Annotated in this window: 55 protein-coding genes (1 of these 55 running past the window's edge); 33 read left to right on the forward strand and 22 right to left on the reverse strand. The window is 69.9% G+C overall.

Annotation, left to right across the window (positions count from 1 at the left end):
- The first annotated feature begins 287 nt into the window (after positions 1-287).
- A protein-coding gene (prfB, locus tag DEIPH_RS02165; RefSeq protein WP_152544740.1) for a peptide chain release factor 2 occupies positions 288-1,383 on the forward strand; the annotation gives its coding sequence in 2 pieces (ribosomal slippage) (positions 288-332 and positions 334-1,383; 1,095 coding nt in all).
- A 193-nt stretch (positions 1,384-1,576) separates the two neighbouring features.
- Positions 1,577-2,572 (forward strand): serine/threonine-protein kinase, encoded by a 996-nt coding sequence (locus tag DEIPH_RS02170; RefSeq protein ID WP_034353148.1) that lies wholly within the window; start codon positions 1,577-1,579, stop codon positions 2,570-2,572.
- On the opposite strand, the gene DEIPH_RS02175 is transcribed toward DEIPH_RS02170, so the two are convergent.
- Both DEIPH_RS02175 and DEIPH_RS02180 read right to left on the reverse strand, forming a co-directional pair.
- A complete protein-coding gene (locus tag DEIPH_RS02175; protein WP_034353150.1) occupies positions 2,556-3,482 on the reverse strand; it encodes a GNAT family N-acetyltransferase in 927 nt (308 codons plus the stop codon). The two genes, DEIPH_RS02170 and DEIPH_RS02175, sit on opposite strands and share 17 nt — an antisense overlap.
- Before the next feature lie 14 nt (positions 3,483-3,496).
- Positions 3,497-4,018 (reverse strand): DinB family protein, encoded by a 522-nt coding sequence (locus DEIPH_RS02180; RefSeq protein ID WP_034353153.1) that lies wholly within the window; start codon positions 4,016-4,018, stop codon positions 3,497-3,499.
- A 139-nt stretch (positions 4,019-4,157) separates the two neighbouring features.
- On the opposite strand from DEIPH_RS02180, the gene rpsF reads away from it, so the two are divergent.
- The 6 genes from rpsF (at position 4,158) to DEIPH_RS02210 (ending at position 8,792) form a co-directional block, all read left to right on the forward strand.
- Positions 4,158-4,466 (forward strand): 30S ribosomal protein S6, encoded by a 309-nt coding sequence (gene rpsF / locus DEIPH_RS02185; RefSeq protein ID WP_034353499.1) that lies wholly within the window; start codon positions 4,158-4,160, stop codon positions 4,464-4,466.
- 143 nt (positions 4,467-4,609) lie between these two features.
- On the forward strand, positions 4,610-5,506 hold the full coding sequence (ssb, locus tag DEIPH_RS02190; RefSeq protein ID WP_034353156.1) for a single-stranded DNA-binding protein: 897 nt from the start codon (positions 4,610-4,612) through the stop codon (positions 5,504-5,506).
- 36 nt (positions 5,507-5,542) lie between these two features.
- Positions 5,543-5,815: a 30S ribosomal protein S18 gene (gene rpsR, locus DEIPH_RS02195; RefSeq protein ID WP_034353159.1), complete on the forward strand. Its 273-nt coding sequence runs from the start codon at positions 5,543-5,545 to the stop codon at positions 5,813-5,815.
- Positions 5,816-5,828: 13 nt separating this feature from the next.
- Positions 5,829-6,269 (forward strand): 50S ribosomal protein L9, encoded by a 441-nt coding sequence (gene rplI, locus DEIPH_RS02200; RefSeq protein WP_034353163.1) that lies wholly within the window; start codon positions 5,829-5,831, stop codon positions 6,267-6,269.
- Positions 6,270-6,409: 140 nt separating this feature from the next.
- Positions 6,410-7,144 carry a dienelactone hydrolase family protein gene (locus DEIPH_RS02205; protein ID WP_051517084.1) on the forward strand — a complete coding sequence of 245 codons (735 nt, stop codon included), beginning with the start codon at positions 6,410-6,412 and terminating at the stop codon, positions 7,142-7,144.
- A 91-nt stretch (positions 7,145-7,235) separates the two neighbouring features.
- Positions 7,236-8,792, forward strand: coding sequence for an AMP-binding protein (locus DEIPH_RS02210; protein WP_034353165.1), 1,557 nt, complete (start codon positions 7,236-7,238; stop codon positions 8,790-8,792).
- A gap of 6 nt (positions 8,793-8,798) precedes the next feature.
- Here DEIPH_RS02210 and DEIPH_RS02215 read toward each other — a convergent pair whose 3' ends face one another.
- Positions 8,799-10,085: an amidohydrolase family protein gene (locus DEIPH_RS02215; RefSeq protein WP_034353167.1), complete on the reverse strand. Its 1,287-nt coding sequence runs from the start codon at positions 10,083-10,085 to the stop codon at positions 8,799-8,801.
- A gap of 44 nt (positions 10,086-10,129) precedes the next feature.
- On the opposite strand from DEIPH_RS02215, the gene DEIPH_RS18555 reads away from it, so the two are divergent.
- Together DEIPH_RS18555 and rny are read left to right on the forward strand one after the other, a co-directional pair.
- On the forward strand, positions 10,130-10,828 hold the full coding sequence (locus tag DEIPH_RS18555; RefSeq protein WP_152544741.1) for a hypothetical protein: 699 nt from the start codon (positions 10,130-10,132) through the stop codon (positions 10,826-10,828).
- 182 nt (positions 10,829-11,010) lie between these two features.
- Entirely contained in the window at positions 11,011-12,699 is a 1,689-nt protein-coding gene (rny, locus tag DEIPH_RS02225) for a ribonuclease Y (protein WP_034353170.1), read from the forward strand.
- Between the two features lie 80 nt (positions 12,700-12,779).
- On the opposite strand, the gene DEIPH_RS02230 is transcribed toward rny, so the two are convergent.
- Positions 12,780-13,946: a VLRF1 family aeRF1-type release factor gene (locus DEIPH_RS02230; RefSeq protein ID WP_034353173.1), complete on the reverse strand. Its 1,167-nt coding sequence runs from the start codon at positions 13,944-13,946 to the stop codon at positions 12,780-12,782.
- Positions 13,947-14,208: 262 nt separating this feature from the next.
- Here DEIPH_RS02230 and DEIPH_RS02235 point away from each other — a divergent pair, with 262 nt between their 5' ends.
- Positions 14,209-15,087 carry a sulfurtransferase gene (locus DEIPH_RS02235; protein WP_034353176.1) on the forward strand — a complete coding sequence of 293 codons (879 nt, stop codon included), beginning with the start codon at positions 14,209-14,211 and terminating at the stop codon, positions 15,085-15,087.
- A 14-nt stretch (positions 15,088-15,101) separates the two neighbouring features.
- Here the strand turns inward: DEIPH_RS02235 and DEIPH_RS02240 are convergent, their stop codons facing one another.
- On the reverse strand, positions 15,102-15,599 hold the full coding sequence (locus tag DEIPH_RS02240; protein WP_034353179.1) for a DUF3105 domain-containing protein: 498 nt from the start codon (positions 15,597-15,599) through the stop codon (positions 15,102-15,104).
- Positions 15,600-15,669: 70 nt separating this feature from the next.
- On the opposite strand from DEIPH_RS02240, the gene DEIPH_RS02245 reads away from it, so the two are divergent.
- The gene (locus DEIPH_RS02245) at positions 15,670-16,242 is read left to right on the forward strand and encodes a 3'-5' exonuclease (RefSeq protein ID WP_034353181.1); all 573 of its coding nucleotides are present in this window, start codon (positions 15,670-15,672) and stop codon (positions 16,240-16,242) included.
- Positions 16,243-16,258: 16 nt separating this feature from the next.
- Here the strand turns inward: DEIPH_RS02245 and DEIPH_RS02250 are convergent, their stop codons facing one another.
- The gene (locus DEIPH_RS02250) at positions 16,259-17,716 is read right to left on the reverse strand and encodes an MBL fold metallo-hydrolase RNA specificity domain-containing protein (RefSeq protein WP_034353184.1); all 1,458 of its coding nucleotides are present in this window, start codon (positions 17,714-17,716) and stop codon (positions 16,259-16,261) included.
- 90 nt (positions 17,717-17,806) lie between these two features.
- Here DEIPH_RS02250 and DEIPH_RS02255 point away from each other — a divergent pair, with 90 nt between their 5' ends.
- Together DEIPH_RS02255 and DEIPH_RS02260 are read left to right on the forward strand one after the other, a co-directional pair.
- Entirely contained in the window at positions 17,807-18,376 is a 570-nt protein-coding gene (locus DEIPH_RS02255; RefSeq protein WP_081790732.1) for a universal stress protein, read from the forward strand.
- A 10-nt stretch (positions 18,377-18,386) separates the two neighbouring features.
- Positions 18,387-19,298 (forward strand): L-lactate dehydrogenase, encoded by a 912-nt coding sequence (locus DEIPH_RS02260; protein WP_034353187.1) that lies wholly within the window; start codon positions 18,387-18,389, stop codon positions 19,296-19,298.
- Between the two features lie 27 nt (positions 19,299-19,325).
- Here the strand turns inward: DEIPH_RS02260 and DEIPH_RS02265 are convergent, their stop codons facing one another.
- The 3 genes from DEIPH_RS02265 to DEIPH_RS02275 are packed head-to-tail and all read right to left on the reverse strand — an operon-like array spanning position 19,326 to position 21,893.
- Positions 19,326-20,312 carry an LptA/OstA family protein gene (locus tag DEIPH_RS02265; RefSeq protein WP_034353191.1) on the reverse strand — a complete coding sequence of 329 codons (987 nt, stop codon included), beginning with the start codon at positions 20,310-20,312 and terminating at the stop codon, positions 19,326-19,328.
- Positions 20,313-20,334: 22 nt separating this feature from the next.
- Positions 20,335-21,261 carry an LptA/OstA family protein gene (locus tag DEIPH_RS02270; protein WP_051517086.1) on the reverse strand — a complete coding sequence of 309 codons (927 nt, stop codon included), beginning with the start codon at positions 21,259-21,261 and terminating at the stop codon, positions 20,335-20,337.
- Positions 21,258-21,893 (reverse strand): hypothetical protein, encoded by a 636-nt coding sequence (locus DEIPH_RS02275; protein WP_034353195.1) that lies wholly within the window; start codon positions 21,891-21,893, stop codon positions 21,258-21,260. Before DEIPH_RS02275 ends, DEIPH_RS02270 begins: the two co-directional genes overlap by 4 nt.
- 115 nt (positions 21,894-22,008) lie before the next feature.
- Here DEIPH_RS02275 and DEIPH_RS02280 point away from each other — a divergent pair, with 115 nt between their 5' ends.
- Both DEIPH_RS02280 and DEIPH_RS02285 read left to right on the forward strand, forming a co-directional pair.
- On the forward strand, positions 22,009-22,773 hold the full coding sequence (locus tag DEIPH_RS02280) for a TatD family hydrolase (RefSeq protein ID WP_034353198.1): 765 nt from the start codon (positions 22,009-22,011) through the stop codon (positions 22,771-22,773).
- A 76-nt stretch (positions 22,774-22,849) separates the two neighbouring features.
- Entirely contained in the window at positions 22,850-24,010 is a 1,161-nt protein-coding gene (locus DEIPH_RS02285; protein ID WP_034353201.1) for an acyl-CoA dehydrogenase family protein, read from the forward strand.
- A 49-nt stretch (positions 24,011-24,059) separates the two neighbouring features.
- Here DEIPH_RS02285 and DEIPH_RS02290 read toward each other — a convergent pair whose 3' ends face one another.
- Entirely contained in the window at positions 24,060-24,974 is a 915-nt protein-coding gene (locus DEIPH_RS02290) for a magnesium transporter CorA family protein (RefSeq protein ID WP_034353510.1), read from the reverse strand.
- 125 nt (positions 24,975-25,099) lie between these two features.
- Here DEIPH_RS02290 and DEIPH_RS02295 point away from each other — a divergent pair, with 125 nt between their 5' ends.
- The 3 genes from DEIPH_RS02295 (at position 25,100) to DEIPH_RS02305 (ending at position 28,160) form a co-directional block, all read left to right on the forward strand.
- On the forward strand, positions 25,100-25,453 hold the full coding sequence (locus tag DEIPH_RS02295) for a fluoride efflux transporter FluC (protein ID WP_034353513.1): 354 nt from the start codon (positions 25,100-25,102) through the stop codon (positions 25,451-25,453).
- Positions 25,450-26,661 (forward strand): exodeoxyribonuclease VII large subunit, encoded by a 1,212-nt coding sequence (xseA, locus tag DEIPH_RS02300; RefSeq protein ID WP_034353204.1) that lies wholly within the window; start codon positions 25,450-25,452, stop codon positions 26,659-26,661. Before DEIPH_RS02295 ends, xseA begins: the two co-directional genes overlap by 4 nt.
- Positions 26,662-26,900: 239 nt before the next feature.
- Complete coding sequence (locus DEIPH_RS02305; RefSeq protein WP_034353206.1) at positions 26,901-28,160, forward strand: hypothetical protein; 1,260 nt, start codon at positions 26,901-26,903, stop codon at positions 28,158-28,160.
- Positions 28,161-28,300: 140 nt separating this feature from the next.
- Here DEIPH_RS02305 and DEIPH_RS02310 read toward each other — a convergent pair whose 3' ends face one another.
- A complete protein-coding gene (locus DEIPH_RS02310) occupies positions 28,301-28,576 on the reverse strand; it encodes a hypothetical protein (RefSeq protein ID WP_034353209.1) in 276 nt (91 codons plus the stop codon).
- A 133-nt stretch (positions 28,577-28,709) separates the two neighbouring features.
- The gene (locus DEIPH_RS02315) at positions 28,710-29,822 is read right to left on the reverse strand and encodes a BON domain-containing protein (protein ID WP_034353516.1); all 1,113 of its coding nucleotides are present in this window, start codon (positions 29,820-29,822) and stop codon (positions 28,710-28,712) included.
- Positions 29,823-30,159: 337 nt separating this feature from the next.
- On the opposite strand from DEIPH_RS02315, the gene DEIPH_RS02320 reads away from it, so the two are divergent.
- The 3 genes from DEIPH_RS02320 (at position 30,160) to DEIPH_RS02330 (ending at position 35,263) form a co-directional block, all read left to right on the forward strand.
- The gene (locus DEIPH_RS02320) at positions 30,160-33,003 is read left to right on the forward strand and encodes a 2-oxoglutarate dehydrogenase E1 component (RefSeq protein ID WP_034353518.1); all 2,844 of its coding nucleotides are present in this window, start codon (positions 30,160-30,162) and stop codon (positions 33,001-33,003) included.
- Between the two features lie 176 nt (positions 33,004-33,179).
- A complete protein-coding gene (gene odhB, locus DEIPH_RS02325; RefSeq protein WP_034353211.1) occupies positions 33,180-34,493 on the forward strand; it encodes a 2-oxoglutarate dehydrogenase complex dihydrolipoyllysine-residue succinyltransferase in 1,314 nt (437 codons plus the stop codon).
- Between the two features lie 128 nt (positions 34,494-34,621).
- Positions 34,622-35,263 carry a DUF2268 domain-containing putative Zn-dependent protease gene (locus DEIPH_RS02330; protein ID WP_034353213.1) on the forward strand — a complete coding sequence of 214 codons (642 nt, stop codon included), beginning with the start codon at positions 34,622-34,624 and terminating at the stop codon, positions 35,261-35,263.
- Between the two features lie 38 nt (positions 35,264-35,301).
- Here the strand turns inward: DEIPH_RS02330 and pyrE are convergent, their stop codons facing one another.
- A complete protein-coding gene (gene pyrE / locus DEIPH_RS02335; RefSeq protein ID WP_034353215.1) occupies positions 35,302-35,862 on the reverse strand; it encodes an orotate phosphoribosyltransferase in 561 nt (186 codons plus the stop codon).
- 110 nt (positions 35,863-35,972) lie between these two features.
- Here pyrE and DEIPH_RS02340 point away from each other — a divergent pair, with 110 nt between their 5' ends.
- The gene (locus DEIPH_RS02340) at positions 35,973-36,713 is read left to right on the forward strand and encodes a ribonuclease HI (RefSeq protein ID WP_034353218.1); all 741 of its coding nucleotides are present in this window, start codon (positions 35,973-35,975) and stop codon (positions 36,711-36,713) included.
- Positions 36,714-37,018: 305 nt separating this feature from the next.
- On the opposite strand, the gene DEIPH_RS02345 is transcribed toward DEIPH_RS02340, so the two are convergent.
- Positions 37,019-37,699, reverse strand: a complete 681-nt coding sequence (locus tag DEIPH_RS02345) for a metal-dependent hydrolase (protein ID WP_034353220.1) — start codon at positions 37,697-37,699, stop codon at positions 37,019-37,021.
- 159 nt (positions 37,700-37,858) lie between these two features.
- On the opposite strand from DEIPH_RS02345, the gene cdaA reads away from it, so the two are divergent.
- The 9 genes from cdaA (at position 37,859) to DEIPH_RS19545 (ending at position 45,257) form a co-directional block, all read left to right on the forward strand.
- On the forward strand, positions 37,859-38,725 hold the full coding sequence (gene cdaA, locus DEIPH_RS02350; protein ID WP_051517089.1) for a diadenylate cyclase CdaA: 867 nt from the start codon (positions 37,859-37,861) through the stop codon (positions 38,723-38,725).
- Positions 38,722-39,753, forward strand: a complete 1,032-nt coding sequence (locus tag DEIPH_RS02355) for a CdaR family protein (protein WP_034353223.1) — start codon at positions 38,722-38,724, stop codon at positions 39,751-39,753. The genes cdaA and DEIPH_RS02355 overlap by 4 nt, the downstream gene beginning before the upstream one ends.
- A gap of 110 nt (positions 39,754-39,863) precedes the next feature.
- Positions 39,864-40,514: a bis(5'-nucleosyl)-tetraphosphatase (symmetrical) YqeK gene (gene yqeK, locus DEIPH_RS02360; RefSeq protein ID WP_081790733.1), complete on the forward strand. Its 651-nt coding sequence runs from the start codon at positions 39,864-39,866 to the stop codon at positions 40,512-40,514.
- Positions 40,511-41,839, forward strand: a complete 1,329-nt coding sequence (locus DEIPH_RS02365; protein ID WP_034353226.1) for an LCP family protein — start codon at positions 40,511-40,513, stop codon at positions 41,837-41,839. The genes yqeK and DEIPH_RS02365 overlap by 4 nt, the downstream gene beginning before the upstream one ends.
- Positions 41,836-42,222, forward strand: a complete 387-nt coding sequence (rsfS, locus tag DEIPH_RS02370) for a ribosome silencing factor (RefSeq protein ID WP_034353228.1) — start codon at positions 41,836-41,838, stop codon at positions 42,220-42,222. Before DEIPH_RS02365 ends, rsfS begins: the two co-directional genes overlap by 4 nt.
- Before the next feature lie 277 nt (positions 42,223-42,499).
- On the forward strand, positions 42,500-43,189 hold the full coding sequence (locus DEIPH_RS02375; protein ID WP_034353230.1) for a winged helix-turn-helix domain-containing protein: 690 nt from the start codon (positions 42,500-42,502) through the stop codon (positions 43,187-43,189).
- Positions 43,189-44,187: a sensor histidine kinase gene (locus DEIPH_RS02380; protein WP_034353234.1), complete on the forward strand. Its 999-nt coding sequence runs from the start codon at positions 43,189-43,191 to the stop codon at positions 44,185-44,187. Before DEIPH_RS02375 ends, DEIPH_RS02380 begins: the two co-directional genes overlap by 1 nt.
- 89 nt (positions 44,188-44,276) lie before the next feature.
- Positions 44,277-44,921 carry a phosphate signaling complex protein PhoU gene (gene phoU, locus DEIPH_RS02385; RefSeq protein WP_034353238.1) on the forward strand — a complete coding sequence of 215 codons (645 nt, stop codon included), beginning with the start codon at positions 44,277-44,279 and terminating at the stop codon, positions 44,919-44,921.
- Positions 44,922-44,930: 9 nt separating this feature from the next.
- Positions 44,931-45,257 (forward strand): hypothetical protein, encoded by a 327-nt coding sequence (locus DEIPH_RS19545; RefSeq protein ID WP_152544742.1) that lies wholly within the window; start codon positions 44,931-44,933, stop codon positions 45,255-45,257.
- A 58-nt stretch (positions 45,258-45,315) separates the two neighbouring features.
- On the opposite strand, the gene DEIPH_RS02395 is transcribed toward DEIPH_RS19545, so the two are convergent.
- From DEIPH_RS02395 to DEIPH_RS02410, 4 genes are all read right to left on the reverse strand, one after another.
- Positions 45,316-46,152 (reverse strand): siderophore-interacting protein, encoded by an 837-nt coding sequence (locus tag DEIPH_RS02395; protein ID WP_034353243.1) that lies wholly within the window; start codon positions 46,150-46,152, stop codon positions 45,316-45,318.
- Positions 46,153-46,237: 85 nt separating this feature from the next.
- The gene (locus DEIPH_RS02400) at positions 46,238-47,071 is read right to left on the reverse strand and encodes a heme ABC transporter ATP-binding protein (RefSeq protein ID WP_235183149.1); all 834 of its coding nucleotides are present in this window, start codon (positions 47,069-47,071) and stop codon (positions 46,238-46,240) included.
- Positions 47,068-48,132 (reverse strand): FecCD family ABC transporter permease, encoded by a 1,065-nt coding sequence (locus DEIPH_RS02405; RefSeq protein ID WP_162833987.1) that lies wholly within the window; start codon positions 48,130-48,132, stop codon positions 47,068-47,070. Before DEIPH_RS02405 ends, DEIPH_RS02400 begins: the two co-directional genes overlap by 4 nt.
- 2 nt (positions 48,133-48,134) lie before the next feature.
- Positions 48,135-49,025 (reverse strand): heme/hemin ABC transporter substrate-binding protein, encoded by an 891-nt coding sequence (locus DEIPH_RS02410; protein WP_034353247.1) that lies wholly within the window; start codon positions 49,023-49,025, stop codon positions 48,135-48,137.
- Positions 49,026-49,187: 162 nt separating this feature from the next.
- On the opposite strand from DEIPH_RS02410, the gene DEIPH_RS02415 reads away from it, so the two are divergent.
- Entirely contained in the window at positions 49,188-49,613 is a 426-nt protein-coding gene (locus DEIPH_RS02415; protein WP_034353249.1) for a hypothetical protein, read from the forward strand.
- Between the two features lie 48 nt (positions 49,614-49,661).
- Here the strand turns inward: DEIPH_RS02415 and DEIPH_RS02420 are convergent, their stop codons facing one another.
- The 4 genes from DEIPH_RS02420 to DEIPH_RS02435 form a co-directional block, all read right to left on the reverse strand.
- A complete protein-coding gene (locus DEIPH_RS02420) occupies positions 49,662-50,006 on the reverse strand; it encodes a hypothetical protein (RefSeq protein WP_034353252.1) in 345 nt (114 codons plus the stop codon).
- A 33-nt stretch (positions 50,007-50,039) separates the two neighbouring features.
- Positions 50,040-51,881: an ATP-binding cassette domain-containing protein gene (locus DEIPH_RS02425; RefSeq protein ID WP_034353255.1), complete on the reverse strand. Its 1,842-nt coding sequence runs from the start codon at positions 51,879-51,881 to the stop codon at positions 50,040-50,042.
- A 112-nt stretch (positions 51,882-51,993) separates the two neighbouring features.
- Positions 51,994-53,790: an ABC transporter ATP-binding protein gene (locus DEIPH_RS02430; protein ID WP_051517090.1), complete on the reverse strand. Its 1,797-nt coding sequence runs from the start codon at positions 53,788-53,790 to the stop codon at positions 51,994-51,996.
- A 221-nt stretch (positions 53,791-54,011) separates the two neighbouring features.
- On the reverse strand, positions 54,012-54,080 hold the 3' portion of the coding sequence (locus tag DEIPH_RS02435) for a hypothetical protein (RefSeq protein WP_034353261.1). Its footprint extends 321 nt past the window's final position; the window shows 69 of its 390 coding nt (coding positions 322-390); its start codon lies off the right edge, out of view; its stop codon occupies positions 54,012-54,014.

The raw sequence follows: 54,080 nt of genomic DNA on the forward strand, positions 1-54,080 counted from the left end.
CATCTCTTCACCTGTCATGCTGCCCGCCTCGCTTGAGGCTCAGAAAAGATACAGGCATTCCCTCCACCTGTCAACTCCCCCCCGGAAGGTCTTTCTTGAAATATGAAAAAGTGCGCTGGCGACGGCCTCCGGGAAGCCCTTTCCGCCGCCGCATCCCCGTTTGGGGGCTGCCTGCTTCCCAGGGCAACTGGCCGCGCCGCTGGGTGAGCGGGGTGGCTCACCTATACTCCTGAGCGGCAGACACCCGCGCCCCGCTCAACGGGAGACCCGCGGAAGGGAGACACGCCGTGCAGGAATTGCTCGAAAAACTGGCGTCGCTCCGGGAGTACCTTTGACATTCCCGGGAAGACGAGAAGACTGAACGAACTGGACCGGGAACTCAGCGACCCGGAGCTGTGGAACAACACGGGCCGCGCGCGGCAGGTCACGCAGGAGGCCGGGACGCTGCGCCGCATCGTGGACGGTTACCGGACGCTGCAATCGGACGCGGACGGCCTCGGGGAGATGCTGGAGATCGCCAGCCCCGAGGAACGCGAGATGCTCGCCGAGGAGCAGGCGTCCATCCAGACGCGGGTGGACGACCTGTACCGCGAGACGCTCTTCACCATGAAGCACGCCGACGCGCCCGCCATCGTGCGCGTCAAAAGCGGCGCGGGCGGCACCGAGTCGCAGGACTGGGCCGGGATGCTCACGCGGATGTTCATGCGCTGGGCCGAGCGGCGCGGGTACAGGGTGGACCTGCTCGACCAGCAGGACGGCGAACAGGCGGGGGTGCTCAGCGCCGAGTTCATCATCCGGGGTGAGAAGGCTTACGGGATGCTGGCCCCCGAACACGGCGTTCACCGGCTGGTGCGCGTGTCGCCCTTCGACTCCAACAACCGCCGCCACACCTCGTTCGCCTCGGTGGACGTGGTGCCGGAAGTGCCGGAGGAGGAAATCAACATCCATATTCCGGATTCCGACCTGCGCCGCGACGTGTTCCGCTCGCAGGGCGCGGGTGGGCAGGGCGTGAACACCACCGACTCGGCGGTGCGCCTGACCCACCTTCCCACCGGGATCGCGGTGGCCTCACAGGTGACGCGCTCGCAGATCAAGAACCACGAGATCGCGCTCCAGATCCTCAAGCAGCGCCTCTACGACATCGAGATGCGCAAGCGTGAGGAGGAAGAAGCCAAGGCGCGCGGCGAGCAGAAGAAGATCGAGTGGGGATCGCAGATCCGCTCCTACGTGCTGGACAAACAGTACGTCAAGGACCACCGCACGGGCCTGATGAAACACAACCCGGACGACGTGCTGGACGGCGACCTCGACGACCTGATGTGGGCGGGGCTGGAATGGATGGCCGGGAAACGCGCCGCCGAGGACGCGGGGGACGACGAGTAAGCCGGGCGGAGCACTGCACCCGGCGAGGGGAGAGACGAGAACTGCGTCTCTTCCCTTTTTGTCTGCCCCGCTGCATGACGGGTCAGCCCCGGGAGACAGGTTTGGGTGACAGAACGCCGCTAGACTTTGAAGGACGCGGGTTCTCCCTTCCCGGAAGGGCAGTCGGGGAACCGCCTCCCCCCTCCTTCCTGTTATGACCCCAGAACGCTCCATTCCCGGCTACAAGCTCCTGCATCTGCTGGGGCGCGGTCACACGGCCCTGGTTCACCTGGCGCAGGACCCGCAGGGCAGGCAGGTGGCCCTGAAAATTCCGCTGGAAGAAACGCTGCGGGTGCAGGAAGCCGCCGAGCGCTTCGGCAACGAGGTGCGGATGACCCTCCAGTTCCGGCATCCCCAGGTGGTGCAGGGCTATACCGGCACGGCGTATGGCCCGAAAGCGTTCGTGGCGCTGCGCCACTACCCGGAAGGCACCCTCTGCGACGTGCTGACGCAGCGGGCGGGCAAGAAACTGCCCCTGGAAGAAGCCCTGCGCGTGCTGGCCGACGTGGCCTCGGGCCTCACGTACCTGCACCGGCTGGGGGCCGTGCATCAGGACGTGAAGACGCAGAACGTCTATCTGGATGGAGGCCGGGCCGCGTTGGGCGACCTGGGGAGCGCCTACTTCACGGCGCAGGGGGGCCAGTCGAGCGGCAGTCCCTACTATATGGCCCCGGAGATCTATCACGGGGAAAGCAGCAGCAGTGCCAGCGACGTCTACAGCCTCGGGGTGCTGGCCTACGAATTGCTCAGCGGCCAGCGGCCCCACCAGGGCGACACCTACGAGGAACTGATGGTGGCGCACCTGAACCGCTTCGCGCCTCCGCTCTCGCACCTGAATCCGCAGGTCCCGCGTTCCGTGGCCCGGCTGGCAGAACTCGCGCTCGCCAAGCGGCCCCAGGACCGGCCCCCGGCAGAGATCCTGCGCCGCGCCCTCCTCGCGGCCCTGGGAGAGCCGGCCGAGGAAGAAGACGCGGAGGCGGAAGCCGCGCCCCCCATCGCCACCACGCCCACACCCCGGCAAATGGGCCGTCACGGCCCAGTGACGCCCCGTGTCCCGACCCAGCCCGTTGCTGCTGGAGAGGCCCCCGGGGCGGCCACGACGGAAGAACGGGGCAGCGCCCGCTGGAATCCCTTCAAGCGCCGGAAGTAAGCGCGAACAGCTGGTGCAGCTCGAAGCGGCCGGGTCGCGCCTCGAAGCCCAGACGGCGGTTTACGGCCAGCATCGGGGCATTGCGGCTGTGGTTGTTGGTCCGCATGGCGGTCAGTCCGGCTTCCCGCGCCCGGCGAATGGCGTGCAGCTTGAGCGGGAGCGCCAGACCCTGCCCGCGCGCCTGCGGATGCACGGCGGTCAGTTCGTTGTAGGCCATCAGCTGGTAGGCCACCAGCGCCGTCGTGCCGAGCCACCCGCCGTCTGGCCCGACCGCCAGAACCAGCCAGTCGGGACGCGGGTCGTGGTCGAGGTGCAGAATCTCCCGCACCTGCTTCGGGGGCCAGCGCGGATGCCCCGCGAGGTCGGGCGTTTCGGTCAGGCGGTCCGCGAAGAAGTTCAGGTACTGCTCCAGGGTGGCCGCGTCCGCGCCGCCCAGGTCCGTGAAAGTCACGCCCTGTGCCGCCGCACGCGCCAGCGCCTCCCGGTGCGGTGTTTCATCGAAGGTGGTCAGATCCAGCTCGGAGGCGAAGCGGTGGGCGTGCGGGCGCAAGCCCCGGCGCTCGGCCCAGGCCAGACTGTCCGGCTCTGTGTCGGCCACGTCGGCGGCCAGCCCCGCCGCGCCCGCCTCACGCGCGGCCTGCTCCACTTCCGCCCACAGTGCCCGGCCCAACCCCCTCCCCCGCGCTTCCGGGTGAACGAGGACGCTGGCATGCAGGAAGCCCGGCGGGTCGAAGGGAAAGAAGGAGAGGTGGGCCAGACCCTGCACCTCTCCCCCACGCTCGGCCACCCAGCGGCGGTTGAGCTGCTGCGGGTCGCGGCGGGCCTCCCCAGCCCGGAAAGCCTCGACCGTGACCGTGCGATCCAGAACGAGATTCGACAGGGCCACCCAGGCGGGGGCGTCGGCGTCCATGAAGGGGCAGGGCCTCAAGCCTGCGCCCCCAGCGCCTTCACCAGCTGCCGGATGCTGCCCAGGTGGTAGGCGACGTGCGCGACAGCCCCAGCCAGCCCGCCGGTCGCGTCCCCCGTCGCCGGAGCGACCGCCTGCGTGCGGGCAAACTTCACCAGCTCCTCGTACGTCTGCCGCACCCGCGCCCGCAGCGCCGCCCAGTCTTCCTCGCCTATCTGCGCGGGCTGGAAGCTCCCCTTCCAGTCGAACGGCCCCCGGTCGCCGTCCCGCTCCCAGCGCACGATGACTTCCAGGTGAAAGGCCGTGTGCCGGGCGTGTCCGGCCACCGTCGAGCCGTGAACGTCGCGGCTGGCCTGCGCCGCGCTCAGGCGCTCCAGCGTGGCGAGCAACCCGTGATTGCCGCTGCCGTCCGCCTGCGTGCCGTCCAGAAAGGCGGTGCCCTGGCCGGGCGTGCCGCCCTCCACGGCCTCTTTCAGGATGTCGAGGATGCCTTCCACCCAGTTCTGGGCTGTCTCATTCTGGGCTGTCTCGTCGCTCATGCCCCAGCGTACCGGGAACCGTGGGGGGCGGACATGGTCCGGGTGGCTCTGGCGCGGCGGGCCGCCGTCTGCTACAGTTGCCAGTTGCGCCGCCCGGCGAGGCCCGAGCCTTGCCCGTGTGGCCGGAAGCGAGGTGAATATGAACCAGTACGACCTGAACCTGATCCTGAACCCCAACCTCAGCGCCGAGCAGGTGCAAATCGAGAAGGACTACATCGAGACGACGCTGAAGAACGCGGGGGCCGAACTCGCCAACCTGGACGACCTGGGCAACCGCCGCATGGCCTACGCCATCGACAAGGACCGCGAGGGCTACTACCTGATGTACACCATCAAGGCCGGGGGCAACCCCGAGAAGGACATCGCGTCCACCCTGCGCCTGCGCGACAACGTGCGCCGCATCCTGGTGGTCAAGGACCGCCCCGAGTGGAAGACCAAGAAGGCCTGAGCGCCTTCGTCCGTTACGCGCTTGACGTAATTGGATAGGTTTGTTACTCTTGGGTTAACCCGCAAGGGCCGTCCGCCAGCAACGCACAAACTCCAGTACGAGTACAGCTTTGTACTCCGCCAGCCACAAAGGAGAACCCAGTTATGGCCCGAGGCATGAACCACGTTTACCTGATCGGCGCACTCGCCCGCGATCCTGAACTCCGTTACACACCCAGCGGTGTGGCCGTTTTCGAGGCCACCGTCGCCGGTGAAGACCACGTGATCGGCAACGACGGACGCGAACGCAAGTTGCCCTGGTACCACCGCGTCTCGATTCTGGGCAAACCCGCCGAATGGCAGGCCGAAAAGGGCCTGAAGGGCGGCGACCCCGTGATGGTCGAGGGCGGCCTGGAATACAGCCAGTGGGAAGCGCCCGAAGGTGGCAAACGCAGCATGGTGCGCGTGAAGGCCCAGCGAATCGAGCAGCTCGGCTACGTGCCGGAACTCGTGCAGGATGCCGGAGGCGGCGTCCGTATGGGCAGCGGCATGAACGAAGTCCTGGTGATCGGCAACGTGACCCGCGACCCCGAACTGCGCTACACCCCCGCCGGAGACGCCGTGCTCGGGATCGGCCTGGCCGTGAACGAGACCTGGAATGACCGTCAGGGGCAGAAGCAGGAAAAGACGCACTGGATCGACGTGACGCTGTGGCGCGACCTCGCCGAGAGCATGAAGGACCTGAAAAAGGGCGATCCCGTCCTGGTGCAGGGCCGACTGGTCAATGAGGCGTGGACCGACCGCGACGGCAACAAGCGCAACAGCACCAAAGTAGAGGCGACGCGAGTCGAAGCCCTTTCCCGAGGCGCGGCCACCGGCAGTGCCGCAGCCACCCCCGCCGGACCTCGCACGCAGACCGCGAGCAGCCCGGCGCGTCCCCAGCCCAGCAGCGCCCGCGCGCAGCCGAGCCGGGCGGCGACCACGGGGACCCGTTCGGGGGGCTTGGATATTGATCAAGGTCTCGACGATTTCCCGCCGGAAGAAGAAGACCTGCCGTTCTGACCCGTTTGGGCAGAGGGCAGGGATTGAGGAACTCCTATGACGCAGTCCAGCACCGAGCGTAAACCGCGCGGCAAGGGGCCGAAGCGCCCCCGCAAGCCGAAGGTTGACCCGTTCTCCATCGGGGAACTGGAAATCACCGATTACAAAGACGTGAAGATGCTTCGCCGGTTCGTCTCGGACACCGGCAAGATCCTCCCCCGCCGCCGCACCGGCCTCTCGGCCAAGAATCAGCGCCGCATCTCGCAGACGATCAAGATCGCCCGCCAGCTCGCGCTGCTGCCTTACACCGAGAAGCTGGTCCGCAAGTAAGGAGGCTTGAAGCATGCAAGTAATCCTTCTTGAACCCGGTCGCCTGGGCAAGACGGGCGACGTGGTGAACGTCAAGCCCGGCTACGCCCGCAACTGGCTGATTCCCCAGGGCGTCGCCACCCCCGCGACCACCAGCAACATGAAGACCCTCGAGGCCCAGATCCGCGCCCGTCAGAAGACCCAGGCGCAGGAGAAGGCCAAGGCCGAGGATCTCGCCAGCCGCCTGAACGGCGTCGCCGTGGAACTCAGCGTGCGGGCGGGCGAAGGCAAGATCTACGGTGCGGTCACCCACGCCGACGTGGCCGCCGCGCTCGACCGCCTCGGGTTCGACGTGGACCGCCGCCGCATCGAGATGCCGAAGACCGTCAAGGAAATCGGCGAGTACGACATCGCCTACCGCGCGCACCCGGAAGTCACCATTCCGATGAAGCTCGTGGTACACGCGCAGAAGTAACGCCCAGCGCGGCAGTGGAGGCCCCAGCTTTTGCCGGGGCCTCCACTCTTTCTCTGCGCTTTGAGCGATGCCTCATCTTGCCGGCCGTCTGCCGGACAGGGCCGCCCGGACCGGGTACGGTGAAGGCCGGAGGTTTCCCCATGCTCAAGCCCACGCTGACGCTGGCCGCCCTCGCCCTCTCGTCCCTGGCGCTGGGGCAGGCCGTCAAGGGAATGGACGTGACCGTGACCAGCGGCGGCAAGGCGTACAGGAGCTACCTCGCCGCACCTGCCAGCGCCACCCCCAAACCCGCCGTGATCCTGCTGCATTCCTTCCGGGGACTGGAACAGGGCTACCGCGATCTGGTGGACGAGCTGGCGGCGGCAGGCTTCGTGACGCTGGCACTGGGCTGGCAGACCTTCGAGCAGGAACCCAGCGACGGCACCGTGAAGACGCTGGTGGAAGACGGCCTGAAGTACCTGGGCACACGGCGCGACGTGAACATGAACGCGGTGGGCCTGACCGGCTTCTGCGCGGGCGGGCGCTACACGATGCTGCTGCTGCCGCAGATGAAACAGTTCAGGGCGGGCGTGGCCTGGTACGGCTTCCCCGATCAGGGCGGCACGGCGGCCAAACCGCAGGCTCCCAGCGCCTTGATCGGGCAACTGACGGCCCCGCTGCTGATCATTCACGGCACCAGGGACCAGGCCAGCCCCATCGCGGGGATCTACGCCTATGCCCAGAAGCTGGACGCCGCGAACAAGGTCTTCAAGCTCAGCGTGTACCAGGGCGAACCGCACGGCTTCCTGCTGGCCGACAGCCGGATCGCGGACACCTTCGCCAGCCGCGACGCCCGGCGCGACATGGTGAACTATTTCCGCGAGTCTCTGCGCTGAGGGCGTTCCCTGGCGCGTGACGCGCCCGCCCTGCCCGCCGGGTCTAAAGTAGGGGCACCAAATCCATAGTGCTGTCCCGGAGGTGCCCCCGATGAAGACGCCCCTCACGCCCCTGGACCTGGTCCGGCGTGGCCTCAAGACCTATCCGCAACGCATGGCCGTGACGCAACCCGGCGGCCCCAGCTTCAGCTACCAGGAGTGGGGCGGGCGTATTTATCGCCTGGCCCGCGCGGTGGCGGTGGCTGTTCCGCCCGGCTCGCGGGTGGCGGTCCTGTCGCCCAACACGCACGAGGGCCTCTTGACCTACGCGGCGGTGCCCTGGTCCGGCAATGTGCTGGTGCCGCTGAACACGCGCCTGGTGCCGGAGGAATACGCCTTTCAGCTGCGGCACGCGCAGGTCAGTCTGGTCCTGGCCGATACGACCCTCGCGCCGCGCGTGGAGGAGGTCTGCCGCGAGCTGGGCATCGGGCTGTGGGTGATGGGCGAGGGCAGCGACTTCGAGGAGCGGTTGAGCAGGCAGGACGCCTCTCCCCTGCCCCTCCCCGCGCTGGACGAGGACGACGTGATCACCATCAACTACACCTCGGGCACGACCAGCAGCCCCAAGGGCGTGATGCTGACGCACCGCAATACGCTGCTGAACGCCGTGGAGACGCTGTACAACCTGCAGTTCGATCAGGACAGCGTGTACCTGCACACCCTCCCCGACTTTCACGCGAACGGGTGGGGCGGGGTCTGGAGTCCCTTTGGGGTGGGGGCGACCCATGTGACGCTGCCCGCCGTACGGGGCGAGACGATCCATGACGCGGTTCATGCCTACGGCGTCACTCACCTGTCGGCCGCGCCGACCGTGCTGAGCATGATCACCGACCCCGCCAGCGCCCGGCGCACGCCCCGGACAGTTCGCGTGGCGACGGCGGGCAGCCCGCCCCACGCGCGCACCATCGCGGACATGGACGCCCTGGGCTTCGAGGTCCTTCAGGTGTACGGCCTGACCGAGACCAGCCCGCTGATCACGGTCGCGGAACTCTCGGAGGCCGAGCGCGCGCTCCCCACCGCCGAGCGGGCCGCGCTGACCGCCAAGCAGGGCTTCGAGATGTTGCTGGCCGGAGAGGTAGAGGTGATGTCGCCGGGCTTCACGCCCGTTCCCCAGGACGGCCAGACGCTGGGCGAGATCATGGTGCGCGGCAATCTGGTGATGCACGGCTATCTCGACAACCCGGAAGCGACCGCCAAAGCCTTCGAGGGCGGCTGGTTCCATACCGGCGACGTGGCGGTGGTTCACCCGAGTGGCCGCATCGAGATCCGCGACCGCAACAAGGACGTGATCATCTCGGGCGGCGAGAACATCAGCAGCGTGGAGGTGGAAGGCGTGCTGTACGCGCACCCCGCCGTCCGCGAGGCGGTGGTCGTCGCCCACCCCGACGAGAAGTGGGGCGAGGTGCCCTGCGCCTTTATCGCCCTGCACGCGGGGCAGCAGGCCAGCCCCGAAGACCTCACCGCCCACGTCCGCCAGCACCTCGCCGGATACAAGGCCCCCAAGCATTACGTGTTCCGCGACGACCTGCCCAAGACGGCCAGCGGCAAGTTCCAGAAGTTCCTGCTGAGAAATGAACTGTGGGAGGGCCGAGAGCGCGCGGTGAACTGAGGGCGGTCAGACCCAGACCCGGCCTGCCCGGATCACCGTACGTAGGCGGCGGAGAGCGGCGATGTCGCGGGTAGGGTCCCCTTCGACGATCAAGGCGTCGGCATAGGCGCCGGGGCGCAGGACACCGACCACCGGTTGTCCACGCCCGGCCAGCAGGCGGCCTGCCGTGCCCGTCGCAGCCCGCAGGGCCTCCAGCGGGGAGAGGTGCGACTGCTGGACAAGGTGCGCGAGTTCGGCGTGCAGGCCACCGCCGGGCAGATTATCCACGCTGGCGGGGGTGTCGGTCCCCGCGCCGACCTGTCCGCCCAGATCCAGCACGCGGCGGGTGAGGGCCGCAGCGAGGCGGGCATCCCAGTCGGGGGCGGCACGGTGCCCGCTCGTGGCCGCGTGGACTGCGTTCCATTGCTCGCGCAGACCGTCCACCGCTGCGCCTCCACGTCGGCCCTGCGGAAGCCCGCTCAAGTCGGCCCGGCGGTCGTGGCGCACGCCCTCGTAAACGCTGAGGGTCGGCACCAGAACTGTTCCCGCCTCCACCACGGCCTGCGCGAAAGCCGCCAGCGTCCCTTCGTCAGGAAACTGGGTGGTGGGGTCGAAGCCGAGCCGCCGAAAGGCGAGCGCAAAGCCACTGACGTGTTCCAGAGTCTGCACACCGAACTTCAGCGCCTCCAGAGCATCGACCTGCGCGCCGCTCAGCCCGCGTGTCAGACGCATCCCCAGGTCGGTCATCACGGGCAGGTCATGTTCCCGTGCCCGCCGCACCGCCGCAGCATAGGCGTCCTGCGGCAACTGCTCATAGAGCTTCACGGTGTTCACGCCCTCCACCGCGAGCGCGTCCACCGCGGCCCTTGCCTCACCCGGCGTGCGGACGATCCAGGCTCCCGCCGCACGGTCCCCCACCTCGCCCAGCACCCCCTCCCCGAAGTGCCGGAAGATGCTGTTCGGCCCGTCCAGAATGGTGCCCGCCCCGAACACGCGTGGCCCCTCGCCCGAAGCCGCCAGCGCCCGCAACCCGGTCAGCATGGCCAGGCTGCTTCCCGCATCGCGCACGGTGGTGACGCCTGCCTCGGGAAACCAGCGGGCGTAGTGGGGCCGGGCGTGGACATGCAGGTCCACCAGACCGGGAAGAATCGTGCCGTCTGGCCCGGTATCCAGCACCCCGATCCCCTCTGACAGGGGCAGGCGTTCGGCCACCTCCAGCACCTGCCCGCCCTGCATCAGCACGGTGGCGTGGGGCCAGAGGCGTTCGCCGTCGAAGAGGCGTCCGGTGAGCGCCAGCAGGGGAGCATCGGTCATGCCGCAGCGTGCCGCACTCTCTTCTCACACCGTAAGCTGGTGCTGTGAGTAGTGTCCTGCACCTCTCTGACCCCGCCGCCGTGAAGCTGCTGACGCACGGGCGAACGCGCCGGGTGCTGGGGGCTTTCTTGAAGGGCGAGAACACCGTGGCGGGCGCAGCACGCGAACTGGCCCTCGACCTCCGCGTGGTCCACCGGGACGTGCTGGCCCTGAACGCGGCGGGGCTACTGCGGGTCGTGCGCGAGCAGAAGCGCGCGGGCCGCCCGGTCCGGGTCTATGCGGCGGTCGCCCCGGCCTTTTTCGTGCCGTTTTCCGCGACGGGCGCGGCCGGGCTGGAGGAGCTGGGCAGCGACCGTGCCGAACGCTATGCCGCGCTGTTTCGCACGGCCTTCTTCCGGGAGTTCGAGCGGCTGCACCACGAACAGAGCGGCGGGCGGGGGGGGGGGGTGCGGCTGTACCTCGCGCCGGAGGGCCACGTGCAGGCCGACACAAGCTACGAGGGTGCGGAACTGGTGGACGCGGGCGTGCGTTATCAGGGACCGCTGGGTCTCGTGCTGAACGCCGACGCGACTGTGACGCTGACCGAAGCCGAGGCGCGGGAAGTGCAGGTGGAGCTGATCCGGCTGCTGATGCGGCTGCGCCCCCGCACACTGGCCCACGAGGCGGCGGGGGGTGGGCGGCCCTTTCTGCTGAGGCTGGGCCTGGTGCCGGTCACGCCGGAGGAACGGGCGACGCTGAGCTGAAGACGCCGGGCTGAAGTTGCCGGGGCCTCCTCCGTGCGGCCTACGGTTTGCGGGACGCTTGGCGCTAGACTGCTGCACGAGTGTCCGCACTCGTACCACAACACTTTTTCTGACACTTCTTTCGGGCGCGGCCGCGAGCGTCGCTCAGGTGCGCCCAACACGGACCGAAAGGAAGGGCCACCATGAATATGCTGTACTTCGTGCTGGCGCTCCTGGTGGGGTTGGCAGGCGGATTCTTCGCGGGGCAGGCGCGCGGTCAGCAGCAGCGGGCCGCCACCGACGACCAGCTCCAGCGGGAAGCCCGCGCCGAGGCGGAACGCATCCGGGCACAGGCCGACGCCGAGGCCCGGCAGCTGCGCGAGCAGGCCGACCAGCGCCTGCAGGACGCGGCCCGCCGCCTTCAGGAAGCCGACGACCGGGAACGCCAGAGCCAGCTCCAGCTGGAAGCGGGACGCGAGCAACTGCAAACGCAGCGCGCCCAGGCCGAGGCCGAGCGCGCGCGCGCTTTGCAGGACGCCACGCGCGAACGCGAGACGCTGAGCGCCGACCGCCAGGAAACCCGCCGCGAGCGCGACGAACTCAAGCGCGAGATCGAGCGCCTCAACCGCCGGGCCGAACAGCTCGACGCGCGGGGCGACAAGCTCGACGCGCTGGAAGAGCGCCTGGAAGGGCAATTGCGCGCGCTGGCCGAGCAGGAGGCCGACCTGACCGAACGCGCCCGCCAGGCCGACCTGAAGCTGTACGAGGTCGCGGGCCTGACCCCGGAAGCGGCCCGCGCGCAGATTCTCGGTCAGCTCGACGCCGAGCTGGAGGAAGAAAAGGCCATCCGCGTCCGGGCGATGACCGAGCGCGCCACCTCGGAGGCCAGGCGCACGGCGCGGAACGTGATCGCCCAGGCCATTCAGCGCAGCGCCAGCGAGACGAGCGCTTCCATGAGCGTGTCGGTGGTGCCCATCCCCAACGACGCGATGAAGGGCCGCCTGATCGGGCGCGAGGGCCGCAACATCCGCGCCTTCGAGGCCCTGACCGGCGTGGACCTGATCATCGACGACACGCCCGAGGCAGTGATCCTGTCGAGCTTCAACCCGGTGCGGCGCGAGGTGGCGCGGCACGTCCTTGACGCGCTGGTGGCCGACGGGCGCATCCACCCCACCCGCATCGAGGAAATGGTCCACAAGGCCCAGGACGAGATGAAGACCTTCATCCACACCCAGGGCGAGGAAGCCGCCATCGAGGCGGGGGTGGTGGGCCTGAAGCCGGGGCTGGTCCAGCTGCTGGGCCGGATGTACTTCCGCACCAGCTACGGCCAGAACGTGCTGAAGCATTCGGTGCAGGTCGCGCACCTGACCGGCATCATGGCGGGCGAACTGGGCCTGGACGCTCCGCTGGCCCGCCGCGCGGGGCTGATGCACGACGTGGGCAAGAGCATCGACCGCGAGATCGAGGGCACCCACGTCGAGATCGGGATCAACCTCGCCCGGCGGTTTGGCGAGCCGCCGGAAGTGATCGACGCGATCGCCCACCACCACGACCCGGAGAACGGCGAGACGCTGTACTCGGTGCTGGTCGCCGCCGCCGACGCCATCAGCGCCGCCCGGCCCGGTGCCCGCCGCGAGGAACTCGAAGCCTACGTGCGCCGTCTGGAGCAGCTGGAGCAGATCGCGGTGGCCTTTCCGGGCGTGCAGCAGGCCTACGCCATCCAGGCGGGCCGCGAGGTGCGCGTGATCGTGCAGCCCGAAAAGGTCACAGATGCCCAGGCCACCCTGCTCGCCCGCGAGATCGCCGGACGGGTCGAGCAGGACATGGAATACCCCGGCCAGGTGCAGGTCACGGTCGTGCGCGAGAGCCGCGCCGTCGAGGTCGCCCGGTAAGGGACAGGGGCAAAGAGGGGGGCGGTCACGCGCGCGAAGCGGACCGCCCCTCTTCCTTTTGACCGCTTCAGTGCCGCCCCTCAGTACCGGGGCAGGCCCGCCAGTCCCCCGAACTCCTGCACCAGCCGGTTCGCCTGATCGCCGTGCAGCCGCTTGACCTCCAGCCCGTAGAGGTCGGTCAGGTCGGGCAACACCTCCTCCAGCGTCACGTATTCCATCAGGCTGCCGTCCAGCGGGCTTTCGGGCACGTCCTTCTTCCCCGTGAAGTACGGTACCTCGCGGTTGTGGCTACGGTACAGGTGAAACTGCGCGCCGTCCTCGGGAATGACCAGCTGATAGATGCGCCCCTCCTGCACCATCTCCAGCACACGCTCCAGCTCCATCACGCCGTGTTCCTGGATCTCCCGCAGCACCCCCTCCTCGGCCTGCTGGCGGTGCGCTTCCAGAATGGGCTGAATCTTCTCCAGGATCTCCGCCGGGTTCACCCAGCCGGTCCCGCCAGTCACGTTCGTCTCGCCGATCACCTCGAAGGGAGCCTTGTCGGGAAGCTCGGCCCGGAAGGCCGCGAGGCGCTCGCCCGGCCCCACCAGGATCAGGTCGCGGATGTGGCCCAGGCGCAGGATGTCCCCGAGTTCCTTGGCCATCCCGTTGTAAAAGCGCTGCTGCTCGGCGTCCTCGCGGTTCTGAAAGAGGTCGGCGCTGCTGTCGCTGCGGGGGCCACTGCCCTGCGCCGACCCGCCCGCGCCCGGCGTGCCCGGCACGTGGCGGGTGCCCTGCGCCATGGCGTCCCAGCTCTTGCCGTTGTCGATCCGCACATTTTCCTCGCGCGTGATCTCGTTCAGCTCGCCCTGTTGCAGCAAAAAGAGCCGCGCCCACTCGCGGTCCACGGCCAGCACGGCGGCGCTGGGCAGCAGGTCCAGCAGCCCCGTCAGCATGGACTTCAGGGGACGGCCATAGTGAAAGCGTTCGGGCAGGTCGGCCTGAATGTCGTGGCGCTCGAACACGTCCTCCCCGATGATATACAGGGCACTCTTGCCCGAACTCATCTGCGCCCCGTGCAGATCGGTCAGGACCTGATTCATGACAGTGGGGGGCACACCTGCCTCCTGCATCCTGACCTTGGCGCGGGTCTGGAGGGCCGTGCCCTCGTTGTCGGGCAGGGCGGGATTGACGGCGACGACGGCCATCAACAGCATGGCATTGTCCGGGAAGCTCTGAATCCGCTGGAGGTCAGCTCTGGAAATCATGGTTTCTCCCTTCCGGGTCCATTGTCGGAAAGACAGCCCGCCGGAAGTGACCCATTTCGCTGAAGCACGGTTTACCGTTGTCCTGTCCCGCCGGCTGAAGGGCGAGGCCTGTTCCCTCCTTGCCCCTGCCCGGTGGGGAAAGCACACGCATGAACATTCAAGTGCATAATTTGACTTCCCCTGCATTCCACGCTATCTTGTTTTTATCACCGCCCAAGAGGCGGCTTTTTTATTGCCCCTCCTCCGGGTGTAGCCTGCGGGTATGGCCGCCTTCAAATCTCCGCCGCCACCCTCTCCGCTCAAATCCGCCGCCTGGCTGGTCGAGCATCTGAGCGATCCGCAGGTGCGGGTGCTGGACTGCCGCTACGCCCTGACCGATCCGCTGGTGGGGCGCATCGCCTATCTGGAGGGGCATGTGCCGGGCGCGATCTATGCCGATCTGGAAACTGACCTGAGTGGTCCGGTGCAGCCCGGCGGCGTGGGGGGCCGGCATCCTTTGCCGGACCCGGCAAGGCTGGCCGGGTGGCTGGGGAGCGTGGGCATCGGGGGGGACAGCGTGGTGGTGACCTACGACGATCCCAGCACCGGCCAGGGCTTCTATGCCGCGCGGGCCTGGTGGCTGCTGCGTTGGCTGGGGCTGGGGCAGGTCTATGTGCTGGACGGCGGCTGGCCTGCCTTCCTGGCGGCAGGAGGACAGGCCAGCACCGCCGAGCCGGACTTTCCGCCCACGACCTTCACGCCGGACGTGCGCGGGGACCTGGTGGCGACAGCCGAGGACGTGCTGGGCCGGGACGCAGGCACGCTCCTGATCGACTCGCGCGCTCCTGCCCGCTACCGGGGCGACGTGGAACCGCTCGACCGCAAGGCCGGGCACATCCCCGGGGCCGTGAACCGCGAGTGGGCCGGGGCGCTGGGCGAGCGGGGCCACTGGCAGGGCGGCGAGGCGCAGGCCGCACGCCTGGGCGCGGGAGACGCCCCCACCATCACCTACTGCGGCAGCGGCGTGAGCGCGGCACCCAACCTGCTGGCGCGCGAACTCGCCGGGGTGCCCCTCGGCCCGCAGAACCGCCTGTACGCCGGGTCATGGAGCGACTGGGTCAGTGACGACGCCCGGGCGGTGGCGACGGGCGAGGAAGGGTAAGGCTTCCGGCCTTTTCAGCGCGTGCCGCCGTAGTTGCCCGAGCAGGCCGCGCCGCGTTCGGGGGCGGTCGGCCCCTGCTCATACTGGTCCAGGAAGGCCTTCAGGCGCTCGTCGGTGGGGCTGTCCACCGTCAGCTGCGCGTTCCAGGCGCTGATCACGACCGGCGCGGGCAGGCCGTCGTAGGGACTCAGGAGCGTGTAGGGCCGTCCGTCCACCAGCTTCTTGAGCGCGGCCACCCCCTCCGCGCCCAGGCCGGGGCGGTAGGTGATCCAGACGGCGCCGTGTTCGAGGCTATGCACGGCGTATTCGTTGTAGAGCGGCTGATCGTACACGCCGCAGTTCTGCCAGTTGGGGTTGTGCGGGCCGCCCGCCGGGGGCGTCTCGGCGTAGACGAGCGCGCCGCTGCGGTGGTCGCCGCCCGCATAGTCGAAGGTCTTCACCCCCTCGATGCCGGACTTGCCACAGGCGGCCAGGGAGAGGGGCAACAGGGCGAGCAGCAGGATGCGGTTCATCGCTTCCCAGGGTAGCGGCAGAACGTGAACCGGATGCCCCCGCCCGGCGTCCGGCGTGGGAGGCTGAGGCATGACCCCTTCTCCCGCGCCCCGCCTGGCCGCCCTGAATCAGCCGATCATCTTCGTGGACACCGAGACGGGCGGACGCGACCCCGCGCGGCACCCGCTGCTGACGGTCGGGCTGGTCACGCTCACGCCGGAAGGCGAGATCACGCGGCCCCTGCACCTGCGCGTGCGCCACGAGCATTACGACGTGGAGGCCGAAGCGATGGCGGTGAACGGCATCGACCTGGCAGCGCACCACGCCGGGGCGCAGCCCCCGGAGGAGGTCGCCGACGCGGTGCGCGCCTACGTGCGCGAGGTCGGGCGGGTGATGCTGGGCGGGCACAACCTGCACTTTGACCTGGGCTTTCTGCGGCCCCTGCTGCCGGACCTGAACCGCGTGTTCCGGCGCGGGCGGGTGGACACCAAGCTCAGCGCGCAGTTCCTGATTCACGCAGGGGTGCTGCCGCGCAAGGTGGGCACGCCGCTCGACCAGCTTGCCAAGCACTTCGGGCTGGACTATCAGGCCCATGACGCGCTGGAGGATGCGGCGGTGACGGCGCGGGTGTATGCGGAGCTGCTGCGGCTGGCAGCCCGCTGAGGGGGAGAGGCGCGGCCTACTCGCCGCCTTCGCCGGCGCGCGCGTCTCCCCGGCTCTCGGGGATGCCGGGCGGGCGTCCGCCGGGAAAGGTGGTGGTCAGCAGGTCCACCGGCTGATGGTCGGGCATGACGGTTCCGGTCAGACCATGCCCGGCCAGGACGGGCAGGAAGGCGTCCATCACGCCCACCTCGCCGTGGACCAGCCACACGCGGGGAGAGCCGGTGGACGCCAGGAAGGCCAGCAGATCGTCCTGATCGGCGTGGGCGGAAAAGCCGCCGATGGTGTGGACCTGGGCGCGCACCACGACCTCGTCGCCCATGATGCGGACGTGGTCGGCCCCCGCCACGATGCGGCCCCCCAGGCTGCCGGGCGACTGGTAGCTGACGATCACCAGGCTGGTGCCCGGCTTCCAGAGGTTGTGCTTGAGGTGGTGCTGGATGCGGCCGCCGGTCATCATGCCGTTCCCGGCCAGGATGATGGCGGGGCCGTCGTAGCGGTTGATGCGCTGCGACTCGGCGCTGGTCGGCACGACGTGCAGCGTGCTGGGCCGGAAGGGGTCCTCACCGTTCCGGAGGGCTTCGCGCACGGGCGGGATCAGTTCGTCGCCGTACTCGAAGTATTCGTGGGTGGCGCGCGCCGCCATCGGGGAATCCAGAAAGACCGGGATGCGCGGCACGTCGCCCGCCTCCATCAGCCCCCGCAGCGTGTAGAGGATCATCTGCGCGCGCTCGATGGCGAAGGTGGGAATCAGGATCTTGCCGCCCGCGCGGATGCTCTGGTGCAGCGCATCCGCGAACTCGGCCAGCGTCGCGGGCAGGGACCGGTGCGTGCGGTCGGCGTAGGTCGTCTCGATCACCACGGCGTCGGCGGGGGGCGGCGGCGTGAAGTCGAGTTGCAAGCCGCTCTCGCGGTTGCCCAGGTCGCCGGACAGGATCAGGCGCTCACCGTCCGCCTCGATCAGGAGGTAGGCGCTGCCCAGGATGTGCCCGGCCCGCCCCGGCGTGACCCGCAAGGGGCCGATGTGCGCCGGCTCGCCAAAGCGCAGGGCGGGGCGCAGCAGGGCGAGGGTGCGGTGAACGTCCTCCTCGTCGTAAAGCGGCTCGGGCACCTCCGACTCGCGGCCCAGCCGGCGCGCCCGGCGCAGGTCCTGGCGGAAGCCCTCCACCTGGAGGCGGGCGGAATCGAGCAGCACCGTCTCGGCCAGTGCGGCGGTCGGCGCGGTGCAGAACACCGGTCCCCGGTAGCCGCGCCGGACCAGCAGCGGCAGCCTGCCGACGTGGTCGAGGTGCGCGTGGGTCAGGATCACCGCCGCGAGGTCGTGCGGGTCGAAGGGAAAGGCCTCGCGGTTGCGGGCTTCGAGTTCGTCACCCCCCTGAAACATCCCGCAGTCGATCAGCACCTGGCCGCCCCGGGTGGTGAGCAGGTGCGCGCTTCCCGTGACGGTCAGCGCCGCCCCCAGACTCTGAAGGTGCATGGGGGCAGTGTGACCGAAGTGGCCCGGGCGGGGCTTTACCCGCCCTTCAGAAAGTGGGCGGATGGGGCAGGGCGGGTGTACGTTCGGCGCATGACAGACCCTCTGATTTTCAAGGCCGGGACGGGTGCGGACCCGGCGGAAGACGCGGTGCAGACAGAGCCGGAACAGGCCGGGGCAGAGCAGACGGGGCCGGGCGGCTCCTCCTCTTCCTCCTCCTTCCGCCGCATCGCGGTGGGCATCGACTTCTCGCCCGCCTCCGACTACGCCCTGGAGCTGGTGCGGACCCGCTTTCCGGGCGCGCAACTCCGCCTGCTGCACGTGACCGACGCCCGCGTGACGGCTACGCCCGACCTGATGGGCGGCCTGACCCCGGCCAGCCTCGACCCCACCCTGCTGCATACGCTGGAGGATGCCGACGCGGATCGCCTCGCCCGGCTGGTGCAGGGTGATGAGGAAACCGAGCTGCTGGTGGGCGACCCCGTGACCGGCATTCTGGAAGCCGCCGCACGCTGGGGCGCCGAGCTGATCGTGGTGGGCACCCACTCGAAGGGCGCCATCGAGCATTTCTTCGTGGGCAGCAGCGCCGAGAAGCTGGTGGCGCGCAGCCCGGTCCCGGTCCTGACGGTGCGCCTGCCCCGGGAGCCGTCTCCCCGGCGATGAGAGGCGGCGCATGAAGGTCGGCGTGGTCGGGACTGGGCTGGTCGGGGCCACCGCCGCCTATGCGCTGACCCTGCGCGGCTCGTGCAGCGATCTGGTACTGGTGGACAAGGACCCCCAGCGCGCCCAGGCCGAGGCGCAGGACATCGCCCACGCCGCTCCGGTCAGTTCCGGGACGCGCGTGGGCAGCGGTGGGGACGCGGCGCTGGCAGACTGCCGGGTGGTCGTGGTGGCGGCCGGGGCCAACCAGCAACCGGGCGAAAGCCGCCTGGACCTGCTGGACAAGAACGCCGCCATCTTCCGGGAGGTGATTCCCCGGGTGGCCGAACAGGCCCCGCAGGCCGTGCTGTTGATCGCCACCAACCCGGTTGACGTTCTGACCGACCTGGCCACCCGGCTGGCCCCGGATCACGCGGTGCTAGGGTCGGGCACGGTGCTGGACAGCGCCCGCTTCCGCCACCTGATCGCCGAACGGGCGGGGGTGGACGCCACCCACGTCCACGGCTACGTGCTGGGCGAACACGGCGACAGCGAGGTGCTGGCCTGGAGCACCGCCACCGTCGCCGGGCTGCCCGTGGCCGACTTCATGCGGGCCAGGAAGCTCGACTGGTCGGAGGCCGTGCGCGCCGGGATCGACGCCGGAACGCGGGACGCGGCGGCGGCCATCATCCAGGGCAAACGCGCCACCTACTACGGCATCGGCGCGGCCCTGGCCCGCATCACCGAGGCGATTCTGGGGGACCGCCGCGCCGTCCTGACCGTGAGTGCGCCCACGCCCCACTACGGCGTCAGCCTGAGCCTGCCCCGCATTGTCGGCGCGCGGGGCGTGGAAGATACCCTTCTTCCCACACTGACGGCGGAAGAACAGGCCGCCCTGAACGCGAGCGCTGAGGTCCTGCGCGAGACGGGCCGGCAGCTGGCCTGACCCGGGAAGGCCACAAAAACCCCCGCCTCAGGGCTGGGCGGGGGGAGAGGCTGGGGCGGGCGTGCCGGGACTGCCGGACCCGGGACTTTCCTCCCCGTCCTGAAACTCGCCGGTGATCGTGCCGCCGGGCGCCGCGTGGACGACCACCTCGTCGCGGTCCAGATAGTAGAGCAGTTCCTGGGCGCTCAGGACATTGCTGCCCTGCACGCTCTGGGCGGGCTGCTCGGGAGTGCCGAGCAGGCGGGCCAGATTCGCCTGGTCGTCGTACTCGACGCGGGCCGCCTTGCTGACGCGTCCCCCCTTGCTGTTCAGCACCACGTTGCCCACCAGCACCGTCTGCTCCTTGTCGACGTTCACCTCGATGTGTTCGCTGGTGCCGGTCAGGGGGCCGTCCTCGGAGGGCCGGGTAAAGCTGATGGGGCCGTCGATGCGGGCAATGCCGTCCGTCTCGTCGTAGACGAGCTGCTGGCCCTTCAGTTCGGTGCGGCCCTGGGTGACCAGCACCGTGTCCGGGGTGGGCTTGGGCAGGGCCTCGACGGCGCAGCGGCTCAGGCGGTCGGTCTGGCCCTCCGGCACGGCGTCCAGAAAACGGGCCGACCCCGCGCTGGCCTCCACGCGGCCGTCACCGCCTTCCCCATCTTTGCCCTGCCGCTGGGTCACCAGGGCCAGGGGCACACGAATCACGTTCTTGTCGATGGTGATCCGCACGCCGCCCGGTCCCGTCTCGCTGAAGACGGCCAGGCTGGGGGCGTCCTCCGGCTCGCCTTCCTGCGGGCCGCAGATGGTGAAGATACCTGTCTCGTCGCTGGTCCCGGTGCGGACGATGTGGATCCGCCGTTCCTGTCCGTCGTCCCCCTTGCGGACCAGCTCCAGACTGGCATTCTCGGCCTCGCTGGCTGGCGCGGCGGGTGCCGCCGGCCCGGTGGTGGGTGCGGGCGCCTGCTGCGCCAGGACCCACACGGGCAGGGCGGCCCCCAGCGTGAGGGTCAGGGTGAGGGCCAGGAGCCGCCGCATCGGTGCAGTCTACCCGGCGGGCTTACTTCTCACCGCGCAGCTTGAACTGCTCGGCGGGAATCTTGTAAGCGCTGTTCAGGGCGCGCACGCGGGCCAGGTCGGTGCGCTGCTCCAGTGCGCCGCTGGCGGGCGCTTTCACGGTCACCTTGGTCTTGCTGTCCACGCTGACCGCGTTGCCGACCACGTAGGCCACGTTCTTCTTGTCGTCGTAGTACACGGCGTCCCCGGTGGTGGTCAGCGTGCCCTGCACCAGCCGCACGCCGCCGCGCACATACAGCGTCTTCTCGGCGGTGCGCGCCCGCACCTCCTGTCCGGTGATGGTCAGTTCCTTCTGGCTGCCCTTCGCGGCGCGGGTCAGGCTGGGGCTGCCGGTGAGCTGCGCGAGTTCCTGGTCCTCGTCGAAGATCAGCCGCTCGGCCTTGCCGCTCTGGCTGCCGTTGGTCAGGCGCACGTTGCCGCTGCTGGTGGACAGGTTGTTGTCCACGTCCAGGCTCATCTGGCCCGCGCTGATGCTGACGGTATCGCCGTTGCTCCTGTCCTCGGGGACAAAGGTCGCGCTGGGGTTGACGCTCAGGACACCCTGTCCGGTCGCCTCGCTGTAGGCGAGTTGCCCCCCCTTGGCGGTCAGGCGGCCACGGGTCACGACCACATTGTCCGAGAACTGGGCGGTGCGCTTGCCCTGCGCCCTGGGATCGCTCAGCGGCGTGCCGGCGGGCGCGGCCAGCGTCGCCCTGGCCGCCTGGATCCTGAGCGTGCTAACGGACGCCTTGACGGGATTCCCGCTGAAGGTGTAAGGCCCGTTGCGGATATCGCCGCGCGGGGCACCCTCGATGTTGATCAGTCGGCTGGTGGCCGCGCCCTGCGCGAGCACGGTGGTGGCGGCCAGGGCCGCGACCAGGGCCAGGCGGGTGCGGGGGGAGGTCAAGCGGGCAGAAACAGGTCGGTTCATGTCAGGTCTCCTCGCGGAGCAACGTCGGCCAGCGGCACACGTCGTCCGTTCTTGCACGTCTCGGTGGGGTCCAGCGGCGCGCTGATGCGGCTGTCCTCGCCGGAATCGTCGATCTGAAACTGGAAGGACATCCGCAGCCGGGTGATCTCGCCGGTCAGGAAGGGGGAGTCCAGCACCGCGCGGGGTGCGCTGAAGCCGTAGCCCTGCTCGACCCGCACGGGCTGCCCCGGCGTGCCCCTGAGGTCGATGTCGGCACACTGCTGCACCAGGGTGATCCGGGCCTGACGGGTCAGCATGTTGTCCTGCGAGTCGATCGTGAGGTCCGGGGCCTTCAGCGTGGCGTCCAGCACGGCGCGGCCCGTCGGCTGACCGTTCGCGCCGCGTTCCCTGACCCAGCGCCCGCCGTCCGAGAGGCCCGCGAGGTGGGTTTCGCCCTTCAGGGGATCGCTGGTCACTTCCGAGGCCCGGAAGCGCCACACCGCGTCCGCATCCCGCGCCGGATACAGGGTGAGGGCCACGCCCTGAAGCGCCGCGCCCGTCTGCGCGGTGTCCGCCCGGCCCGCAGGCAGAAACGCGAACACCAGCGCAAAGAGGCCCAGCAAGGCGAGCGCGTACACCCCGGCTTTCAACACGCGCGCACTCTAGCGCCCACCCCTCATGAGAGTGATGGGCGGGGGCTGACGGGGCGTGAGGAGGGGCGGGGGCTTCCCACGTCCAACACCCAGCGAACCCCTTACCCTCTTTCCCATGATCGACACCCACTGCCACCTCGACTACCTCGACGACCCGGCCTCGGCGCGGGGGGAACTCGGTCTGAGCGGCATGGTCTGCATCGGGGCGAGTGCCGAACATGCTCGCAACGCGGTAGCGCTGGCCGAGCAGTTCGGGGACGTGTGGGCGACGGCCGGCCTGCATCCCACCGACACCGCAGAAGACAGCGCGGACGTGCGGGCGGAGATCGAGACCCTGGCCCGGCACCCGCGCGTGGTCGGCATCGGCGAGAGCGGGCTGGACGACTACTGGGACGACACGCAGAGGGCGGCGCAGGTGTCGGCCTTCGAGTGGCAACTCGGCCTCGCGCAGCGGACCGGCAAACCGCTGGTGATTCACGTGCGCGACAAGGCCGGGCAGGACTCGGCCCACCGGGGCGTGATGGACGTGCTTTCCGGCTGGCCGGACGTTCCGGTGATCCTGCACTGCTTCAGCGGGCACCCGGACCTGTTGCGCTTCGGGGTGGAACGCGGCGCATTCTTCGGTTTCGCGGGGAACACGACCTACAAGAATGCGCGCGAGATTCAGGAGGCGGCCCGTCAGGTGCCGCTGGACCGCCTGCTGGTCGAGACGGACGCGCCGTTTCTGGCTCCGGTGCCCAGGCGCGGCAAGCCCAACCGCCCCGGCTACATGCGGCACACGCTGGACTTTATCGCCGGGCTGCGCGGGATGGAAGCCGCCGAACTGGAGCGCCTCACGGACGCGAACACCCGCCGGGTGTACCGGCTGCCGGACGCGTAGACTCCAGGCAAAGCCGCAGCAGACCCAGGGCAACAGGCTGAAAGCTGACGGCTGACTGCGCCCGGAGGTTTTCCCCATGATCGACGAATTCGCCGTATTCGACCTGCTGACCCCCGACGAGAGACTGATCCGAGGGAGCGTCCGCGCCTTTTGCGACGCGGCGTTGCTGCCGCAGATTGCCGACTGGTGGGACAGCGGCAGTTTCCCGGTGCGGGACGTGATGCGCCAGTTCGGCCAGATGGGCCTGCTGGGGCCGACCACGCCCGAGGCGTACGGCGGGGCGGGGACGTCCTACAGTGCCTACGGCGCGATGATGTACGAACTGGAACGGGTGGACAGCGGGTTACGCAGCGCGGCCAGCGTCCAGGGCAGCCTGGTGATGTTCCCGATCCTCACCTACGGCAGCGAGGAACAGAAGCGGAAGTACCTCCCCGGCCTGGCTTCCGGCGAACTGATCGGCTGCTTCGGCCTGACCGAACCCGACGGCGGCTCCGACCCCGGCGCGATGCGGACCCGCGCCCGCAGGGACGGCAACGAGTACGTGCTCAGCGGCAACAAGATGTGGATCACCAACAGCCCGGTGGCCGACATCGCGGTGGTGTGGGCGAAGGACGATGAGGGCGTGGTTCGCGGCTTTCTGGTGCCCACCGATACGCCCGGCTTCAGCGCCCCCGCCATCCACCGCAAGATGAGCCTTCGGGCGTCCATCACCGGCGAAATCGTGCTGGAGGACTGCCGCATTCCGGCCGAAAACATGCTCCCCGGTTCCGGCGGGTTGAAGTCCCCGCTCTCCTGCCTGACCTCGGCGCGCTTCGGGATCGCGTGGGGGGCGGTGGGGGCGCTGGAAGCGGTGCTGCAAACGGCGCTGGACTACACCGGCAGCCGGACGACCTTCGGCAAACCCATCGCCGCGCGGCAACTGGTGCAGGACAAGCTGGTGCGCATGGCGACCGACCACAGCACCGGGCTGCTGCTGGCGTGGCGGCTGGGGCAGCTCAAGGACGCGGGCCGGATGAACTATGCCCAGGTCAGCTATGCCAAGCGCAACAATGTCCGGGTGGCGCTGCAAGGCGCGCGGCTGGCCCGCGAGCTGCTGGGCGGCAACGGCATCACGACCGAATATCCGGTGATCCGGCACATGCTGAACCTGGAAACCGTGGACACCTACGAGGGCACCCACGACATCCATACCCTGATCGTGGGGCGGCACCTCACCGGTCAGGGCGCGCTGGAGTAGCGGGGTCGGCAGTGGGTTCAGCGGGGCAGAGGCCGTGAGACGCCCGCCCTCACCACCATCCCCGCCGCTTGAAGGAGTAGGCCAGCAGCCCGCCGATCAGCAGGAAGCTGGCCCAGGCCAGCGCGTAACCGTAAGGCCACGACAGCTCGGGGATGACCTTGAAATTCATGCCCCACACGCCGGCCAAAAAGGTCAGCGGCAGAAAGATCACGCTGACGGCGGTCAGGGTCCGCATCACCTCGTTCATGCGCTGGCTTTGCAGGTTGAGGTGCAGGTCGAGCAGGCTGGTCAGGAAATCGCGCAGGCCGTCCAGGCGGCTGCTGACCCGGGCGAAGGAGTCCTGAACGTCGCGGTAGCGGACCAGATCGGCGGGCGCGCCCTCGGCGTGCCGGGCCAGCAGGGCGACGGCCTCGCGCGCATCGGTGCCGAGGCGGCGGGCCTGCGCCAGCACGTGCTTGAGGGCGAACACGTCCCCGACCGGGTTGCTGCGCCCGTCCAGAAAGACGCGCTCCTCAAGTTCGTCCACCCGCGCTTCCAGGGCGTCGGCCAGGACGAAAAAGGTGTCGGCGGTCCCGTCGAGCAGTTCATACACGATCTCGGGCGCGGTGTTCACGCTCTCGCGGCCCACCAGCGCCCAGACGGTGTCCAGCGCCCGCGTGCCCGCGCTGCTGACCGTCAGCACGGCGTCCGGGTACAAAAAGATGCTGAGGCGCTCGGTGAACTCGTCGGCCGTCCCGGGCCGCGCAAAGGACCGGACGGTGACGAAGCCGTGTTCCGGGTAGGCTTCCGCGCGGCTCCAGTGGCCACGTTCCAGCGCGTCCTCCAGGGCGAGGCGGTTGAGCGCAAAGGCGGCCTGGAGCCGGGCGAGGTCCTCGGGCGTGACCGCCTGCGCGTCCACCCACACGTGCTGGGCCTGGCCGGTCCAGTCGAGGGCCGTGCCCGCCAGGGTCTGGGCGCGAATCATGAAGGTCATGGTACGTGGTGAGTGGGGAGGGGTGCGTGGGACAGGACCGGGGACCCTTCGGCGGCAAACGCGCCGCGCCTCCCCGCTCCCCTATCCTGTCCCACGTGAGTGCGTGGCTGTGGGTGATGGCGGGCGGCGCGGTCGGCGCGGCGGCGCGCTACGGCGTGCAGGTGGCCTTGCTGCCCCTGGCGGCGCGAACCGGCTTTCCCTGGAGCGTGCTGGGCATCAACGTGCTGGGATCGTTCCTGCTGGGCCTGACGCTGACGCTGGTGGGGCGCGGGCTGTGGCCGGAAGCCGCGCGGCTGGCGTTCGGGACCGGGCTGCTGGGGGCCTTTACCACCTTCAGCACCTTCAGCGTGGACCTCGACGGGCTGCTCGCGCGCCCGGCGGCGGGGACGGCCCTGCTGTACGCGCTGCTGAGCGTGGGGCTGGGCCTGCTGGCGGCGGTGGCCGGGCGGCTGCTGGGAGACCGGCTGTGACCGGCCGCCGGCACAAGAAGGCGGAAGCCACGCGGCCCCCCGAGCAGTTCCTCGACCTCGCGGACGTGCTGCTGTATGTGGGGCAGGTGATCGCGCGGGGGGTGCCGGGAGCCGTGTGGGTACGCGCCGAGATCGCCAGTCTGACCGACCGCCGCCACCTCTACCTCGATCTCGTTCAGGTCGGAGCAGAAGGCGAGGTCGCCAAGTGCCGCGCGACCGTCTGGGCACGCGAACGTTTTGCGCTGGAAGGCAAGTTCCGCCGCGCGACGGGCGGCACCCTCACGGCGGGCCTGAAGGTGCTGCTGTTCTGCACGGCGGAGTTTCATCCGCAGTACGGCTTCTCGCTGAACGTGCTGGACGTGGCCCCCGAGTTCACCCTGGGTGACGCGGCGCTGCGGCTGGACGCCCTGCGGGAGACGCTGGTGCGGGAAGGCGTGTACGGCCTCAACCGCGCGCTTCCCGCGCCGCAGGACTTCGCGCGGGTGGCCGTCATCAGCCCCCGCGAGGCGGCGGGCCTGGGCGACTTCCGCCGCGAGACGGACGCGCTGGAGGCCGCCGGTGCCGTGCAGTTCCTGTATCTGGAAGCCACCTTCCAGGGCCGGGAGGCGGCGGGAAGTCTGACGCGGGCGGTGGCGCAGGCGCGGGAGGCGCACGCGCGGGAACCTCTGGACGCGCTGGTGGTGATCCGGGGCGGCGGGGCCGTGACCGACCTGGCGTGGCTCAACGATCTGGAGGTGGCCCGCGCCCTCGCCACGTTCCCGGTGCCCGTCATCACCGGCCTGGGACATGCCCGCGACGACACCCTTCCCGACGAGGTGGCCTGCCTGCGCACCGACACGCCCAGCAAGGCCGCCGCACTGCTGGTCCGCACGGTGGCCGCCGCCGCCGCCCAGGCCCAGGAGGACGCCCGGACCATCCGCGCCCACGCCCGCGAGGTGCTGGTCAACGCCGACGCCGGGGCCAGATGGGCACTGGACCGCCTGCTGGGCACGGCCCGCCGCCAGGCCGACGCCGCCCACGTCGGGGCGGACGCGCTGATGCGCCAGGCGCTGGGCCTCACACCGCAGCGCACGCTGGCACGCGGCTACGCGCTGGTGCGGGACGCGAACGGCACGCCCGTCACCCGCGCCGCCCAGATCCGGGCCGGAGAAGCCCTCACGCTGGAATTCGGGGACGGAGAGGCCCGGGTCCGCGCAGGGGGAGCCTGACCCCGCCCTCAGGCGAGCCGGGGCCAGGCCGCGAGGGGTCAGGCCGGAGGGCGCTGCCGGAGCACCACCCGCTGGGGGTGACCGCGTAGATTTTGTCACAGCCCAGGAATTTCAGCCGTGTGGGGCGCGCCTGCGGGGCCTGAGGTGCTCCGGAGTCTGCTATTTTTGAGCGAGCAATTCATTTTGCCTGTCCGCGTTCCCGTGACCGTGCGGGGCGCTCTCAATGGAGGTCCCCCCGCATGAAATCAATGCGTTACATCATTACCCGTCCCTGCCTGCAAGAAGGCAGCCTGCGCCTCGTGAAGTACCTGGAAAGTACCTTCCCCGAAAGCGGTCCCGCGCAGTTCGTGGACGACCGCGGCCGGGAGTACGCGGTGCAGGTGGACCGCGCGGCGGGGCGCGTATGGGGCCTGCGTGCCCTCTACCACGACGGTAATCTCGGCGTGAACGACGTGCTGATGATCACCACCCTGGCGCCCGGGCGCTATCAGGTGGAAACCATCGTGAAGCCCTACGCCACGCCCCTCCCCCCCTCGCGCCTGGACCAGGACAGGACTCCGGAAGCGCGGCGGGTGGTCGTGACGGCCACGCCGCATGTGCGTGAAGTGCGCCTGGAGCAGCCCCTTCCCGGGGGACCGCGCGGGGCGGACCCGGCCCCTGGCACGGTGCACGCGGCCGCTGCGTCCGCTCCGGAAACCCGCACGCCACTGGTGCCGGTGCAGGAAACACGCGCGGCCCAGGCTCCGGGGACCCCGGCTCCAGCCGCTCAGGCCGCCGACCGCAGCGAGGGCCGGCCCCTGCCCCGCTCGGCGGCTCCCCTGCCGTCCCGCCTGGAAGACCAGCTGGCCGAACTCGCCGGACTGACCGGCTACCGCCTGACCTTTCCGTCCCCCGACATCGCGCGGCTGTCCGCCGAGCTGGGCAAGCACGGGTATACGGTGCAACTTGCCCTCACGGCGGCCGCCGTGCGGTCCCCCGCCTGGCAGGAGGGGGCCGACTACGCGGCCCTGCTGACCACCGAGGCCGAGCGTCCCCAGGGGCAGCCCCGCCTGACGCGCGAGGCGCTGGCCGCCCTGATCGAACATGCCCGCCTCGCGCCGCTGTCGCCGATCGACCTGCGCGGCTACTGGCAGGCCGGAAACCTCGATCTGGAATCCGCCGCCAGCATCTCGGAACTGGTGGGCGCGCACCTCGCGCAACGGGGGGCATTCTCCTTCGTGCTGCTCACGCTGGCGGCGCAGCCTGCCCACAGCCTCGTCAGTGTCCCGCGCCTCGCCGAGCGGCTGGGCAGCGGCGTGAATCTGGCCGAGCTGCACAGCATTCTGGACACCCTGACCCGTACGCCCTTCCTGGCGCTGACCCCGCTGCCGGGTGGACAGTACCTGCTGCGCGGCGATGTCCGCGATCTGCTCACCGATCTCGCCGAGTACGCCGACGGGGTGCGCCGCCGTGTGCGCCAGCCTCTCGCGGCAGGCCGGGCGGCGCCCACCCTCGCCTGAGGGCTGGACGGCTTACCCGTCAGGGCTGGTGGGGGCCAGCTGCTACCTACAAGAGACGCAGAAGAACAGACGCAGGAGAACGCCGCCCCGGAAGGCGGCCTCTTCTGCGTGGGAGTTATTAGCAAAGGGACGGCAACGGGTCACATTCCCTTGTCGTCCCTTCCCGTCGTGCCGAAGGTTGTGCCCGTGGCGGTGCCGTCATCGGTCTGCCCGGGTGTATCGGGAATCCCCCGGTCCTCGCGGTCGGACGGTCGGCGGGGACTGTCGGTGACGATGGGCGTGTTCGTCCGGCCACTCCCGGACTCGCCTGTCCACTCGGCGCGGTCTGACATGCCGTTGCCGGCGTCGGGTGGCAGGCCCCCCTGTTCCGTGTGATCGGTCGGGGAAGTCTGGGAACGGGAATCGTCGGGAGTCATGGTGCCTCCTGGGGACAGGAGAGAGAAGACCCGCGCCGAACACAGGGGCCAGCCCCATGTCCAGCGCGTCATGATGCGTCCAGGCCTTGACGCAGCTGTGTTCCTACAGCTTTCCGCAGCCGAGGCCTGACCTTCAGCGCTTGCTCTGGTCGGTGCTGCCAGAGGTGCTGCCACCCGTCCCCGTGCTGCCGGTGCCGCCACTGGAGGAGGTCGCGTCACTGGACGTTCCGCCGGTGCCGCCGCCCATGCCCGTGCTGCTGCCCATCCCGCTCTGGCTGCCTTGCTGCTGCACGCGGAGTTGATTGTGGACGTCTTTCACACCGCGCAGGTGCTCCACACATTCCTCGGCCCGGCGCTTCTGCTGACGGTCGGACACGGTGCCGGTCAGGGTGACTTCGCCGTTCTGCACCTGCACCTCGATATTGCTGGCATCGACGGCGTGTTCATCTTCCAGGGCGTCGTTGACCTGTTCCTTGATCCGGTCGTCGCTGCGCTGGTAACCCTTGGGGCCTTTGCCCTGATGGCTCTGCATGCCGCCGTATTGCCCCTGGCCCTGCCCGTAGCTCTGACCCTGGCCATAGTTGGAGCCGCCGCCCATGCCTGAGCCGTAGCCCTGGCTGCTGGACTGGCCTCCGTATTGACCCCCGTACTGGCCGCCCTGCATCCCGCCGGACATGCCGCCCATCCCCGCGCCGTAGCCCTGCCCGGAACCGCCCTGCCCACCGGACATACCCCGGCCCTGGCTGCCGTAGCCCTGGTCGCCGGACATTCGGCCGCGCCCCTCGGAACCGTAGCCCATGCCGCCGCCATAGCCCTGCTGGCCCCGGCCCTGGCCCCAGCGGTCGTCGTCGGAGTTGCTGTAGCCCTGGCCACCCCAGCCCCAGTCCCGGCCATAGGAGCCGCCGCGCCCCGGATTCATGGAACCCATGCCACGGTCGCGGTTGGAGCCGCCCTGGCCCATGCTGCCCTGCCCGTAACCGCCGCCATACCCCTGGCCCATGCCGGAGCGGTCGCCATAGCGGTCGTCCCCCATGTTGCCGGAGGAACCGCGGCCCATCCCGTACCCCTGGCCCATCCCCGAACGGTCACGGTACCGGTCGTCGCTGTACCGGTCATCGTTGTAGCGGTCGTCGTCGCGGCCCCGGAACATGTCGCCCACGCGGTCCATCATTCCGCCGAGGCCTCCACGGCGGTCGTCGCGGTTCATGTCACGGTCGTCATAACGGTCGTCACGGTCACGGGTCATGTGCTCCTCCAAATGGATGTGGAACGCCGTCGCCCGGAACTTCCGGGCGTCACAGTCCTCCACTGGTGTTGCCTCCCTAGTCATAGCCGTCTAGACACCTGACGGGGATGACATTGCCTTTAAGGCCCCGCTTCCGACTGCTCATGAAGGTTTGCTGGCCCCGGCGGGGAGGAGGGGGCTGGCAAGTTCTGGAAAGGCCGGGGGCAGCAGGGCGTGCCGATGAGAAAAGGCCTTGCCGCGAGGGACCGGGTGGGGGCAGGTGTGACCTGGGCGGGGACAGGGCAGGGCGGCCTGGACCGCAGTCCGCCGGCGGGGGAAGGGTATGCTGGGGGGCGTTATGACGCAGTCGCAGACCATCATGTCCGGCGGGAACGCGGCCTTTATCGAGGGGCTGTACGAGGCGTACCTGGCCGACCCTGGAAGCGTGGACGCCGAGTGGCGGGCGTACTTCGACGAGTTGCGCGGCGGCGCGCGCGAGACGGCGCATTCGGCGGTGCAGCAGGCCTTCTATGACCTGGGCACCGGGCGCCGGGGCGGTGTGGCCGTCTCCGCGCCCCAGGGTGTGAGCGGTGCCCAGCAGGCGGCGGGTGCGCTGATCACCGCCTACCGCGTGTACGGGCACATCAGCGCCCGCACCAATCCCCTGAAGATGCGCGGCCTGCCGGTCGTGCCGGAACTCACGCCCGAGTTCTATGGCCTCTCGGAGGCGGACCTGAACGAGCCGGTGCAGGACGCCTCCTTCAGCGGGCCGCTGCGGGACGTGATCGCGCAGCTTCAGGAAACGTACTGCGGCTCCATCGGGTTCGAGTTCAACTACCTGCCCGCGCCCGAGCGCAGGTGGTTCCAGGAGCGCATCGAGCCGACGCGCGGCCGCGGCCCGTACCGCCCCGAGGAACGCCGCCGCCTGATGCAGAAGCTCAACGCCGCCGAGGGCCTGGAACGCTACCTGCACATCAAGTACGTGGGCCAGAAGCGGTTCTCGCTGGAGGGTAGCGAGAGCTTTATTCCGCTGCTCGACCGCATCATCCAGCAGGCCGGGAAATACGGCGTGAAGGAAACGGTCATCGGGATGGCGCACCGGGGCCGCCTGAACGTGCTGGTCAACATCTTCGGCAAGAAGCCTTCCGACCTCTTCGCGGAGTTCGAGGGCAAGAAGAAGCTCAGCGACGATCCCGATATCGCGGGCGACGTGAAGTACCACATGGGCTACTCCAGCGACGTGCGGACGCCCGGCGGGCCGATGCATCTGGCACTGGCCTTCAACCCCAGCCACCTGGAGATCGTGTCGCCCGTCGTCCACGGGAGCGTGCGCGCCCGCCAGGACCGCCGGGGGGACACCGAGCGCAAGCAGGTGCTCCCGATCACGGTTCACGGGGACGCCGCCGTCAGCGGGCAGGGCGTGGTGATGGAGACGCTGAACCTCTCGCGCCTGCGCGGCTTCACGACCGGCGGAGCGGTCCGCATCGTGATCAACAACCAGATCGGCTTCACGATCAGCGACCCGCGCGACACCCGCTCCAGCCGCTACTGCACCGACGTGGCCAAGATCGCCAACGCGCCCGTGCTGCACGTGAACGGCGACGATCCGGAAGCGGTGGCCTACGCGGGTGACCTGGCGCTGGAGTACCGGCAGACCTTCGGCAAGGACGTGTTCATCGACCTGATCTCGTTCCGCCGCCACGGCCACAACGAGGCCGACGACCCCACCATGACGCAGCCGATCATGTACCGCGAGATCAAGGGGCACCCCGGCACCCGGGCGCTGTACGCGCAGGCGCTGGAACAGGCGGGCGTGCTGGGGGCAGGCGAGGGCGACCAGCTCGTCGAACGCTACCGCGACCGGCTCGACGCCGGGGACGCCGTGGTCGAGGAGATCGAGAACCTGGAGCAGAGCAAGCTGGCCGCCGACTGGAGCGAGTACGTCCACACCCACTGGACCGAGGACACGCCCACCGCCGTGCCGCAGGCCGAACTCACCGAACTGGGCCTGAAGCTCAGCCAGGTGCCGGAGGGCTTCCAGCCGCACCGGGGGGTGAAGCGGGTGCTGGACGCCCGCCGCGCGATGGCGCAGGGTGAGCAGCCGCTCGACTGGGGCATGGGCGAGATGCTGGCCTACGCCTCGCTGCTGGTCGAGGGGTTCAATGTACGCCTGGACGGCCAGGATTCGGGGCGCGGCACCTTTGTCCACCGCCACGCCGTGCTGCACGACCAGAGCGCGCAGGACCCCCAGAACGAGGAATACCTCGGCCTGGCGCACCTGTCGCCCGAGCAGGGCCGGGTGGAGGTGATCGATTCCACCCTCTCGGAAGAAGCGGTGGTGGCCTTCGAGTACGGCTACAGCACCAGCGAGCCGAAAGCCCTGGTGGCCTGGGAAGCGCAGTTCGGGGACTTCGCCAACGGCGCGCAGGCCGTGATCGACCAGTTCCTCAGCGCGGGCGAGAGCAAGTGGCAGCGCCTCAGCGGCCTGACGCTGCTGCTGCCGCACGGCTACGAGGGCGCGGGGCCGGAACACTCCAGCGCCCGCCTGGAACGGTACCTGCAACTGTGCGCGCAGAAGAACATGCAGGTCGTGGTGCCCAGCTCCGCCGCGCAGATCTTCCACCTGCTGCGCCGCCAGGTGCTGCGGCCCTACCGCAAACCCCTGATCGTGATGACGCCCAAGAGCCTGCTCCGCAACAAGCTGGCGATGAGTCCGCTGACGGACCTCTCGGAAGGCCGCTTCCATGAAGTGATCGGGGACGACAGCGTGCAGCGGGCGCGGCGCGTGGTGATCAGCTCGGGCAAGCTGCACTGGGAGCTGGTGGAGGCGCGTGACGCCGACAAGGAAGGCTTTGCCGGCACCGCGCTGGTCCGCCTGGAGCAGCTCTATCCCTTCCCGGCCCAGGCCCTGCGCGCCGAACTCGCCCGGCACCCCGGCGCGCAGGTCGTGTGGGCGCAGGAGGAACCGGAAAACCAGGGCGCGTGGCTGATGATCTGGGAGGACCTGGAGAAGGCGCTGGCCGAGGACCAGACCCTCACGCACGCCAGCCGCCCGCGCTCGGCCAGTACCGCCGCCGGGTACGCCAGCGTGCATACCCTGGAGCAGGCGCAGGTGATCGCCGCCGCCCTGGGCGAACCTGTTACCCGGAGGGACATCGAGGCGCAGGTCCCGCTGGCCGAGGAAGCCAAGGCGCAGGGCTAGAGGCCGGGGGCTGAGGCCCGCCCAGAAGCGCGGGCCAGCAGCGCGGGGCAGAGCCAGCCGGAGAACCGGGGGGCGAGGTGGAGGCCGTGGGCCACCCTCGCCCCCCGGTTTCGTGCGTTGCGTATCGGGCGTCCCCACGCGAGTCACGCCCAGCTAGGGGTATAAAGGAACACGTTATGGCCGATATCAAGGTTCCCGTATTTTCCGAGTCGGTGAGCGAGGGCACGCTCCTGACCTGGCACAAGCAGCCCGGCGACGCCGTGAAGCGCGGCGAGGTGATCGCGGAGATCGAGACCGACAAGGTGGTGCTGGAAGTCACCGCGCAGCAGGACGGCGTGCTGACCAGCGTGGCCAAGCAGGAGGGCGACACCGTCCTGAGCGAGGAAGTGCTGGGCACGGTCGGTGACGCGGGCAGCGCCCCGGCGGCCAGCACGCCCGCGCCCGATCAGGCCAGCGGTCCTGTGGCGAACGAGACCAGCGCGGGCGGCACGGCCACCCAGCCCGACAGCGCGGCCAGCCAGGGCAACGAGGCCACCCGCCGCGACGACCTCTCCCCCGCCGTCCGCAAGGTGGTCGTGGAGAACAACCTCGACCCCGCGCAGATTCCGGCGACCGGGCCGAAGGGGAACATCACCAAGGCGGACGCGGTGGTCGCGGCCCAGGGCGGCCTGACCTACCAGGGGCCGCAATCGGCGGCGGCCCCGGTGAGCCTGCAAGGGGGCAACCCGCAGCCCGCAGCCAGCCCGCAGCCTGCCGCCTCCGCCCCTGCCGTCCAGGTCCCGCAGGGCGCGCGCCCCGAACAGCGTGTCCCCATGACGCGCATCCGCCAGCGCATCGCCGAGCGCCTCAAGGACGTGCAGAACACCGCCGCGATTCTGACCACCTTCAACGAGGTGAACATGAAGCCCGCGATGGACCTGCGCAAAAAGTACCAGGACCAGTTCGTCGCCAAGCACGGCGTGAAGCTCGGCTTCATGAGCCTCTTCGTGCGCGCGGCGACCGAGGCCCTCAAACAGTTCCCGGTCGTGAACGCCAGCGTGGATGGCAAGGACATTATCTACCATGGCTACTACGACGTCGGCATCGCGGTGGCGTCCGAGCGCGGCCTGGTCGTGCCGATCCTGCGTGACACCGACGCAATGAGCCTGGCGGGCATCGAGAAGGCCATCGCGGGCTTCGCGCAGAAAGCCAAGAGCGGCAAGCTGACGCTGGAGGACATGAGCGGCGGCACCTTCTCCATCACCAACGGCGGCACCTTCGGCAGCATGATGAGCACGCCGATCATCAACGCGCCCCAGAGCGCCATCCTGGGGATGCACAACATCATCGAGCGGCCCATCGCACAGAACGGTCAGGTCGTGATCGCGCCCATGATGTACATCGCGCTGAGCTACGACCACCGCATCATCGACGGCAAGGAAGCCGTGCAATTCCTGGTCGCCATCAAGAACGTGCTGGAAGACCCGGCGCGGATGCTGCTGGAGATCTGAGGGCCGTCAGCTTCCAGCCCACAGCGGTCAGCCTCCCAACCGGGAAGCTGGCCGCTTTCGGGTTGTGGGGGCGTGGGCTACATGCTTCGGCAGACGCGCGGCACCTGGCCTTCCGGCTAGCGTGAGGCATGGCGAACGTGCTGCACCTGATGAACGCGGGCGGCTTCCTCTCCCCCGCCCTGGCCGCCGAGGTGCGGGAGGTGGCGGAGGCGGCGTTGACCCGGTACGCGGCCCGGCTGGGTCTGGACGGGGTGGATGCGGCGGTCTATGTCAGCCCCACCTGGACGCTTCCGGAAACGGGCGTCGGTGGGTACACGCCCACTGGGAACTGGCTCCAGATCACGCTGGACCCGGCCAACCCCCGCTTTGGGACGGCGTGGCGGCAGGAACTGGGGCCGACCCTGGCCCATGAGCTGCATCACGCGCGGCGCTGGCGGGGGCCGGGGTACGGCCAGACCCTGTTGGACGCGCTGGTTTCGGAGGGCCTGGCGCAGCGGTTCGAGGCAGAGGACCGGGAAGGTCCGCCGCCCTACGCCCATATCGACGCCGAGCTGGAACCCCTCTGGCAGCGGGCGCAGGCCGAACTGGACGCGCCCAGCTACGACCACGCCGCCTGGTTCTTCGGCTCGGAGGCGGAAGGTCTACCCCGCTGGGCCGGATACGCGCTGGGCTATGAACTCGTGCGGCGCTTTCTCAGGGCGACAGACGGGGACGCCCTGACCCACACCGCCACCCCCGCCGAACAGTTCCGGGGCGCGTGGGACAGATAGCACCGCCCTCTACCGGCCACCCCCCGCCGGCCACAGGCTCAGATCTCCTGCAAGGGCTGCTCGGCCAGCCAGTCCGGCACCTCGTCCGGGGCGTAGGTGTCGAAGGTCAGGCGGGTCAGGCTGACGAGCGGGTAGCCCTCCAGCGGGCCGTCCGTCTTGCGGCGGTCCACGATGCAGGCGACGGCGACGCATTTCCCGCCCAGGGCCTCCACCGCGCGCACCGCCTTCAGCACGCTGCCGCCGGTGGTCAGCACGTCCTCGACGGCCACGAAGGTTTCGCCCGGAGCAAGGGTGAAGGCCTCGCGGACCTTCATGCCGCCCTGGCCGTCCTTTTCGGCAAAGATGGCGCGCGTCCCGTAATGCCGCGCCACCTCGTAGGCCAGCACGACGCCGCCCATCGCGGGGCCGACGAGAAGCTGCGCCCCGATGCCTTCCTCCCGCAGTTTCGCGGCCAGGGCCTGCCCGATTCGCTCGGTGAGGTGGGGATATTGCAGCACGGTGGTCGATTGCAGGAACTTGGGCGAGTGGCGACCCGACGCGAGCAGAAAATGCCCCTCGTGGTACGCGCCTGCTTCCCGGTACAGCGCCAGAACGTCCATGCGGCGAGTATCGCATTCTGCGCCCGCCGGGGCGTGCATGATGGAAGGCCGATGGGAACCAGCCGTGAGCGGTCCGCCCCCCACCTTCAGGACAGCGCCGGAGGGTGCCCATGAATCAGGCCTATGTGGACGCGAGCTGGCACGAACGCCCGGACGGGCACGGCGTCGGGGGCTGGGGTCTGGTGCTGCTGCTGCCCGCCGAACTGCCTGCCCGCTATCAGGGCCAGCTGGACGCCCCGGACAACAACGCCGCCGAGCTGCGCGCCGTGCTGGAGGCCGTGCGCCACGCTCCCGCCCGCCAGCCCCTGACAGTCTTCACAGACAACGAGGCGGTGATCGCGTCGGTGGGGCGGGGCCGTGGCCCCTGGCTGCTCAGCGACCTGGCGCGGGAAGTGCAGGACGAGGCGGAAACGCGCGGCGTGGCACTGCGGGTGACGTACGTGCCGCGCACCCGGCGGCACATGCTGACCGCCCACGACCTCGCCAACGACGCGCGGCGGGGCCGGACGACCCCCACGGCGTCCGGCCCCCACGCGGACGTGCTGATCGAGCAGCGGCCCGCCCTGCCCGAAGCGCGCGTCAGTCTGCGGCGGCACGGCGAACGGGTCACGGCCCACGTGAATCTCGACCCCCTGTCGGACGTGCCCCCGAGCGCCCAGGCCCTGCTGGCCGCCGTGACCCTCGCGCGCCCCGGCGAGGTGCTGCTGGTGCGCCGGGCGAGCAAGGTGGCGCAGGCGCTGTGGCAGCGGCCCGAGCGGGCGCTGCTGCCCGCCGCCCACGCCCTGCTCTCCCGCGCCAGACAGGTAGCCGACGGACTGGGCGTGCAGGTGGAGTTTCAGGGAACGGGGTAGGTCGGGGGCAAGGCACTGTCTGTTCAAGAGAGTGCCTCTCCCACCCCACCCCAGCCGGACTCATCTTTGAAAAACTGGGCAGCAGGGGGCCGATTCCCGCCTTCCATCTCCACTTTCCAGGCAACCGAGCCGGTTGGGCCGCAGGTCCGGGGACTTCCAACGGGGGCGAAGGATGGCGTTGAGACCGGAACCGGCACAGGCCAAGCCACCCTGAAAATGCCCCGAACGACGCTTGCCGAGCGCAGCGAAAAGCTCCCCTTCCCCCTCTGGGGGTAAACCGAATCAAGTCACCTTGACCCCTGATCTCAAATCTCCGTCTCCTCCCCCGGCTCCAGCACGCGTACGTCCACGCCGCGCGCCCGGCCCTCCCGCGCGAACACTTGCGGGTCGCCGGTCAGGACCGGAAAGGTGCCGTAGTGCATGGGGATGGCGACGCGGGGCCGCAGCAGCTCCAGCGCGCGGGCGGCCTCCTCCGGCCCCATGGTGTAGTGGTCACCGATGGGCAGCAGGGCCGCGTCCAGACCCCGGTCCCCGATCAGGCGCATGTCGCTGAACAGATTCGTGTCGCCCGCGTGGTAGACCCTGCGGCCGTCCATCTCGACCACCAGGCCAGTGGGCATCCCGCCGTAGGTGCCGTCCGGGAAGGAGGAGGAGTGCCAGGCGGGCGTGAAGGTCACGCTCCCCCACTCGCCCCGCACGGTGCCGCCGATATTGGCCCCGATGGCGTTGGCCGCGCCGTTCTCCTGCGCGTAATGGCCGATCTCGGCGGTGCCGATGATGGGCACGCCCGCTTTCCCGAAATCCAGAGCGTTCCCCCAGTGGTCGCCGTGCGCGTGGCTGATCAGCACGGCGCTGACGTTCCAGGCCAGGGCCTCCTGTAGGCTGACAGGTGCTTTGGGGGTTCCCTGAAGAAACGGATCGATCAGGACGCGGTGGCCGCCGCCCTGAAGCAGGAAGGCGCTCTGGCCCAGAAAACGGAGTTGCATGGGTGCAGTGTAGAGGCCGGGTCGGCCGGGAGGGGGGCAGGCGGCGCTGACCGTTTTCTCACGCGCCTCCCGGTGCGGCGGGGCCGCCGGTGGGGCCTGCGGCCCGTATAGTGGGCGCGTGCCGCACGGATGCCCACGCGGCGGGAAGGAGCGCCGCGCATGTCCCTGTCTCTCGGTTCTTTAGCCCCCAGAGACGTGCTGGACGTTCTGCTGGTCGCGTTCCTGATCTACCAGGGCTATCTGCTGGTGGTGGGAACCCGCGCCGTGAACGTGTTGCGCGGGATCGTGGTGTTTGCCGGGGTCTGGATGATGTCGCAGCTGCTGGGGCTGACCACGCTGAATTATCTGCTGGGCCGGGCGGGCACCGTGGGCCTGTTCGCGCTGGTGGTGCTGTTCCAGCCGGAACTGCGGGCGGCGCTGGAGCGGGTGGGCCGCCCCCGTGGGCGCGAGGGCAGCCAGGGCGGCGCGGCCCTGCAAGACCTCGCGCGTGCGATGGAGCGCCTGGCCGAACGCAAGACGGGCGCCCTGATCGCCATCGAGCGCCGCACCCCCCTGGGCGAGTACGCGGCGACCGGCGTGACGCTCGACGCGGTGGTCAGTGCCCCCTTTCTGGAAGCGCTCTTTGCCCGTAATGCCCCGCTGCACGACGGCGGCGTGATTCTCCAGGGGTCCCGGGTGGTGGCGGCGGGCTGCCTGTTTCCCCTCCAGTCGAGCGACGGGACGTACCGCCGCTACGGCACCCGGCACCGCGCGGCCATCGGCCTCTCGGAACTCACCGACGCGGTGGTGCTGGTGGTCAGTGAGGAGCGGGGCAGCATGCGGATCGCGCTGGCCGGGCGGCTGGGACCGGACCTGAACGGCTCGGAGTTGCGCGAGCAGTTGCGGGCGCTGGTGTACGACCGCGCCGACCTGACCGGGATCCTGCCCGCACCCGTGGCCCCGCCCCCCCCCGAGGCCGGGCTAGAGGTGCGGGGCGAGGCGGACGGACCCGCCGGCAGTCCCCCCCACGAACGGGGCAGCGCATGACGGGGGGCCAGCCGGGTCGCCGGACCGGTCTGGGGCGCTGGGCCGACCCCCGGTACGCGTGGCGGCGGCTGCTGCACAACCTGCCCGCCAAGGTGCTGGCCCTGGGCGCGGCGCTGGTCCTGTGGTTCGTGGCGACCGCCGACCGCCGCGCCAATGTCGAACAGGGCTACGACGTGCCCGTCACGGTCAGCGACACCACGGGGGGACGCGGCGTCGGCACGCGGGCGGTCAGCGACCTGACGCCGGGGACCGTCCGCGTGACCCTGAGTGGCCGCCCAGAGCGCCTGCGCGAGCTGAGGGGCGACGCCATCGAGGCGGTCGTGGACGTGACCGGCGTTCCGGAAGGCAGCTTTACCCGCCCCGTGACGGTGCAGGCCCCCACCGGCACCACCCTGCGGCGGCAGACGCCCGAGCGCGTGCAGGGCTTCGTGGACACGTTGCTGACCCGCACGCTGCCCGTCACCCTGAGCGTGGCCGCGCCCCCCGAGACGAGCGTGCCCCGCTACAGCGTCACACCCGCCGAGGCGTCCGTCAGCGGACCGGGCCGGGTGGTCACGACCGTGCAGCGCCTGGTGAGCAGCCCCGTGGCCCTCGCACCGGGCGAGGACCGCGAAACCTCCCTGATTGCCCTGAATGCGGCGGGCCAGCCTGTCCGGGGCGTGACCACCACGCCCAGCACCGTCACGGTGCGCCGCCTCGACACCGGGGAATTGCCGGTCAAGAGCGTGCGCGTGGTCCTGAACGATCCGCCGCCGGGGCTGCGGGTCACGGCACGCAGCGTGCAGCCGGGGAATGTCCGGGTGGTCGCCGCCCCTGAATTGCTGGCCCGGTTGCGCGAGATTCCCGGAACGGTCGACTACCACGAGGGCACCTACACCGCGCCCGTCACCCTGAGCGTTCCGGCAGGCGCGCAGGCCCTGGAACCGGTCAGCGTGCGCCTGACGGTGGAGCGCCGCGCCGCCGCTGCCCCCACCCCCCCGACCTCCACGTCCCAGAAGGCCAGCCCACAGCAGGCCGGTGCGCCCTGACGCTGCCTCCCGGAAGGGCGGGGGCAGCGGGCGTGGGGTGAATATAAGGGTCTGCGGCGCGGGCGGGCGTATACTCCGGGTATGGTGTGGCGCATGACCCACGTGGCCATATGATTGCCGAGCGGCCTGGCCTGCGGCACCCACTGGCTGAACTGGCCGGTTGGGATGAACGGGTGCGTCTGATGGTCCGGCCACGCCGCTTCGAGCACGTGTTGCGCGTGGCCGAACTGGCCTGCCGGATTGCCCGCGCCAACGGTCTGGACGAGGCCCGCGCCTACGCAGCGGGCATTCTGCACGACATCGCCCGCGACCTGCCGGATGCCGAACTGCTGCGCCTCGCGCCGCCCGAGTGCGCCATCGACAGCGCGCACCCGCTGGCGCTGCATGGCCGGGCCGCGCGCACGCTGCTGGAACGCTGGGGCTATGCGGACCCGGTGGTGCTGGAGGCCGTCGAGGACCACACCACCGGCCCGCGCGGCGGCAACCCGGTGGCCGCCTGCGTGTACGTGGCCGACGTGTCCGAACCCGGGCGCGGCGTGAACGAGGACATCCGCGAACTCGCGCTGTGCGATCTGGAAGCCGCCCTGAACCGCGCCATCGTTTCCAAGGTGACGTATCTCCAGGGCCGGGGCATCCAGGTGCATCCCCGCACGCTCCGCTCTTACCATGCGCTGCCCGGGCTGGCACCAGCGGCCCCCCCGGCAGACTCTGAGGACGGCACGCCTTCTCTCGCCCCACCGGACCTGCTTCCCCCGACATGACCGCTTCTCCACCTCCCGCTCCTCCCGCATTCAACTTCGCCTTTCCGCGCCGCAGCGCCCGGCTGCGGGCTGTGCAGGCGTTCGGCCTGAGCCTGGCGGCCCTGACCCTGGGCGGGTTCGCGGTCCTGAGCGCGCCGGGCACCGCCACTCAGGCCGCGTTGCCCGCAGGGGGCCTGCCGCACTTCACGCTGCTGCTGGCCGGACGCGACATCGTGTACTGCTATTACCGCACGCCCTGCAAGGACCAGGACCAGCGCACCGGCCTGCTGCAACCCCCCAACACCGACACCCTGATGCTGGTGAAGGTGGACGGCACCCACGTCAACGTGCTGAATATCCCGCGCGACACCAATGTCGGGGACTACGACCCCCGGCAGGCCCCCGCCGCGCAGAAGGTGAACAGCCGGTACTGGTCGGGCGGCCCCGGGGCGCTGACACAGGCGGTCGAGACCATCACCGGGGAACACGTGGACGCCTACGTGATCGTGCGGACCGACTACGTGGCGCGGGTGATCGACGCGCTCGGCGGGCTGGACGTGACGGTGCCGGAGGGCGGCATCGAGTGGGTGGACCAGGCGGCGGGCGTGGACCTGCGCCTGGCGGCGGGCAACCACCACCTGAACGGGGAGCAGGCCGTGCTGTTCCTGCGCGTCCGCAAGGGGTTCGGGGACGACTACGGCCGGATCGACCACCAGAAGCAGGCGCTGACGCAACTGGCGGCCCGGCTCAAATCCGCCCAGGGCCTCGCGGCGCTGCCGACCATCCTGGGGGGCATCGGCAACGGCGTGGAGACGAACGCCGACCCGAACCTGCTGCCCACGCTGCTGCCGCACCTGCCCCAGCTCAAGCTCACCTTCGCCACGCTGCCCACCCAGACGATCCGGGGCACCTTCAATCTCGCGGTGGACCGGGAAGCGCTGGCGCAGGTCTGGAACACAGCGGGCGGGCCGCTCCAGCCCACGGCTTCACCGGCCCTTCCGGACGTGACGGTGCGGATCGTGGACGCCAGCGGCGCGGACCTCGGCCCGGCCCTGGCGCGGGCACTGCGGACCCTGGGGTATGCTCGCGTGAGCGTGCAGAGCGCCCCCGCCAGCGGCGAGGCCAGCCAGGTCTTTACCGGGCAGGACGTGCGGGCCGCCACCGAGCTGGCCGACACGCTGGGGCTGCCCCGGCTGCAAGGTGAACGTTTCCCCGTCGCAGCGGGCGAGGTGGGTATCCTGCTGGGCACGGATGCCCGGCAGAGCCTCGCCGCCCTGCACCCCCTGAGCGCCCTGAACGGCAGCGCCTCCACCCAAGCCACCCCCACCCCCACGGAGAACCGATGACCCCGAATACCCACAACGACCCGATCCATCAGCAACTGCGCGCCATCGTGGACGCGGCCCTGGAACGCCGCGCCGAGGACGTGGTGGTCCTCGACCTGACCGACGTGTCCTCGACCCTCGAATACTTCGTGATCTGCACCGCCACGGCCGGGCTTCAGCTCAACGCCGTGCAGGAGAACATCCGCGAGAAGGCGCAGGCGGTGGGCCTGCCCCGCCCCAGCGTCGAGGGGCCGAGCGAACGCTGGCTGTTGCTGGCCTTTGGCGGGAGCATCGTGGTGCACATCATGACCAAGGACGCCCGCGAGTATTACGACCTGGAAGGCCTGTGGAGCGACGCGCGCACCCTGACCTTCCCCGAACAGACGGCGAACCGGACCGTCTGAGCCTGCCCCGGCACCCCGCCCCTTCCATGAACGCCCGGTCCCGGCCGGGGCGGCTGGCCTGTGGCCGCGTCCCCAGCACCACGCCGTCTGCCCCGCTGTCGAGAGCGGGAACCCTGGAGGGTGCCGGGCAGAACGCCTTCTCTGGCTGCTTCTCCAGCGCGGGTATTTCGCGGCAGCTTCTGGTGCTGCGCCGTGACAAGCGCTCGGAAGTGAAGCTGAAGGGCCTGTCTCGTTGCCCCTGACATCCGCCTGACCTGACGCCGCACAATGAAGGGTGATGAGCCACGTGGTCGTGATCGAGGATGAAAGCACCGTGCGGGAGGTGCTGCGCTTTCACCTGGAGCGGGCCGGGCTGCGGGTGAGTGCGCTGGAAACGACGCAGGGCGCGCAGGACACGCTGGCGACCGCCGACGCGCTGGTGCTGGACTGGATGCTGCCTGGCGAGAGCGGCCTGGGTTACCTGCGCCGCCTGCGGGCCGACCCCGACCTGCGCCGCCTGCCGGTGCTGATGCTGACCGCCCGCGCCGCCGAGGCCGAGCGGGTGGAGGGCCTGGAAAGCGGCGCGGACGATTACCTGACCAAGCCCTTCAGCGCCGCCGAACTGGTGGCCCGCGTGCGCGCCCTGCTGCGCCGCGCCCAGCCCGACCTGCCGCAGCAGCTCAGCCACGGACCGCTGAGCATGGATCTGGGGGCGGCCGACGCACGGCTCTCGGGCAGGCGGCTGAATCTGACCCGGCGGGAATTCGACCTGCTGGCCTTTTTGATGCAGAACGCGGGCCGGGTCTATTCCCGCACCGAACTGCTCGACCGCGTCTGGGGCGCGGATTTCCTGGGCGGGGAACGGACCGTGGACCAGCACATCACGCAGTTGCGCGCCCACCTGCAAGACGACCCGGCCCGGCCCCGTTTTCTGGAAACCGTGCGCGGCAAGGGCTACCGGATGCACCCCTGGGCGGAGGGCAGCTGATGGACACCCGGCCTGCCCCGCATCCCACGCCCCAGGCCGACGCCTGGCTGGACACGTTGCCCCAGGCGGTGCTGCTGTTCTGCGCCGGGGGAGGACCGCCGGGGGCCGGCATGACCGTGACCAGGGTGAATGCCGCCGCCGTCCGCCTGTGGGGGGTGCCGCAGGAACGGGCCGCCGGGCGCTCCCTGCTGGAAGTGGTGCGCCGTCACACGCTGGAGGCGCTGGCCGAGCGGGGCGGGGAGCTGGAACTGGAGGTGGGCGGGCGCACCCTGCGCTGCACCGCCACACGCGCGGGGGAGGGCCGGGAGGGTGCCCTGGTCGTGGAGGACATCACGGGGCACCGCCGCCGAGAGGCTGAACTGCGCGAGGCGACCGCCGTTCTCTCGCACGAGTTCCGGACGCCCGTCACCGGGCTGCGCGGCGTGCTGGAGGCGCTGGAATACGACATGCCGCCCGACCTGGCCCAGAACTTCGTGCGGCAGGGGCTTCAGGAGGTCGAGCGCCTCGCCCGGCTGGTCGAGGACCTCGCGGTGGGGTTCCGGCCGACCCGCGCGCGCACCCTGCCGCTGGCGGAGACCTTTGCGCGCGCCGAGCGCCTGCTGACGCCGGAGCTGACCACGCGGCAGGCCAGCCTGACCTTCGGGGCCGACCACCTGGTGCGTGCCGACCCCGACAAACTGCTGCAAGTGCTGCTGAACCTGATCGAGAACGCCCTAAAATACGGCCCACCCGGCCAGCCCGTCGAAGTCCAGACCAGTCCGCGCGGCACCTGGGTGGAGGTCGCGGTGCTGGACCACGGCTCTCCCCTCGGTGGCACGGACAGCCTGTTCCGTGCCCACACGCGCGGACCACACGCCCCCGGCCAGGGCAGCGGCATGGGCCTGTATATCGTGCGCAGCATCGTACACGGCTGGGGCGGTCAGGCCTGGACGGAACGGCGCGGCGAGCGGAATGCCTTTTGCTTCACGCTCCCGGGCGGGGTGGGCCATGGCTTGTAGGTTGTGGGGTGTGGGCGCTTCGGCAAAAGCACTCGCCCCCGCTCGCCGACCACCCGCCGCCCACCGCCCACGACCCCCCAGGAGTTCCCATGCGTGAAGCCCTCGAAACTGACCTGCGTGCCGTGCTCAACGGTGCCCTGAACATGCTCGGCACCGTCGAGCGGATGCTGCCCCTGGCCGGGGAAGTGCTGCTGCATGGCCGCGCCGAACGGCTGGATGAAATCCGCGCCATCGACCGCGAGGTGGACGCGCAGGAAGTGAGACTCGAGGCCGAGTGCCTGCGGATCATTGCGCTGCACCAGCCGGTCGCGCGGGATTTGCGGCTGGTCGCCCTGATTCTCAAGAGTCTCAGCGACATCGAGCGCATGGGCGACTACGCCGTGCATGTCGCGGAGGACGGGGCCGAACTCGCGCAGCAACCCGCCCTGAAGCGGTACGTGAATCTGGGGCGGATGCTGGAGCGCCTGGGCGAGATGAGCCAGAACCTCCGCACCGCCATCGCCGACCGCGACGTGACCCGCGCCGAGGCCACCACCGCGATGGACGACGAGGTGGACGACCTCTACGAGCAGATTCAACGCGAGCTGGTCACCTACATGCTCGAAGATCCCCGCAACATCTCCAAGGCCCTGATGCTGATGCGGGTGGGCCGCAGCCTGGAGCGCGTCGGGGACCATATGGAGAACGTGGCCGAGCGGGTCAGGTACTGGGTGACGGGGCAGCGGGAAGCGTAGGGGGAAGCTATGAACGCTGCTCCAGGCATTGTTCTTCAAAGAGAGAACGTCACTTTAAGCGTTGTCCGCGCTTTGCTCGGCGCAATTACACCGGAGATACGCCGCGTAGGCTTTGTCCTTGATGGAAAAGGGATTCAGGTCTTTTGTATCCACGAAGGCGCACCAAGCGAGAGTCTCCGTGAAGAGATGAACGACGTTGAGGGGCAAGTCATGGGCGACTTTGCGGATGATGTATCCGTAGAAGTCCAACGGATACGGATAGACCCTCCCGCGGCCATAAAGATTGAGGCGGCCTGGGTCTACGCCCGAAAAGAGCCTCACTGTGCGCATCCCTGACAATAAAGGCCGCTCACTCCGGCGGCCCTCTTTCTTGACGTGAAGTTATTCAGCCGCTCTACGCCTTGCGCCCGTACTCGTCCGCCGCGTCGTCGTAGTGGGCGGTGTCGTGATACGTGCCCTCGTCCACGCCGCGCTTCCAGTAGCCCATCAGGAGCATCTGGCGGGCGGGCAGGCCGAGGTCCTCCCGCAGGTGGGCGCGCAGAGCCTTGACGCTGGCCGACTCGCAGGCCACCCAGGCAAACGTGTCCGGGGTGAGGGGCAGGGGCGGCAGCGCGCGCACGGCATCGGCCAGCAACGGCTCCTCGCCCGCCGCCCCCGTGCGGTGCAGCCAGCGCAGGCGGATGCCGGGCGGGTGAGCGAGCGGGAGTTCGTCGGCGGGGCCGGGCACCTCGATCAGCACGTCGCCCGTGGCGTCCTGGGGCAGCTCTTCCAGCATCCGGGCAATGGCGGGCAGCCCGCAGTGGTCCCCGGCGATCAGGTAGGGGCCAGTCGTGCGGGGCAGCGGCGCACCCATCGGCCCGGCCACGCCCACCGGGTCACCCGGCTCGGCCTGCACTGCCCACTGTGCGGCAAAACCGCCGTGCAGCACCACGTCCACCGTCAGTTCCCCGGCCTCGCGGTCCACCGAGCGCACCGTGAAGGTCCGCACCACCGGACGCCGCGACGGGTCCGGCCAGATCGCGTGGCCCTCGGCATCCCGCTGAGGCTGCGGGATGGCGGCTGTCCCGCGCGGCACGATCAGCAGCTTGAAGGTGGAGCCGGGGCCGAAATTTTGCAGGTCGCCCCCCAGCGTCAGGCGCAGCAGGTTGGGGGTGAGGTGCGCCCTGGCGCGGACATGCAGCAGGCGCGGGGCCGGGCGGCCAGGGCGGGAAGTAGGGGCGGGGGTGGTCATGGGACTCCTTGGTGGTCTTGAGGAGAGCGGTCAGCGTTCAGCCGCCAGTGTTCAGGAAAAGCGGAGAGCGGATGCTGACCGCTTCCTACTGCGCGCTCACGATCAGCGGGCACTTCAGACAGGGGTGCGGCGTGACGGCGACGCGGTGGCCGAAGGCGTCCTCGATGATGGCGGGGGTCAGGACTTCTTCGGGGGTGCCCAGCGCCGTGACGCGCCCGCCGGAGACGATCAGCACGCGGTCGGCGTACTGCGCGGCCAGGTTCAGGTCGTGCAGCACGGCGATCACGCCCACGCCCTCCGCGCACAGGTCGCGGGCGAGGCGCAGCGTGGCGTGCTGGTGCGCGAGGTCCAGGCTGCTGGTCGGTTCGTCCAGCAGCAGCACGCGCGGGGGCTTTTCCGGCTCGGCAGGGGCCGCCCATAGCTGGGCCAGCACGCGGGCGAGGTGGACGCGCTGCTGCTCGCCGCCCGACAACGTGAGGATGTTGCGGTGCTCGAAGCCCGCCAGGCCCACCCGCTCCAGCGCGGCGCGGGCGACCTCGCGGTCTTCGTCCGTCTCGCGCCGCCCGTGGGGGATGCGGCCCAGCAGCACCACGTCCAACACCTCGTAGGCGAAGGTCATCAGCGTCTGCTGCGGCAGGGCGGCGCGGCGGCGGGCCAGGTCCCCGGGGGCGTGGTCGCGCAGCGTCTGCCCGAACATCCGCACGCCGCCTTTGCCCAGTTCGCCGGTCAGATGCTTCAGCAACGTGCTTTTGCCCGCCCCGTTGCGGCCCAGCACGACCAGCATCTCGCCGCCGGTCAGCCCGAAGGTGACCTTTCGCAGCAGCTCGCGCCCGGAGACGCTGAAGTTCAGGTCGGCCACGTCCACCAACGGCGCACCGGGCTGGGGCGTGGGGGCCTCCCTGCGCGCAAACCCGATCACAGCCGCTCTCCCTTGCGCCCCTGCCGCAGCAGGTACAGGAAGAAGGGCGCACCCAGCAGCGCCGTCACGATGCCGATGGGTAGTTCGGAAGGCATCACGATGGTGCGGGCCAGCAGGTCCGCCAGCACCAGCAGCGTGGCCCCCGCCAGCGCGGAGGCGGGCAGCAGCGTGGCGTGGTTCGGGCCGGTCAGCAGGCGCATCAGGTGCGGCACGACCAGGCCGACGAAGCCGATAGCCCCCGCGACCGCCACGCCCGCGCCCACGCTCAGCGCGACCAGCCCCACCACCGCCCATTTCACGGCGGTGACCGGAATGCCCAGGTGCGCGGCGCTGCTCTCACCCAGCGTGAGGGCGTTCAGCGCGCGGGCCAGCAGCGGCAGGCCCAGCACGCCGATCAGCAGCAGCGGCGCGGCGCTCAGCACCGTGGGCCACGTCGCGCCGCCCAGCGAGCCGAGCTGCCAGAAGGTGATGGAGCGCAGTTGCTCGTCGGTGGCGAGGTAGGTCATCAGGCCGGTGCCCGCCCCGCACAGCGCGTTCACGGCGATGCCCGCCAGCAGCATGGTGGCGACGTTCATGCGCCCCCGGTCCTGCGCCAGCACGTAGATGATGACGGTGGCGACCACGCTGCCCAGGAAGGCCATCACCGGCAGCGTGTACGACCCGAACAGGTGAATGCCCAGCACCACGCTCATCGCGGCGGCCAGGCTCGCGCCGCTGGAGATGCCCAGCAGGCCGGGGTCCGCGAGCGGGTTGCGAAACAGGCCCTGCATCGCCGTCCCCGCTACCGCCAGCCCCGCGCCCACCAGCAGCCCCAGCACCACGCGCGGCAGCCGGATGGCGTACAGCACGGCGGCCTGCTGGTCCTCATAGGCGGCCAGGGGGGGCACGCCCAGCGGCGCGAGGAGGATGGAGACCACCTGCGCCGGGGCAATGTGAACGGCCCCCGTCCCCACGGCGAAGACCACCGCCGCCAGCAGCACCAGCGGGAGCAGGGCCAGCGCCCAGCGTGCCCGGACCCGCTGACGGCTGACCGCCGAGGCCGGGGCGGAGGACAGGCTCACGGTCACCGCCCGAAGTCCTTCTTCCACTCACGGGCCAGCTTCAGCGCGAACTCGGGCAGGCGCGGCCCGATCCAGCGGATGGAGTTGTCCACGGTGTAGATACGCCTGTTGCGCCCGGCGTTCGTCTGCGCCACGCCCGGCATCTTCAGGGCGCCCTCCAGACCGCCCACCGAGTCCAGCCCCCGGTCCAGCATGATGATCGCGTCGGGGTTCATGGCGACCAGCGCCTCGGCGGTCAGGGTCTTGGTGTCCTTGAAAGGCGCGATGTTCTTCCCGCCCGCCAGTTCGATCAGTTCGTTCGCGCCGCCCTCGGTCCCGTAGATGCTGGCGTCACTGGGGCTGTGGGCGTACAGGAAGACGACCTTTGGCGCGACCCTGGGCCGGTTGGCCTTCACGGCGGCCAGCGTGGTGTCGAAGCTCTTGGTAAGGGCACTGGCGGCACTCGGCACGCCGTACACCTGCGAGAGCAGGTTCAGCCGCGTCTTCACGCCGTCCAGGCCGCCCGTGTCGGTGGCGGGCAGCACCAGCACCTTCACGCCCGCCGCGCGGAGCTGCCCCACCAGCGTGGTGTTCTTGGGCGTGGCGAAGTTGTCCGCCGTCCCGATCACCAGGTCCGGCTTCAGCGAGATGATGCCCTCGGCGGGAAGCTGCGCCCAGTGGCCCACGCTGGGAAGCTTGTTGGCGGGATAGGTGCCAGTTACGTCCGTGCCGACGATGGTGCCTTGCTTGCCCAGCCGGTAGATCAGCTCGACGGTCGTGCCGTTGAGCGCCACCACGCGCTTCGGGCTGCTGACATTGACGGTCACGCCGTCGGCCCCCTTCACGCTGGCGGCGGAGGCGGCGGGCAGCAGGGCGAGGCTGAGGACGAGGGTGGTCTTGAGGTGCTTGGTCATGGGGACTCCGGGGAGAAAAGGGCAAAAGAAAACGCTGTCCTGGCCGTGTTCGGACCGGACGGGCAAGCCAACTGTCGCGCTCATCCTGCTTAATCCGACTTGAGAAGTCAAGTTTCAAAGTTCGGGGCACCGACACGCGCGGCGGGCGCGGTAGGCTGGGGTATGAAAAAAATCATGCTGCTTCCGGCGCTGGCCCTCGGCCTCTCGGCCTGCGGGAGCAGCACGCCGCCGCTGGCCGCCCCCACCATCGACGTGAGTGGCCTCTGGGTGGCGACGCTGCAAGGCCCGCTGCTCCCGGTTCAGGTCTTCCGCTTCCGCCTCACGCAGCGGGGCAATGCCCTGAGCGGTCAGGCCGAGATTGCCGCCGAGACAGGACCGCCCGTCAATGTCTATGACCCCTTCGGGCGGGTGAGTGGCCGGGTGAGCGGCGACCAGTTCAGCTTCACCGGCTACGGCTGGGGCGACTACGCGGGCAGCGTGACCCTCTCCGGCACGGTGGTGGCAGGCAAGCTGACGGGCACGTGGACCAATGTCGGCGCAAGCGGGCTGAGCGCCGCCGGAACCTTCACCGCCACTCCCTCAGATTGACGAATCCTCTTCCGGGTTGGGCGGCCCGTATCCATCGGCCGTTGAGAGTCAGCCCCTCACATCCTCTAGCAGCGCTTTCACCTGAGTGTCGTACAGTTCCGCATCAAACACGAACGGGCCGAGGCCGTCGTAGGACCATTCACCCCGGCGCGGCTGCTCGAAGTGGCTCCAGATGACGTGTCCGTCCTGGCGCATCAAATGGGCAAGCAGGGACCAGCAGCCCCACTCCAGACATCCGCCGCAGACAAAAATTTGAGCTTTCCATTCGTCGGGAACAAGCCACGCCTCCAAAAGCTCGGGAGGCCACTCCTGTAAGCCCGCATAATCCAGACCCGACTTCGGCTTCGGCGTATGCGACGCTTCCCAGTCACGGACGAGACTGCTGAGGTCCACGCCATCTATAGCGCAGACTCAGCGTATTGACCGTCACGCGCTCTCCCCCACGTCCTCCGCCCACAGCGCCCGCATTTCCGCACTGCGCTCCAGCAGTTCCTCCAGCGTGCCCTCGCCCGTCAGTCGCCCGTCCTCGATCAGCAGGATGCGGTCGGCGCGGGTCAGGGCGGCGCGGCGGTGCGACACGACCAGGCAGGTGGCGTCCGTCTCGCGGAAGAGGCCGTCCCACAGCAGGGCCTCGGTGCGGGCGTCGAGCGCACTCGATACGTCGTCGAAGACCAGCAGGTCCGCGCCCGCAGCGAGCATCCGGGCGACCGCCGTGCGCTGCACCTGCCCGCCCGAGAGCTTCACGCCCCGCGCCCCGACCGGGGTGTCCAGCCCAGCCGAGAGCTGCGCGAGGTCGGGTTCCAGCACGGCGAGGCGCACGGCACGGTTGAGGCGCGCGGGGTCGCTGCCGCTCAGCACGTTCTCGCGCAGGGTGTCGGAAAAGAGGCTGGGAAGCTGCGCCGTGTACGCGCTGCGGGGCGGCACGAAGAAGGAGGCGGGGTCGGTGACCTCCGTACCGTTCCAGAAGATGCGGCCCCCCTTTCCGTCAATACTGTCCTGTGGCATCAGCCCCAGCAGCGCCCGCAACAGCGTGGTCTTGCCGCTGCCGATGCGTCCGGTGACCACCACGAACTCGCCCCGGCGCAAGGTGAAACTCACGTCCGCGACCCCCGCGCCGCTGGGATGATGGGCGGTCAGGCCCTCCACGCGCAGTTCTTCCAGCGGTTCGGCCTGCGGCGTGGCCACCTGGGCGGGCGCCTCGCCGTGCAGGTAGACGGGGTGGTGCGCGACGACTGTACCCTGGGGCGCGTCCTGAAGCAGCCGCTCCATGCGGTCGTAACTCACCCCGGTGCGGCGGTGGCGGGCAATCGCGTCCCCGAAAAAGCCCATGCTCCCGGTCAGGCGCGGCAGCAGGCCGATGAACAGCACGAAGTCGGCCACGTCCATCTGTCCGCCGCGCACCCGGTTCGCGCCCAGCAGCAGCACCAGCCCCACCGCCAGATTCACCATGTTGGTGTTCACACCGCGAATCAGCTCCGTGAGCAGCACGTCACGCAGGGCCGAGTGGCGGCGCACCTCGCCCAGCGCGGCCAGATGCGCCACCATCTGGGGTTCACGGGCCGCCAGCTTCACGGCGCTCACGGCCCCGAAGGTTTCCCCGATAAAGTCGGTCACGCGGGCGGTGGCCTCGCGCATGCGGCGGCGGTAGGTGCGAATCCGGGGCGAGAGGCGCTGCACGAACACCACCATCAGCAGCAGTGGCGCGCACACCAGCCCCGTGATGACCGGGTCCACCCGCGCCATCAGCGCAATCGCCAGCACGCAGTACACCACGAAGCCCGCGCCGTCCACCCAGACCTCGGTGTACCCGGCCACGTCCTCCACATCGTCCCGGAAGCGGCTCACCGCCTCGGCGGGCGTGTCGGGCAGGCGGCGCGAGCCTTTCGCGGTCAGCAGGTAGCCCAGCAGGTTGCGCCGCACCAGCGCGTCCAGCGTGTACCACAGCTCGATCCACGCCCGGAATGCCCCGTAGAAGATGCCGAAGCGGCTCACCCGCACCAACGCGAACCACCCCACCGACACCCAGGCGGCGGCCACCACAGGGTCAATCGGTTGTCCGGCCAGCCGCAGCTTGTCCGCCTCCTCCAGCCGCCCGAACACGCTGCTCACGGCCAGCGTCAGCAGCGCGGGCGCGGCGTGAACCATCCCCCACATCAGCAGGTTGAAGGCAAAGAGCCAGGGGTTGTAGGCAAACAGCCGTTTGGAGAGGGCGAAGGTGCGGTCGGGGCTGGAACGGGGAGGGGCGGTGGTTGAAGAGGAGGTGGTCATGGGAGGCTCCGGGGGGTGCGCGGGACGCAGTGCACGGTGCGTGGGAAAAGAGGGCAAAAGCCGTTGCTGCTGCGAAAGCTACCGCGTACCGCGTCCCGCCAACCGCGCACCCTCACGCCAGCACCCCTTCCTCGGCCAGCGTCCCCGCCCGCAGCAGCTCGGCATAGTGGCTGCGTGGGTCGCGGGCCAGCGCGGCGCGGGGGCCGTCCTCCAGCACCTGGCCGTCCCCCAGGACGAGGATGCGGTCGGCGCGGGCGACGGTGTCGAGGCGGTGGGCGATCACGATGGCGGTGCGCCCGGTGAGCAGGCGGGTCATGGCCTGGGTGAGTTGCGCCTCGGTGGCGGGGTCCAGGCGGCTGCTGGGTTCGTCCAGGATGATGACGGCGGGGTCGCGCAGCAGCACGCGCGCGAAGGCGAGGAGCTGCGCCTGCCCCGCGCTGAGGCTGCCGGTGGGCAGCGGCGTCCGCACGCCCTGTTCCAACCGGGAGAGCCAGGTGCCCAGGCCGACCTCGTGCAGCGCAGCTTCCACCTCGGCATCGGTGACGGACTTGTCGAAGAAACTCAGGTTGTCGCGCACGCTGGCCTGGAACAGTTGCACGTCCTGGGTCACGACCGCCACGCGGGAGCGCAGCTGGTCCAGTCGCACGTCGCGGGTGTCCAGACCGCCCAGCCGCACGCTGCCCGTGGTGGGGTCGTACAGCCGCGACACCAGCCGCGTGAGGGTGGTCTTGCCGCTGCCGGTGCGTCCCAGCAGGCCGACCGTCTGTCCGGCGGGAAGGTGGAAACTCACGTCGTGCAGCACGCCGCGCACCGTGGGGTCCTCGGGCGCGTAGCTGAAGCTGACGTTCTCGAAGCGCAGGTCGAGCGGCCCCCGGGGCAGTTCGCGCGTTCCCTCCTGCAACTCCGAGCGCAGCGCCAGCAGTTCCCCGACGCGGCCCAGGCTGGCCCCGGCCTTTTGCAGGTCCTGAAGCTGCTGCGTGAGCTGGTCGATAGGTTCTTCCACCATGTTCATGTACTGGTAGAGCAAAAAGGCGGTGCCCAGGCTAATGGCACCCGCCGCGTACAGCCCCACCGCCGCGCCCAGAACGCCCACGTACCCGATGGCAAACAGCGCCATGCTGAGTTGCCACACCACGCTGCGCCGCCGCCAGGAAAAGGTGCTGCGCTGGAAAAACTCGCGCTGCACCCGCAGAAAGCCGCGCAGGTGGTGTTCCCCGGCCCCCAGCGAGCGCACGTCGTCCAGGCCCGCGAGGCGTTCTTCCACGTAGCCGAACAGTTTGGCGCTGCTCTCGCGTTCCAGGCGGGTGGGTTCCACACCCTTTTTCCGCACCTGATTCATGGCCACCAGCGTGACGAGGACGAAAAAGGTGATGCCCACGCCCACCCGCCAGTCGGTCAGGTAGAACATCACGACCGCGCCGGTCAGCAGCAGCGCCGCGCCGAACACGCGCACCGCGAACTGCGAGAAGAAGTTGCTGAGGGCGGTCACGTCGCCGTCGATGCGCTCGATCATCTCGCCGGGCGTGCGTTCCTTGTGTTCGCGCATGTCCAGCGACAGCAGGTGCCGCATCAGGTCGGCGCGCAGGCGGTTGGTGGCGGTCCAGCCCACCCGCGCGCCCACGTAGGTCGCCCCGGCGGTCAGCAGTTGCACGCCCACGGCCAGCAGGATGTAAAACCCCGCCAGCCGCGCCAGCAGGCCCACGTCCGCACCCCCACCCAGCTTGGCGTTGTCCACGAAGCGCCGCAGCAGTTGCGGCAGCAGCAAGTTCAGGCCGGTCCCGGTCAGCAGCAGCACGGCGAGCGCCACCACCTGCCACTTCAGCGGCCCGAGGTAGTCACGCAGCACCCGGCCCGTCTGGGAGCGGGCGGGCGGACCTGAGGAAGAGGGGGAGGAGGCAGCGTCCGGCATTCCCCCAGGCTAGGCCAGCCGGGGGTGAGGATGCATCCGCCGAGTGGCGCAGTATGGCCTGTTTGACCGTCCCCCGCAGGCACTTCTCATACGGATTCCGGTTGAACAGTTATAAAAACTGTTCAACCCGAGCGGAGCGAGGAGGAAAAAAACGGTTGCCGGGAAAGGAGTTATCGAATCGGCGTTTTCCCTATTCGATAACGGATTGGACGGAAACCGTATCAGCGCCAGAAACTCATCGCCATTCGGTAGAGATTAAGCTGCCACTCAGGCGTAGTTTGAATGAGGAG

Origin of the sequence: Deinococcus phoenicis (assembly GCF_000599865.1) — a bacterium.
GTDB classification, from domain to species: Bacteria; Deinococcota; Deinococci; order Deinococcales; family Deinococcaceae; genus Deinococcus; species Deinococcus phoenicis.

Coding starts and splice junctions, on each gene's coding strand:
- DEIPH_RS02310 (WP_034353209.1), bottom strand. CDS start 28,576: ATGACTCCCGACGATTCCCGTTCCCAGACTTCCCCGACCGATCACACG.
- DEIPH_RS02245 (WP_034353181.1), top strand. CDS start 15,670: ATGACCCCTTCTCCCGCGCCCCGCCTGGCCGCCCTGAATCAGCCGATC.
- DEIPH_RS02290 (WP_034353510.1), bottom strand. CDS start 24,974: ATGATTCGCGCCCAGACCCTGGCGGGCACGGCCCTCGACTGGACCGGC.
- DEIPH_RS02215 (WP_034353167.1), bottom strand. CDS start 10,085: ATGACCGATGCTCCCCTGCTGGCGCTCACCGGACGCCTCTTCGACGGC.
- DEIPH_RS02340 (WP_034353218.1), top strand. CDS start 35,973: ATGAATCAGGCCTATGTGGACGCGAGCTGGCACGAACGCCCGGACGGG.
- DEIPH_RS02280 (WP_034353198.1), top strand. CDS start 22,009: ATGATCGACACCCACTGCCACCTCGACTACCTCGACGACCCGGCCTCG.
- DEIPH_RS02240 (WP_034353179.1), bottom strand. CDS start 15,599: ATGAACCGCATCCTGCTGCTCGCCCTGTTGCCCCTCTCCCTGGCCGCC.
- cdaA (WP_051517089.1), top strand. CDS start 37,859: ATGTCCCTGTCTCTCGGTTCTTTAGCCCCCAGAGACGTGCTGGACGTT.
- DEIPH_RS02250 (WP_034353184.1), bottom strand. CDS start 17,716: ATGCACCTTCAGAGTCTGGGGGCGGCGCTGACCGTCACGGGAAGCGCG.
- DEIPH_RS02355 (WP_034353223.1), top strand. CDS start 38,722: ATGACGGGGGGCCAGCCGGGTCGCCGGACCGGTCTGGGGCGCTGGGCC.
- DEIPH_RS02395 (WP_034353243.1), bottom strand. CDS start 46,152: ATGACCACCCCCGCCCCTACTTCCCGCCCTGGCCGCCCGGCCCCGCGC.
- DEIPH_RS02260 (WP_034353187.1), top strand. CDS start 18,387: ATGAAGGTCGGCGTGGTCGGGACTGGGCTGGTCGGGGCCACCGCCGCC.
- DEIPH_RS02365 (WP_034353226.1), top strand. CDS start 40,511: ATGACCGCTTCTCCACCTCCCGCTCCTCCCGCATTCAACTTCGCCTTT.
- ssb (WP_034353156.1), top strand. CDS start 4,610: ATGGCCCGAGGCATGAACCACGTTTACCTGATCGGCGCACTCGCCCGC.
- DEIPH_RS02305 (WP_034353206.1), top strand. CDS start 26,901: ATGAAATCAATGCGTTACATCATTACCCGTCCCTGCCTGCAAGAAGGC.
- DEIPH_RS02205 (WP_051517084.1), top strand. CDS start 6,410: ATGCTCAAGCCCACGCTGACGCTGGCCGCCCTCGCCCTCTCGTCCCTG.
- DEIPH_RS02315 (WP_034353516.1), bottom strand. CDS start 29,822: ATGACCCGTGACCGTGACGACCGTTATGACGACCGTGACATGAACCGC.
- DEIPH_RS02285 (WP_034353201.1), top strand. CDS start 22,850: ATGATCGACGAATTCGCCGTATTCGACCTGCTGACCCCCGACGAGAGA.
- DEIPH_RS02295 (WP_034353513.1), top strand. CDS start 25,100: ATGGCGGGCGGCGCGGTCGGCGCGGCGGCGCGCTACGGCGTGCAGGTG.
- DEIPH_RS02425 (WP_034353255.1), bottom strand. CDS start 51,881: ATGACCACCTCCTCTTCAACCACCGCCCCTCCCCGTTCCAGCCCCGAC.
- DEIPH_RS02270 (WP_051517086.1), bottom strand. CDS start 21,261: ATGAACCGACCTGTTTCTGCCCGCTTGACCTCCCCCCGCACCCGCCTG.
- DEIPH_RS02345 (WP_034353220.1), bottom strand. CDS start 37,699: ATGCAACTCCGTTTTCTGGGCCAGAGCGCCTTCCTGCTTCAGGGCGGC.
- DEIPH_RS02380 (WP_034353234.1), top strand. CDS start 43,189: ATGGACACCCGGCCTGCCCCGCATCCCACGCCCCAGGCCGACGCCTGG.
- DEIPH_RS02430 (WP_051517090.1), bottom strand. CDS start 53,790: ATGCCGGACGCTGCCTCCTCCCCCTCTTCCTCAGGTCCGCCCGCCCGC.
- DEIPH_RS02415 (WP_034353249.1), top strand. CDS start 49,188: ATGAAAAAAATCATGCTGCTTCCGGCGCTGGCCCTCGGCCTCTCGGCC.
- DEIPH_RS02175 (WP_034353150.1), bottom strand. CDS start 3,482: ATGGACGCCGACGCCCCCGCCTGGGTGGCCCTGTCGAATCTCGTTCTG.
- DEIPH_RS02410 (WP_034353247.1), bottom strand. CDS start 49,025: ATGACCAAGCACCTCAAGACCACCCTCGTCCTCAGCCTCGCCCTGCTG.
- DEIPH_RS02375 (WP_034353230.1), top strand. CDS start 42,500: ATGAGCCACGTGGTCGTGATCGAGGATGAAAGCACCGTGCGGGAGGTG.
- rsfS (WP_034353228.1), top strand. CDS start 41,836: ATGACCCCGAATACCCACAACGACCCGATCCATCAGCAACTGCGCGCC.
- rny (WP_034353170.1), top strand. CDS start 11,011: ATGAATATGCTGTACTTCGTGCTGGCGCTCCTGGTGGGGTTGGCAGGC.
- phoU (WP_034353238.1), top strand. CDS start 44,277: ATGCGTGAAGCCCTCGAAACTGACCTGCGTGCCGTGCTCAACGGTGCC.
- pyrE (WP_034353215.1), bottom strand. CDS start 35,862: ATGGACGTTCTGGCGCTGTACCGGGAAGCAGGCGCGTACCACGAGGGG.
- DEIPH_RS02230 (WP_034353173.1), bottom strand. CDS start 13,946: ATGATTTCCAGAGCTGACCTCCAGCGGATTCAGAGCTTCCCGGACAAT.
- DEIPH_RS02320 (WP_034353518.1), top strand. CDS start 30,160: ATGACGCAGTCGCAGACCATCATGTCCGGCGGGAACGCGGCCTTTATC.
- yqeK (WP_081790733.1), top strand. CDS start 39,864: ATGATTGCCGAGCGGCCTGGCCTGCGGCACCCACTGGCTGAACTGGCC.
- rplI (WP_034353163.1), top strand. CDS start 5,829: ATGCAAGTAATCCTTCTTGAACCCGGTCGCCTGGGCAAGACGGGCGAC.
- DEIPH_RS02265 (WP_034353191.1), bottom strand. CDS start 20,312: ATGCGGCGGCTCCTGGCCCTCACCCTGACCCTCACGCTGGGGGCCGCC.
- DEIPH_RS02210 (WP_034353165.1), top strand. CDS start 7,236: ATGAAGACGCCCCTCACGCCCCTGGACCTGGTCCGGCGTGGCCTCAAG.
- rpsR (WP_034353159.1), top strand. CDS start 5,543: ATGACGCAGTCCAGCACCGAGCGTAAACCGCGCGGCAAGGGGCCGAAG.
- DEIPH_RS02235 (WP_034353176.1), top strand. CDS start 14,209: ATGGCCGCCTTCAAATCTCCGCCGCCACCCTCTCCGCTCAAATCCGCC.
- rpsF (WP_034353499.1), top strand. CDS start 4,158: ATGAACCAGTACGACCTGAACCTGATCCTGAACCCCAACCTCAGCGCC.
- odhB (WP_034353211.1), top strand. CDS start 33,180: ATGGCCGATATCAAGGTTCCCGTATTTTCCGAGTCGGTGAGCGAGGGC.
- DEIPH_RS02255 (WP_081790732.1), top strand. CDS start 17,807: ATGACAGACCCTCTGATTTTCAAGGCCGGGACGGGTGCGGACCCGGCG.
- DEIPH_RS02170 (WP_034353148.1), top strand. CDS start 1,577: ATGACCCCAGAACGCTCCATTCCCGGCTACAAGCTCCTGCATCTGCTG.
- DEIPH_RS19545 (WP_152544742.1), top strand. CDS start 44,931: ATGAACGCTGCTCCAGGCATTGTTCTTCAAAGAGAGAACGTCACTTTA.
- DEIPH_RS02330 (WP_034353213.1), top strand. CDS start 34,622: ATGGCGAACGTGCTGCACCTGATGAACGCGGGCGGCTTCCTCTCCCCC.
- DEIPH_RS02180 (WP_034353153.1), bottom strand. CDS start 4,018: ATGAGCGACGAGACAGCCCAGAATGAGACAGCCCAGAACTGGGTGGAA.